The following is a 55,883-nucleotide window of genomic DNA, read 5'->3' as shown; positions in this document are numbered from 1 at the left end:
GTAAGACCTTCGCGGTCGGCAACGACCGTCGCGTGCTGAAAGCAGCCTGCTGAGGCTGTAACGCAGTCGCAGCGAAGAGCGATCATCCATTCGGGTGGTCGCTCTTCGGCGTTCCTGGGGGCGCGGCCACGGTTGCCTTGCGCCCGCTTCGGCGGGGGGTATGGTGATCTTCGTCGTGTCTCCGGGCCGTCCTTGGTTCGGGCATGGGGGCCTTGACGAACCGCACGCAGCGCGCAATTCTCAGGACGCGTCGTCACAAGGATCCGAATCCGAGGCATGGATCGGCGACGAAGAGGGCAGTATCAACGTGCATCGAGGGCAGGCATGCCGAGGGCGTTGAGAACAACGAGGGTCGCGAAAAACCCGCACTGGACATCAGTGTGCCAAGTGGCTACACTGACCCTTTGCGCTGCCTGTTAGCTGTCCCCTGCCCGTCACCAGGGGCATGCCCTCGCTTGAGCACCGATGACCGGACCGTCCCTGACCTGGCCATTCTTTGGTCGGTGAAGGAAACACCTGTCTCTGTGCGCCGGTGAGGGGCCGGTACGCGCGTAGTGAGTCCGAGCCCTCGGAAGGACCCCCTCTTGGCCGCCTCGCGCAACGCCTCGACCGCGAATATGAACAACGGCGCCAGCACCGCCCCGCTGCGCATCTCCTTTGCAAAGATCAAGGAGCCCCTCGAGGTTCCCAACCTGCTCGCGCTGCAGACCGAGAGCTTTGACTGGCTGCTCGGCAACACCGCCTGGCAGAGTCGGGTCGAGGAGGCTCTGGAGTCCGGTCAGGACGTCCCCACCAAGTCCGGCCTCGAGGAGATCTTCGAGGAGATCTCCCCGATCGAGGACTTCTCCGGGTCGATGTCGCTGACGTTCCGCGACCACCGCTTCGAGCCGCCGAAGAACTCGATCGACGAGTGCAAGGAGCGCGACTTCACCTACGCCGCCCCGCTCTTCGTGACGGCGGAGTTCACCAACAACGAGACCGGTGAGATCAAGTCCCAGACGGTCTTCATGGGCGACTTCCCGCTCATGACGAACAAGGGCACCTTCGTCATCAACGGCACCGAGCGTGTCGTGGTGTCGCAGCTGGTCCGTTCGCCCGGTGTCTACTTCGACTCCAGCATCGACAAGACGTCCGACAAGGACATCTTCTCCGCCAAGATCATCCCGTCCCGGGGTGCCTGGCTGGAGATGGAGATCGACAAGCGCGACATGGTCGGTGTGCGCATCGACCGTAAGCGCAAGCAGTCCGTGACCGTCCTCCTCAAGGCCCTCGGTTGGACGACCGAGCAGATCCTGGAGGAGTTCGGCGAGTACGAGTCCATGCGCGCCACCCTGGAGAAGGACCACACCCAGGGCCAGGACGACGCGCTGCTCGACATCTACCGCAAGCTGCGTCCGGGCGAGCCCCCGACCCGCGAGGCCGCGCAGACGCTTCTGGAGAACCTGTACTTCAACCCGAAGCGCTACGACCTCGCCAAGGTCGGCCGCTACAAGGTCAACAAGAAGCTGGGTGCGGACGCTCCGCTGGACGCGGGCATCCTGACCGTCGAGGACGTCATCTCGACGATCAAGTACCTGGTCAAGCTGCACGCGGGCGAGACCGAGACGGTCGCGGACAGCGGTCAGACGATCGTCGTCGAGACCGACGACATCGACCACTTCGGCAACCGTCGTCTGCGCAGCGTCGGCGAGCTCATCCAGAACCAGGTCCGCACGGGTCTGGCTCGTATGGAGCGCGTCGTCCGTGAGCGCATGACGACCCAGGACGTCGAGGCGATCACGCCCCAGACCCTGATCAACATCCGGCCGGTCGTCGCCTCCATCAAGGAGTTCTTCGGCACCAGCCAGCTGTCGCAGTTCATGGACCAGAACAACCCGCTGTCGGGTCTCACCCACAAGCGCCGTCTGTCGGCGCTTGGCCCGGGTGGTCTCTCCCGTGAGCGGGCCGGCTTCGAGGTCCGTGACGTGCACCCGTCTCACTACGGCCGTATGTGCCCCATCGAGACGCCCGAAGGCCCGAACATCGGTCTGATCGGTTCGCTCGCCTCCTACGGCCGCGTCAACGCGTTCGGTTTCGTGGAGACGCCGTACCGCAAGGTCGTCGACGGTCAGGTCACCGACGAGGTGGACTACCTGACGGCCGACGAGGAGGACCGCTTCGTCATCGCGCAGGCCAACGCCACTCTCACGGACGACCTGCGGTTCGCCGAGAACCGCGTCCTGGTCCGCCGTCGTGGCGGCGAGGTCGACTACGTCGCCGGTGACGACGTGGACTACATGGACGTCTCGCCGCGCCAGATGGTGTCGGTCGCGACCGCCATGATCCCCTTCCTCGAGCACGACGACGCCAACCGTGCCCTCATGGGCGCGAACATGATGCGTCAGGCCGTGCCGCTGATTAAGTCCGAGGCCCCGCTCGTCGGCACCGGCATGGAGTACCGCTCCGCGGTCGACGCCGGCGACGTGGTCAAGGCCGAGAAGGCGGGTGTGGTCCAGGAGGTCTCCGCGGACTACATCACCACCGCCAACGACGACGGCACGTACATCACGTACCGCCTGGCCAAGTTCGCCCGCTCCAACCAGGGCACCTCGGTCAACCAGAAGGTCATCGTCCTCGAGGGCGACCGGATCATCGAGGGCCAGGTCCTCGCCGACGGTCCGGCCACCCAGAACGGCGAGATGGCGCTCGGCAAGAACCTGCTCGTGGCGTTCATGCCGTGGGAGGGTCACAACTACGAGGACGCGATCATCCTGTCGCAGCGCCTCGTGCAGGACGACGTCCTCTCCTCGATCCACATCGAGGAGCACGAGGTCGACGCCCGTGACACCAAGCTCGGCCCCGAGGAGATCACCCGGGACATCCCGAACGTCTCCGAGGAGGTCCTCGCCGACCTCGACGAGCGCGGCATCATCCGCATCGGTGCCGAGGTCATCGCCGGTGACATCCTCGTCGGCAAGGTGACCCCGAAGGGTGAGACCGAGCTGACCCCGGAGGAGCGCCTGCTGCGCGCGATCTTCGGTGAGAAGGCCCGTGAGGTCCGTGACACCTCGCTGAAGGTGCCGCACGGCGAGACCGGCAAGGTCATCGGCGTGCGCGTCTTCGACCGCGAGGAGGGCGACGAGCTTCCCCCCGGTGTGAACCAGCTGGTGCGCGTGTACGTGGCGCAGAAGCGCAAGATCACCGACGGTGACAAGCTCGCCGGCCGTCACGGCAACAAGGGTGTCATCTCGAAGATCCTGCCCATCGAGGACATGCCGTTCCTCGAGGACGGAACTCCGGTCGACATCATCCTGAACCCGCTGGGTGTGCCGTCCCGAATGAACCCGGGACAGGTCCTGGAGATCCACCTCGGCTGGCTCGCCAGCCGCGGCTGGGACGTCTCCGGCCTCGCGGAGGAGTGGGCGCAGCGCCTCCAGGCGATCGGCGCCGACCAGGTCGACCCGGGCACGAACGTCGCGACCCCCGTCTTCGACGGTGCGCGCGAGGACGAGCTCGCGGGTCTGCTGCAGCACACCATCCCGAACCGCGACGGCGAGCGCATGGTGCTCCCGACCGGTAAGGCGCGGCTGTTCGACGGCCGTAGCGGTGAGCCGTTCCCGGACCCGATCTCGGTCGGCTACATGTACATCCTGAAGCTGCACCACCTGGTCGACGACAAGCTGCACGCCCGCTCGACCGGTCCGTACAGCATGATCACCCAGCAGCCGCTGGGTGGTAAGGCCCAGTTCGGTGGCCAGCGATTCGGCGAGATGGAGGTGTGGGCGCTGGAGGCTTACGGCGCCGCTTACGCCCTCCAGGAGCTGCTGACCATCAAGTCCGACGACGTCACCGGCCGCGTGAAGGTCTACGAGGCCATCGTCAAGGGCGAGAACATCCCCGAGCCCGGCATCCCCGAGTCCTTCAAGGTGCTCATCAAGGAGATGCAGTCGCTCTGCCTGAACGTGGAGGTGCTGTCCAGCGACGGTATGTCCATCGAGATGCGTGACACCGACGAGGACGTCTTCCGCGCAGCGGAGGAGCTCGGCATCGACCTGTCCCGGCGCGAGCCGAGCAGCGTCGAAGAGGTCTGACGGGAGTCCGGCGGGGCCCTTACCCACAGGGCCCCGCCGACCCCCAGGCCCCCGTTTCAGACCCCAAGACTTACAACCCTGAGAGGGATTGACGCATAGTGCTCGACGTCAACTTCTTCGATGAGCTCCGGATCGGTCTGGCCACCGCTGACGACATCCGTCAGTGGAGCCACGGCGAGGTCAAGAAGCCCGAGACCATCAACTACCGCACCCTCAAGCCCGAGAAGGACGGACTCTTCTGCGAGAAGATCTTCGGTCCGACCCGGGACTGGGAGTGCTACTGCGGCAAGTACAAGCGTGTCCGCTTCAAGGGCATCATCTGTGAGCGCTGCGGCGTCGAGGTGACTCGCGCCAAGGTGCGTCGTGAGCGGATGGGCCACATCGAGCTGGCCGCGCCTGTCACGCACATCTGGTACTTCAAGGGTGTCCCGAGCCGACTGGGCTACCTGCTCGACCTGGCTCCCAAGGACCTCGAGAAGGTCATCTACTTCGCGGCGTACATGATCACGTACGTCGACGAGGAGCGCCGTACCCGCGACCTGCCCTCCCTGGAGGCGCACGTCTCGGTCGAGCGTCAGCAGATCGAGAACCGCCGGGACGCCGACCTGGAGGCCCGCGCCAAGAAGCTCGAGACCGACCTGGCCGAGCTGGAGGCCGAGGGCGCCAAGGCCGACGTGCGCCGCAAGGTGCGCGAGGGCGCCGAGCGCGAGATGAAGCAGCTGCGCGACCGTGCGCAGCGCGAGATCGACCGCCTCGACGAGGTGTGGACCCGGTTCAAGAACCTCAAGGTCCAGGACCTCGAGGGCGACGAGCTCCTCTACCGCGAGCTGCGTGACCGCTTCGGCACGTACTTCGATGGCTCGATGGGTGCCGCGGCGCTGCAGAAGCGCCTGGAGTCCTTCGACCTCGACGAGGAGGCCGAGAAGCTCCGCGAGATCATCCGTACCGGCAAGGGCCAGAAGAAGACCCGTGCGCTGAAGCGGCTGAAGGTCGTGTCTGCCTTCCTGCAGACCTCCAACAGCCCCAAGGGCATGGTCCTCGACTGCGTCCCGGTCATCCCGCCGGACCTTCGCCCGATGGTGCAGCTGGACGGTGGCCGCTTCGCGACCTCCGACCTGAACGACCTGTACCGCCGTGTGATCAACCGGAACAACCGACTGAAGCGCCTTCTCGACCTCGGTGCGCCCGAGATCATCGTGAACAACGAGAAGCGCATGCTCCAGGAGGCCGTCGACGCCCTGTTCGACAACGGCCGCCGCGGTCGCCCGGTCACCGGTCCCGGTAACCGTCCGCTGAAGTCCCTCAGCGACATGCTGAAGGGTAAGCAGGGTCGATTCCGTCAGAACCTGCTCGGTAAGCGTGTGGACTACTCCGCGCGTTCCGTGATCGTCGTCGGTCCGCAGCTGAAGCTGCACCAGTGCGGTCTGCCCAAGGCGATGGCGCTGGAGCTCTTCAAGCCGTTCGTGATGAAGCGCCTGGTCGACCTGAACCACGCGCAGAACATCAAGAGCGCCAAGCGCATGGTGGAGCGCGGCCGTACGGTCGTGTACGACGTCCTCGAAGAGGTCATCGCCGAGCACCCGGTTCTGCTGAACCGTGCTCCCACCCTGCACCGACTCGGCATCCAGGCCTTCGAGCCGCAGCTGGTCGAGGGCAAGGCCATCCAGATCCACCCGCTCGTCTGCACCGCGTTCAACGCGGACTTCGACGGTGACCAGATGGCCGTGCACCTGCCGCTGTCCGCGGAGGCGCAGGCCGAGGCCCGCATCCTGATGCTGTCCTCGAACAACATCCTCAAGCCCGCCGACGGTCGTCCGGTGACGATGCCGACCCAGGACATGGTCCTCGGTCTGTTCTTCCTCACCACCGACTCCGAGATGCGCAACGTCAAGGGCGAGGACCGCTCCTTCGCGTCCGTGGCCGAGGCGATCATGGCCTTCGACGCGGGCGAGCTCTCGCTCCAGTCGAAGATCGACATCCGCTTCCCGGTCGGCACCATCCCGCCCCGCGGCTGGATGCCGCCGGCGCAGGAGGAGGGCGAGCCGGAGTGGCAGCAGGGTGACTCGTTCCGGCTGCGGACGACCCTGGGCCGCGCGCTCTTCAACGAGCTGCTGCCCGAGGACTACCCGTTCGTCGACTACGAGGTCGGCAAGAAGCAGCTCTCCGAGATCGTCAACGACCTCGCCGAGCGCTACCCCAAGGTCATCGTGGCGGCGACGCTCGACAACCTGAAGGCGGCCGGCTTCTACTGGGCGACCCGTTCCGGTGTCACCGTCGCCATCTCCGACGTCGTCGTTCCCGAGGCGAAGAAGGAGATCGTCAAGGGCTACGAGGCGCAGGACGAGAAGGTCCAGAAGCAGTACGAGCGCGGTCTGATCACCAAGGACGAGCGCACGCAGGAGCTCATCGCGATCTGGACCAAGGCGACCAACGAGGTCGCCGAGGCGATGAACGACAACTTCCCGAAGACCAACCCGATCTTCATGATGGTGAACTCGGGTGCACGAGGCAACATGATGCAGATGCGTCAGATCGCCGGTATGCGTGGTCTGGTGTCGAACGCGAAGAACGAGACGATCCCGCGTCCGATCAAGGCGTCGTTCCGTGAGGGTCTGTCCGTGCTGGAGTACTTCATCTCCACGCACGGTGCCCGTAAGGGTCTGGCGGACACCGCCCTGCGTACCGCCGACTCGGGTTACCTGACCCGTCGTCTGGTCGACGTCTCCCAGGACGTCATCATCCGCGAGGAGGACTGCGGCACCGAGCGCGGTCTGAAGCTGCGGATCGCCAACCGCGGTGCCGACGGTGTGCTGCGCAAGGCGGACGACGTCGAGACCAGCGTCTACGCCCGCATGCTCGCCGAGGACGTCGTCATCGACGGCAAGGTGATCGCGCCGGCCAACGTGGACCTGGGCGACGTGCTCATCGACCAGCTGGTGCACCACGGTGTCGAGGAGGTCAAGACCCGTTCGATCCTGACCTGCGAGTCCCAGGTCGGCACCTGCGCGATGTGCTACGGCCGTTCGCTGGCCACCGGCAAGCTGGTCGACATCGGTGAGGCGGTCGGCATCATCGCCGCCCAGTCCATCGGTGAGCCCGGTACCCAGCTGACGATGCGTACCTTCCACACCGGTGGTGTGGCCGGTGACGACATCACCCAGGGTCTGCCGCGTGTCGTCGAGCTCTTCGAGGCCCGTACCCCGAAGGGTGTCGCCCCGATCTCCGAGGCCACCGGCCGCGTGCGGATCGAGGAGACCGAGAAGACCAAGAAGATCGTCGTCACCCCGGACGACGGCAGCGACGAGACGGCGTACCCGATCTCGAAGCGTGCCCGACTCCTGGTCAGCGAGGGCGAGCACGTCGAGGTGGGCCAGAAGCTCACCGTGGGTGCCACCAACCCGCACGACGTGCTGCGCATCCTGGGCCAGCGTGCCGTCCAGGTCCACCTGGTCGGCGAGGTCCAGAAGGTCTACAACTCGCAGGGTGTGTCGATCCACGACAAGCACATCGAGATCATCATCCGGCAGATGCTGCGCCGTGTGACGATCATCGAGTCCGGCGACGCCGAGCTGCTGCCCGGTGAGCTGGTCGAGCGCTCCAAGTTCGAGACCGAGAACCGTCGTGTGGTCCAGGAGGGCGGTCACCCCGCCTCCGGTCGTCCGCAGCTGATGGGTATCACCAAGGCCTCGCTGGCGACGGAGTCCTGGCTGTCGGCCGCCTCCTTCCAGGAGACGACCCGAGTCCTGACGGACGCGGCGATCAACGCCAAGTCCGACAGCCTCATCGGCCTCAAGGAGAACGTCATCATCGGTAAGCTCATCCCGGCCGGTACGGGTCTGTCCCGCTACCGCAACATCCGGGTCGAGCCGACCGAGGAAGCGAAGGCCGCGATGTACTCGGCCGTCGGCTACGACGACATCGACTACTCGCCGTTCGGCACGGGCTCCGGCCAGGCCGTTCCGCTGGAGGACTACGACTACGGTCCGTACAACCAGTAAGGCCTGCGTCTGACGCACTGAAGGGCGGTCACCTCTCGGGGTGGCCGCCCTTCGGCGTTCCTCAACGGGCGTCAGTTCCCAGGCCGTGAAGGCCTCTTGGCCGCCGCGAGCACACAGCTTCCCTTACTCGCTGTCTCGAGTCGATCTCGCTCTGTCGCGGGCGACATGAGGTGGATAACAACTATGTGAAGAAGTTGCATGGGGAATGTAAGTGCGGGTTAAGGTGCGTCGAAAGTAATTGAATGAGACATCAATCCGTTTGTCGTACTTGTGTGCGCAACGGTGTACCGGTTTCCCGTGGTTGTGGAGGGGGGCCTGTGTCGTAGGACACCGGCCGAAGCACCACCGCGGACGGGCGAGGGGGCCTGTGACCGGGGGTGTCCAGTGACTGTTCAAGTCCTGGGGGGCTTGTCTTGAGATCTCTGTCCATCGTCATTCCCGCGCTCAACGAGGCCGAGAACCTGCCGACGGTCATGGAGACCGTCCCATACCGTGCACTGGCGGAGGCAGGCTGGGAGATCGAGGTCATCGTGGTCGACAACGCCTCGACCGACGGGACCGCGGAAGTGGCTCGTAGTCTGGGAGCGAGAGTCGTCTCGCAGCCCCTGCGCGGATACGGCAACGCCTACCAGGCCGGCTTCGACGCGGCCCAGGGTGATGTCATCGCCACGGGGGACGCCGACTGCACGTACCCGTTCGACGCGTTGCCCCACCTGCTCCACATCATGGACGCCCGGCGGGTGGAGTTCATGACCACCAACCGGCTCGGCGTGGAGAACCGCCACGCCATGAAGCCGTCCCACACCGTCGCCAACCACGCGCTCAGCGCCCTGAGCCGGGCCCTCTTCCGCAACGGCCTGCGCGACTCGCAGTCCGGCATGTGGATCTTCCAGCGCCACGTGTGGGCCGCCATCGACGTCCGTTCCCCCGGCATGGCCTTCTCGCAGGAGATCAAGAACGCGGCGACCCGGGCCGGCTTCCGCTGCCTCGAGGTGCCGATCGAGTACCGGGTGCGCGGGGGACAGGTCAAGCTGAACGCCCTGCCCGACGGAGTCGCCAATCTGCGCCAGCTGTTCGAGCACAAGATCCGGGATAATCGTTTCCGCACCACGCCCTCGCGCATGGTTCCGCTCGCCGAGATGGCCCGCGCCAACGTCGCCGCCGAGCGGGCCGCCGAGGCCGCCGAGCGGGCCGTGGCCGCCGTGGAACAGCTCAACGAGAAGGCCACGTCGGTTTTCGGACGTGAGCTGCCGAGCGAGGCCATGCCAGCGGCGGCGACCACCGTGAAGCCCATGGCCGACCTGCTGGACGACGAGATCACCGAGACCTTCGAGCTCGACGAAACGGAGTCGTCGGACCCGGAGGCGGCCAGGTCCTCCGAGCGGTTCGGCGGGACGACGCTGGCAGCGCTGCCCGGTCAGCGCAACGTCGATGAGGCTCCCCTGGAAATGGCGTGAGCGGGAGGCCGTACGGCACCGATCCGGACCCGCGGGCCGAGGGCCCGCGGTCCGGCCGTCAGGGCCCGGCGGCACGCCGCCGGGCCCGGCGGACCGGGACCGGCCGGAGCGGCGGGCCGCGGCGCGGAGCGACCGGCACGGTGCTCGCCCTCATCGCCGTGGTCGTGCTCGGGGCGGGCGCCTGGTCGGTTCCCGAGGTCCGGTCCGTCCTCCAGGACTCCTTCACCGAGCGGCAGCAGGCTTATGTCGAGCTGTACTTCGGCAAGGAGCCGTTCTTCGACGGCGACGAACTAGTCGTACCGGTGGAACTCGTCGAGCACGGTGACACGGGCGGCAGGCACACGGTGCGGGCCTGGGCCGAGGACGCCGAGGGTGAACGCCTGGCTTCCCGTACGGAATCCGTCACCACCAAGCCCGGTGCCCTGATCGACGTCGACATCCGGCTGCGCCTCAAGGGCGGCGCGAAGAAGAACGCGGACCTCGTCGAGGTGACGCTGCCGGGCCATCCGCAGCGGCTCCGGATGCATCTGCGCTGACCCCTTCGGCCTCGCCCGCCCCCGTCCACCCCCCCCACGAGCGTCATCTGCCACCTCGGGAAGCTTGAATGCCCACCATCGTCCAGATCACCCCGTACTACCCGCCGGCCCTCGGCGGGCTGGAGCGTGTCGTCTCCAACCTCGCGCGGGAACAGGCCAAGCGACACGACGTCGAGGTCCTGACCACGGCCCTGCGCACCGAGGGCATGCCGCGCGTCGCTCGCGAGGACGGGGTGGTGGTGCACCGGCACCGTGCCGTGGAGGTCGCGCACACCGCCCTCGCCCCCGGAATGGCGGCGCACCTCGCCAGGCTGCCCCGCGACGCCGTCCTCCATCTGCACTGCGCGCACGCCCTGTTGCCCGAGATGGTCGCCCTGGCCAGTCGGCTGCGTGGCACCCGCTTCCTGCTCCACTTCCACCTCGACGTGGACGCTTCGGGTCCCCTGGGCGCCCTGCTCCCGCACTACAAGGAGCATGTGTTCGGGCGGGTGCTGCGGAGCGCGGCCGGTGTCATCGCGCTCACCGAGGGGCAGAAGGCCTTCCTCACCGGCGCCTACCGGGTGCTCGCCGACCGTGTCCACGTCGTGCCCAACGGGGTCGCCGACACGTACTTCATGCCGGCCCGCGAGCCCGCGCCCGGGCCCCTGAACCTGCTGTACGTCGGCCGCCTCGACGTCCAGAAGAACGTGCCCCGGCTGCTGAACGCCCTCCGTCTGACCCGGCAGGAGATCCGGCTGCGGATCGTCGGCGACGGTGAGCTGCGCGGGCGGCTCCAGGAGCAGGCCGCAGGCCTGGACGTGGAGTTCAGTGGCGCCCTGCTCGGCGAGGACCTGGTGAAGGCGTACGCGGACGCCGACGCCTTCGTGCTGCCCTCGGACAAGGAGGGCATGCCGCTGGTCGTCCTGGAGGCCATGGCGGCCGGGCTGCCCGTCGTCGCCACCGATGTTCCCGGCACCCGGGAACTGGTGGACGGGACCGGCCTGCTGGCCGCCCCCGAACCGGCCGCCCTCGCCACCGCCCTCGACTCCGTCGCAGCCGACCTCGTGCTCAGGGCCGAACTGGCCCGCGCCAGCACCGAACGGGCCCGGAACTACTCGTGGCAGACGGTCGCCCGGCTCGTCGACGACGTCTACACCAAGGCCGGCCTGCTGTGACCATCGAGGACGAGACCCTGGCGCTGCGGGTCACCGCGCCGGACCCCGAGCCACCCGCCGAGCAGGAACCACGCGCCCGCACGAGCCGGTCCGCGGGTCCACGGCGACCCCTGATCGACCGCCGCTGGGCCATCCTGCTCAGCCTCGCCCCGGCCAGCGTCCTGGAGCTGCTGCCCCAGACACCGTCCCTCCTGCACACCCTCGCCGGACTGTGGCTGCTGTTCGGCGTGCCCGTGCTGCTGTGGCGGGGTGTGACCGCGCGCATCGTCACCACCGGGACCGCCGCGCTGCTGCTGGCCGTCGGGTTCACCGTGCTGACCGACATCGTCGTCGCCCTCACCGTGAACACCACGCTCCCGCTGCTCGGCGTCGACCGGCCGCTGACCCGGCTGATCCTGACCGTCGCCTCGGCCGGTGCCGCGGTGGTGCTCGGTGTGCTCGTACCGATGCCCCGGCGCCCGCGCAGACATGACCGGGGCGCATGGACCCGGACCCGGGGCCTCAGACCCGTCGCCGCGCTCGGCGGCCTCGCCCTCGTCCTCTCCGTGGCCGGGCCGATCCGCCTCAACAACGGCCTGGGCGGCACGGTCAGCGCCGTCGCCATGGTCGTCGTGGCGGCACTGATCTGTCTGCTCCTGCTGCGCCGGGCCCGTTACCCGGTCCCGGTCCTGGAGTTCGGCCTGTACTGCGTCTCGGCCGCGCTGCTGCTGCTCACCTCGCTGCGCGGGCAGTACATCACCGGGCACGACATCCAGAAGGAGTACCTGTACTTCCGGCTCGCGCTGGGCGGTGAGCACTGGGACATCGGCACCTACACCGACCCGTACAACGCCTGCCTCAGCATCACCCTGCTGCCGGTGCAGATCTTCCAGCTGACCGCGCTCTCCGACACATCTGTCTTCAAGGTCGTCCTGCCGCTGCTGTTCGCCTTCACGCCGGTACTGGTGCACCGCGCGGTGCGCAACGTGGCCCCGCGCGTGGTCGCGCTGATCTCCGCGGTGTACTTCATCGTCTTTCCGACGTTCCTCACCGACATGCCCTACCTCGGCCGTCAGGAGATCGCCTTCCTGATCCTGGGCTGCGCCATGGTGGTGCTCACCGACTCGGGCGGGCCGCTGCGGCTGCGCCGGATCGTGTTCGTGGTGCTGCTGGGCGGCATCGTGCTGTCCCACTACTCCACGACCTACGTCGTCGTCGGCACCCTCGCGGTCTCCTTCCTCCTGGACAAGGCGTGGCGGCTGGTGTCCCGGCGCGGCCGGGGCCGGGTGCGCCGCAAACGCCGTGAGGACCGGATGCTGTCGTTCCTGACCTGGTGGGTGGTGGCCGTGCCCGCCGCGCTCGCCCTGCTGTGGTCGGGCCCGCTCACGCACACCGGCGGCCAGGTCGAACGCACCCTGACGGCGGTCGCCTCGGCGGTGTTCGGGGGCGAGTCGGAGTCCGGTTCCTCGGACACGGCGTACAGCATCCTCGGCGGCGACAAGATCCCCGCGTCCGAGCGCCTCAAGGAGTACAGGGCCGACCTCCTGGAGCGGACCGCGACCGAGCGGGACGACGGGGACTACCTGCCGCTGAAGGAGATCGACGGCCTGGCCACGCCCGTCGTCGAGGTGCCGACGATGAAACTGACCGCAGCCGGGCGGTTCCTGGACGCCTTCGGGATCAGCGTGCCCGGCCTCAACGGCGCGCTCAGGCAGGGCGCCGCGCTGTTCTTCCAGGTGATGGTGATGGCCGGGTTCGCCGTGGCGCTGTGGGCGCGCCGCTCCGCGTTCCGTCCGGTGCGCGACCAGATCACCATCGCCGCCGGCGCCTGGTGCATGGTCGCCGTCTTCACGCTCGTACCGCAGCTGTCGGTGGACTACAGCCTGCTGCGCGCCTTCCAGCAGGGCCTGTTCTTCTTCGCGCCGTTCCTGGCCACGGCCACGCTGTGGGCGCTGCGCTGGGCGGGCCGCCGTACCGTGCCGCTGGCCTGCGTGCTGCTGTCCGGTCTGCTGCTCGACCTGTCCGGTGTGGTGCCCAAGGTTCTCGGCGGCTATCCGGCACAGGTCCAGTTGTCCAACTCCGGTCAGTACCACTCCATTTACTACCCCCACGCCGAGGAGCGGCGCGCCGCGCTCTGGCTCGACGCACGGATCGCCAAGGACGGCAGGGGGCTGATCCAGACCGACCGGTTCAGCTACAGCCGCCTTCAGGCGCTGCTCACGCACCCCACCCTCGCCGACATCCACCCGGCCGCTCTGCGCACGGACTCCTATGTCCTCCTGGGCACGGTCCCGACCCGCACCGGCCAGGTGACCGTCTTCTACGGCGGCGACCTGATCACGTACGAGTACCCGATGAAGGTCCTGGACTCCCGGGACGTCATCTACAGCAACGGGGGAGCGGTGATCTACCGATGAGCACGAGGCCGTTGAGGATCCTCCTGGTCAGCCACTACTACCCGCCGCACGTGGGCGGGATCGAGAACGTCGCGCGCCGCGAGGCCGTCGGTCTGGCCCGGGAGGGTGCCGACGTCACCGTCGTCACCAGCGCCGACCGGTCCTCCGTCACCCGTGAGGACGGGGTGCGGGTGGTGCGCGTCGCCGCCTGGAACGGCACCGAGCGCAAGGCCGGCGTGCCCTTCCCGGTCTTCTCGCCGGTCCTCGCGCCCGTCGTGCTGCGCTGGGCGCGGCAGGCGGACGCCGTGCACATCCACGACTGTCTCTACATCAGCTCCTGGGCGGCGGGCCTCGCGGCGAAGCTCACCCGCACCCCGTACGTCCTCACCCAGCACGTGGCCGTCGTCGAGCATCCCTCCGGTGTGGTCCGGGCGGTGCAGCGCGCGGTGTACGGCGTGGCCGGCCGGGGTCTGCTGCGCGGCGCCCGCGCGGTGTTCACGCTCAACGCCTCGGTCGCCCGGTTCGTGGCCGGTCACGGCGCCCGGCGCCGGCAGCACCTGGCCAACGGGGTGGACACCGAACTGTTCCGCCCGGCCGCCTCCGAGGCCGAGCGCGCGCTCGCCCGTGAGCGGTTCGGGCTGCCCGCCGAGCGCGCCCTGGTGCTGTTCGTGGGCCGACTCGTCCCCAAGAAGGGGTACGACCTGCTCCTCGCCGCCCACACCCCCGACGCCGGCTACGACCTGGTGTTCTCCGGGGGCGGCGACACCGCCGCCCTGGCCGGCCGACCCGGCGTCCACCACCTCGGCGCACTGCCGCCCGAGGCCGTCGCCGAGGCGTACCGGGCCTGCGACGTCTTCGCGCTGCCCTCGACCGCCGAGGGCTTCCCGCTCACCGTGCAGGAGGCCATGGCCTCGGGACTGCCCGTGGTCACCACCGACGACCCCGGCTACGCCCCCTACGACCTCGACCGCGACCAGGTGTCCCTGCTGCCCCGCGAGGTCCCCGCGCTCGCCGCCGAACTGTGCGCCCTGGCGGCCGACCCCGAGCGCCGGGCCCGCATGGGCGAGTACGCACGGACGTACGCCGAGAAGGCCTTCGCCTGGGACGACCACGTACGGACCCTGCTGGCGCACTACCGCGGTGAGCGCCCATGACCGATGCCGCGAGTACCGTCCCGGCCACGCGTGCGCGTGGCCGGCACCGCCGTCCGGGGGACCGGATCTACCGCAGCTCGTTCTTCCTGCTCGCCTCCACGGTGGTCACCGCCGGGCTCAGCTTCCTGTTCTGGGTGGTGGTCGCCCGCTTCTACAGCCCTGCCCAGGTCGGCCTCGCCACCTCCCTGATCTCCGCGACCTCGTTGCTGGCCACGTTCAGCCTGCTCGGCCTGAACAACACGCTGGTCCGCTTCCCGGCGGAGAGCGAGGCGCGAAACGCACAGATCAGCCAGGCGATGCTGCTGGTGACAGCGGTCGGGTGCGTGGCGGCCGGCATCTACCTCCTCGGACTACCGCTGTACGGCGACAAGCTGGTGTTCGTGCGCGGCGACTGGACCTCGGCGGTCGCCTTCGCCGTGTTCTGCGGGTGCGCGGCGGCCAGCATGCTGGTCAAGTCGGTCTTCAACGCCGCCCGCATCCCCGAGTACAACGTCCTGATCGACGGGCTGACCCAGGGCGCCGCCAAGGTGGCCGTCCCGGTCGCCCTGACCGGGCTCGGTGTCTTCGGCATCGTCGCGTCGGCCGGGGTGGGCTACGCGGTCACGGTGGTCGTCGCCGTGCTGGTGCTGCGCCGCCGTCTGGGCTTCCGGATCGATCTGCGCACCCGCGGCACCCGGCTGCGCGAGAAGTTCCGCTTCTCCGTCGCCAGCCATGTCTCCAACCTGATCAACCTGACGCCGGTGCTGGCGACCCCGCTGATCGTGCTGCACCACCTGGGGGCCGCCGCGGCCGGCTACTACTTCGTGGCCTTCCAGATCGCGGCCATGCTGAACTCCGTCTCCACCGCCGTGGGCGAGGCCGTCTTCGCGGAGGTCTCGCACCAGGAGGCGCGCTTCAGGGAGCTGATGCTGCGCTCGGCACGGATCATCGCCGCCGTACAGGTGCCCGCCGCCCTCGTCGTGGTCATCGGCGGAGGGCTGCTGCTGCGCATGTTCGGCGGCGCGTACGCCCAGGAGGCCCGCTCCCTGCTGACCGTGCTGGCGATCGGTGCGCTGCCGGTGGCCCTGAACACCTGGGCCTGCTTCGCCCTCAAGCTGGCCCAGCGCATGCGCCGGCTGATCGCCGCCAACACGATCATGGCCGGCCTGTCCATCGGCCTCGGTTTCGCCTTCGCCGACCGGGGCCTGGTCTGGATCGGCTACGCGTGGGTCACGGGCAACACCGTCGCCGGCGTATTCGCCACGGTGAGCCTGATCAGGCGGCCCCGCCTCGCACCGGTCACGGTGGCCGCCCCGTCGCCGTCGGCGGACGACACCCTGGCCCTGCGGCCGACGGACCCCGACACGCCGTATCAGAACGTCGTCGGCGGCCATGACGCGCCGTACCGGGTCGGGCCCGCCGATCCCTACGTCGGACTGGAGTACCCGTACGCGGCGACCAGCGGCGAGTCGTACGGGCACCACTTCCACGGCCACTACACCGAGCCGTACGGGGACGCCTACGGCGATCCCTCCGCCGTCCCTTTCCGTTCCGAGAGGTCCGCTCCTTGAAAATCGTGGTGATCAACGCGTACGTCCGTGAGAACGCGGGCGACGCCGCACTGCTCTCCGTCTGCTTGCGGCACGTGCAGGAGGCCTTCCCCGAAGCCGACGTCGTGATCGCGGGCATGGAGGACGCGGCCGTGCACGCCTCGTTCGAGGGCGTGCGCAACATCGGCTCCATCCGCCGCTACGTCGCCGACGGCACCGTCTCGCTGCCCCGCCGGCTGCTGCGCAAGGCGCTCCTGGGCCTCGCGGGCACGGCGGCCGTGACCCTGCCCCGCCCGATCGCCCGGGCGGTGGCCGCGGCACTGCCCGCCGAGGCCCGGCGCGAGGCACGGGCCGTCGCGACGGCCGACCTGGTGGTGTCCATGGGGGGTGGCTATGTACTGGCCCGGCCCGGCCTGGACGGCTACCAGAACGTCTTCTTCGTCCTGCTGCCCGCGCTGCTCGCGCAGAAGGCGGACGTCCCGGTGGTCTGGGCCCCGCAGTCCTTCGGACCGTTCCCGGCCGCCGCCCAGCGCAAGCTGGTCGGCAGGGTCATGCGCCGCTCGGCCGCGGTGCTGCCGCGTGAGGACGTCAGCGTGGGCGAGCTGCTCGCCTGCGACGTTCCGGCGCGGCAGATCGAGCGTGCGGTGGACGCCGGTTTCGCCTTCGACCCGGGGCGCCGCATCGACTGGCGCGTAAGGCTCGGGGTCCGCCCGGACGAGCGGCTGGTCGGCATCACGGCCCGCCGCTGGCTGGCCCCCGCCGCTCAGGAGCGCTACGAACGCGAACTCGCCCGCACCATCGACGCCGTCCAGGCCACGGGCGCTCGCGCGGTCCTCATCCCCCAGGTGAGCACCGACTACCTCGGCGACGACGACCGCATCTGCGAACGCCGGATCGCCGCCCACTGCACCAGCGGCCCGCTCATGGTCGACGAGGTCGTGGACTACCGCGACCTCAAGGGCCTGTACGACGAGTGCTCCCTGCTGATCGGCACCCGCTTCCACTCGGTGATCTTCTCGCTCACCAGCGAGGTGCCCTGCGTCGCCATCGAGTACGAGCACAAGACCCGGGGCATCATGGCCGACCTTGGTCTCGGCGAGTGGGTCGTGCCGATCGCCGACGTCACCCACGACCGGCTGTGGGCGCTGGTGGAGCCGCTGCTGAAGGACCCCGCCCCCTACCGCGCGATCCTCGACGCCAACCTTCCCGGCTATGTCGCCCGCGCCCAGTCCCTGCCGGCCCGGCTGCGGGAGGCGGTGTGAGCCGGCGCCGTAGCGTCGCCGTCGTCGCGCCGTACTACCCGCCGAAGATCGGCGGCGTGGAGCAGTACGCCGCGCGCGTCGCGGCAGCGGTCGCGGCCTCCGACGACCTGCGGCCCGTGGTGATCACCACGCGCCTGGACGGGGGCCTGCGCACCACGGTCACCACCGAGGACGGCATCCCCGTCGTCCGGCTCGGCGTCTGGCTGAAGCTGTCCAACACCCCGCTCAGTCCGCTCTGGCCGCTGCAACTGCGCCGCTGGCTGCGGCGGACCCGCGCCGAGGTCGTCAACGTGCACGCGCCCGTCCCCGGTCTCGGCGACCTCGCGGTCGCAGTCGCCGGGCGCCGTCCCACCGTGCTGACGTACCACGCGGGTTCGATGCACAAGGGAGAGGCGGACAGTGGCACCGCCGACCGGCTGATCGGCCTGTACGAGAGGGCCGTACTGCCCCGCGTCTTCGCCCGCGCCCGCCGGCTGGTCGCGGTGTCCCCGGTCTCGTTGGCCGATGGGCACCCGCACACCGTGCGGATCTCGCCCGGCGTGGACACCGACCGCTTCACTCCGGGTGAGCCGGCCTCCCGCCGCCCCCGCACGATCGTCTACGTCGGCCGCATGGACCGCTCCTCGGCATGGAAAGGCGTCGACGTACTGGTCCGCGCCTTCGCCCGGCTCGCCCGCGAGGTGCCCGACGCCCGTCTGCGCCTGGTCGGCGACGGCGACGCCCTGCCCGGCCTGCGTGCCCTCGCGGCCGAACTCGGCGTCGCCGACCGGCTTCAGACCCCGGGCGGGCTGAGTGGCGAGGCCCTGACGGACGCGGTGCGCACGGCCGCCGTCCTGGCGCTGCCCTCGCTCGGCGAGGCGGAGTCCTTCGGCATGGCGCTGGTCGAGGCCATGGCCTGTGCCACGCCGGTCGTCGGCTCGGACGTCGGCGGCATCCCCCACGTCGTCGACGAGGGCGAGACGGGTCTGCTCGTCCCGCCGGGCGACCCGGACGCCCTCGCCGCAGCCTGCGCCAAGCTGCTGGCCGACGGTGATCTGGCGGACCGGATGGGGGCGGCGGGCCGGCGCACGGCCGAGGAACGCTATGCCTGGCCGAAGCTGACGGCCCGCTACCTGGACCTCTTCCGGGCGCTCTAGCGGTGCCGCGCTACCCGTGGTCCTCGCGGTAGGCGGCGATCGCCTTCCGCAGGGCCTCGAAGGCGGGCTTGCGCGTGCCGTCGTAGTACGTCAGGCCGTAGTGCTGCGACTTCTTCGTCGCGGCGGCCTCGGGTGCGCCGTCCTGGTAGGCGTACCAGAACACCACGTCCACCGAGGGGATCGCCGCGGACGCCGGCACGGTGTCGGCGGCGATCTCCGCCTGCAGCCGCGGTGTGACGTGCTGGGTGTCCTGGGCCTCCGGGGAGTCCGCGGCCCGGCCCGTGGACCAGGTCGGGGCACCGGTCTCGGTGATCCAGACGGGCATCCCGGGCTCGCCGTACTTCTTCAGCGTGGCGACGAGGCTGTCGTGGGTGCGGTCGATGTCCTCGTACCGGGTGCCGGTGGCGGTCTCGGTGCTGGGCAGCAGGGGATAGGTGTACGGGTGGTACGAGACGGCGTCGACGTACTTCAGGGCTCCCAGCCGGGCCACCTCCGACAGGAACGTCTTGTGCGACACATACCCCCTGGACGGCTGGGTCTCCACCGCGGCCAGTCCGCCGAACAGCAGGAACGCCTCCGGGTCGGCGGAGCGCATGGCCGGGGCGGTCGCGGCCAGCATGGCGGCGTAGCGCTCGGCGTCGGGGCCGGTCTTCCAGAACGGCAGGATGTTCGGCTCGTTCCAGATCTCCCAGCTGTGCACGCCCTTCGGCGCGTAGCGCTCGGCGGCCTGCCGCGCGAACTCGGCGAACCGCGCGTTGTCGGCGGGCGGGCAGGCCTGGGAGCCGCTTCCGCAGTTCGGGTCGGCGGCCCAGCGCGGGGTGTAGGAGATGGTGGGCAGGACCTCCAGACCGTGGGCGTCGGCCGCGTCCACCACACGGTCGAAGCGCTCCCACAGGTACTGCGTCGAGGTGTCGGGCTGGATGTTGCGCCACGACAGGTCCACACGCAGCCAGCCGACGCCCAGTTCCTCCGCGTCGTCCAGCGCCTTGGTCAGCTCGGCGTCCGTCATCCACGTCAGCCGGTCGCCCATGGACAGCCCGAAGCGGAGCTCCCGATCGGACGCCCCCTTCCCCGGGGAGGCGGTGGCGCCGGACGCCGACGCGGGGGCTCCGACGCCCTCCTCCGGGATACGGGACTGGGTGCCGGCGCCGCTCAGGGCAACCACCGCGGCCACCGAGGCACCCAGGACACCGAGGGAGACGACCGCGCCGAGAAGCCGTCGCTGCACACCCGACCGCTGCCTGCGGCGGGATCGGGAACGACCGGACTCGGGCTGTATGGGCTGCTCGAACACCAGCGCAGCCTAATGTCGGGTTCCATGGAGATGGAGAAATTGTGTCGGACTCGTGATTGAACGGCCCTTACGTCGGGTAGTTCTCAATATTTCGTCCGGATGCGCACCCGCGAGGTGCCCCGCCGGTGCTGCCCAGGGATGTCTCCGGGTTTTCTCCGGGTGGACCCCGATGCCTGCAATGCCGGTTCGGCGCATCATGGAAGGACTCCGACCAGTACGGACTCCGACCAGTACGGGGGAGGTGCTCCATGACGGAACCGTCGTGGCAGCCCTGGCAGCCGTGGCAGGGGAGTGGCAACCCCGGACCATGGCAGGGCGAAGGTGCCCCGCAGCGGTGGTCCGGGCTCTCCGGCCCAGCGATGCTCGCCTCGCACGCCGACCGTGAGCGGGCCGTGGACGTGCTCAGGGCGGGCTACGGAGAAGGGCGGCTGGAGCAGGCCGAATTCGAGCAGCGGGTCACCCGCGCCTACACCGCTCGTACGGTGGGGGAGCTGGCCCTGCTCGTGTCCGACCTGCCGCAGGGGCCGATGCCGCACCCGGCGCCCGTCACGCCCGTACCGCGGACCTTTCTGCCGGTGAGCCGGCCGCAGACCAACGGCAAGGCCGTCGGCTCCGCCGTCTGCGGTGTGCTGTGCCTGATGAGCTTCGGGCTGACCGGCATCCCGGCCGTGGTGCTCGGGCATGCGGCGCGTTCCGAGATACGGCGGAGCGGGGAGGGCGGCGACGGGCTGGCGCTGACCGGGCTCGTGCTCGGGTGGATGTCGAACGTGGCCTGGGTGGCCCTGCTGACGCTGATGATCGTGGCCGCGGCCATGTCCGCATAACCCCCGCCGGCGGGTCTTCGTGGGACGGGCGGACCGGTCGCTGACGTGCCAGAATCGGAGAATCGAAGATCGAGAACGTCGTGCGGGCTTGACATCGATCGTATAGCGATGCGGGCGGGGCCCATTTGTTTTGACCGTAGCGTTTGAGGTAGGTACGCTCAGACCTTGTGCCTGGGGTGTGCCCTGGCTCTCGTGCGTGCCTTCAACCGCATAGCGAGCTGTGAGCGGCCACCGCAATCTGTGCTCTTTTCGCCTCGCGGCGGGAGTCCGCCGGATTCGACACACCCGACCGCGTGGGTCGGCGACGTTCCAGGTTAGCTTCACCATTCGGCACACAGAAACCGGAGAAGTAGTGCCTACGATCCAGCAGCTGGTCCGTAAGGGCCGGCAGGACAAGGTCGAGAAGAACAAGACGCCCGCACTCGAGGGTTCCCCTCAGCGCCGGGGCGTCTGCACGCGTGTGTTCACGACCACCCCGAAGAAGCCGAACTCGGCCCTGCGTAAGGTCGCGCGTGTGCGTCTGACCAGCGGGATCGAGGTCACCGCTTACATTCCGGGTGAGGGACACAACCTGCAGGAGCACTCCATCGTGCTCGTGCGCGGCGGCCGTGTGAAGGACCTGCCGGGTGTTCGCTACAAGATCATCCGCGGCTCGCTTGACACCCAGGGTGTCAAGAACCGCAAGCAGGCCCGCAGCCGCTACGGCGCCAAGAAGGAGAAGTAAGAATGCCTCGTAAGGGCCCCGCCCCGAAGCGCCCGGTCATCATCGACCCGGTCTACGGTTCTCCTCTGGTGACCTCCCTCATCAACAAGGTGCTGCTGAACGGCAAGCGCTCCACCGCCGAGCGCATCGTCTACGGCGCCATGGAGGGCCTGCGTGAGAAGTCGGGCAACGACCCGGTCATCACGCTGAAGCGCGCTCTCGAGAACATCAAGCCGACCCTCGAGGTCAAGTCCCGCCGTGTCGGTGGCGCCACCTACCAGGTGCCGGTCGAGGTCAAGCCCGGCCGCGCCAACACCCTGGCGCTGCGCTGGCTGGTCGGTTACTCCCGCGCCCGTCGCGAGAAGACCATGACCGAGCGTCTGCTCAACGAGCTCCTCGACGCCAGCAACGGCCTCGGTGCCGCTGTGAAGAAGCGCGAGGACACGCACAAGATGGCCGAGTCCAACAAGGCCTTCGCGCACTACCGCTGGTAGTCGCTACCCACATCGAGACCGAGAGAAGACTGAAGCCTTATGGCTACCACTTCACTTGACCTGGCCAAGGTCCGCAATATCGGGATCATGGCCCACATCGACGCGGGCAAGACGACCACCACCGAGCGGATCCTGTTCTACACCGGTGTGTCGTACAAGATCGGCGAAGTCCACGACGGCGCTGCCACCATGGACTGGATGGAGCAGGAGCAGGAGCGTGGCATCACGATCACGTCTGCTGCGACCACCTGTCACTGGCCGCTCGAGGACAACGACTACACCATCAACATCATCGACACCCCGGGGCACGTCGACTTCACCGTTGAGGTGGAGCGCTCCCTGCGTGTGCTCGACGGTGCCGTGACGGTGTTCGACGGTGTCGCCGGTGTCGAGCCGCAGTCCGAGACGGTGTGGCGTCAGGCCGACCGTTACGGCGTGCCGCGTATCTGCTTCGTCAACAAGCTGGACCGTACCGGCGCCGAGTTCCACCGCTGCGTGGACATGATCTCGGACCGCCTGGGCGCCCAGCCGCTCGTCATGCAGCTTCCGATCGGCGCCGAGGCCGACTTCAAGGGCGTCGTGGACCTGGTCCGCATGAAGGCGCTCGTGTGGTCCGCCGAGGCCGCCAAGGGCGAGATGTACGACGTCGTCGACATCCCGGCCACGCACACCGAGGCTGCCGAGGAGTACCGCGGCAAGCTGATCGAGGGCGTCGCCGAGAACGACGAAGAGATCATGGAGCTGTACCTGGAGGGCCAGGAGCCCACCGAGGAGCAGCTGTACGCCGCGATCCGTCGCATCACCATCGCGTCCGGCAAGTCCAGCGACACCACGGTCACCCCGGTGTTCTGTGGCACCGCGTTCAAGAACAAGGGCGTCCAGCCCCTGCTCGACGCGGTCGTGCGCTACCTCCCCACCCCGCTTGACGTCGAGGCCATCGAGGGCCACGCCGTCAACGACCCGGAGGAGGTCGTCAAGCGCAAGCCGTCCGACGACGAGCCGCTGTCCGCCCTTGCGTTCAAGATCATGAGCGACCCGCACCTCGGTAAGCTCACCTTCGTCCGGGTCTACTCGGGCCGCCTGGAGTCCGGCACCTCGGTGCTGAACTCCGTCAAGGGCAAGAAGGAGCGCATCGGCAAGATCTACCGCATGCACGCGAACAAGCGTGAGGAGATCGACGCGGTGGGCGCCGGCGACATCATCGCCGTCATGGGTCTGAAGCAGACCACGACCGGTGAGACGCTGTGCGACGACAAGCAGCCGGTGATCCTGGAGTCCATGGACTTCCCGGCGCCGGTCATCCAGGTCGCCATCGAGCCCAAGTCGAAGGGCGACCAGGAGAAGCTGGGCGTCGCGATTCAGCGCCTGGCCGAGGAGGACCCGTCCTTCCAGGTCCACTCGGACGAGGAGACCGGCCAGACCATCATCGGTGGTATGGGCGAGCTGCACCTCGAGGTGCTGGTCGACCGTATGCGCCGTGAGTTCAAGGTCGAGGCCAACGTCGGCAAGCCGCAGGTCGCCTACCGCGAGACGATCCGCAAGGCCGTCGAGCGCGTCGACTACACGCACAAGAAGCAGACTGGTGGTACCGGCCAGTTCGCCAAGGTGCAGATCGCGATCGAGCCGATCGAGGGCGGCGACGCCTCGTACGAGTTCGTGAACAAGGTGACCGGTGGTCGTATCCCGAAGGAGTACATCCCTTCGGTCGACGCCGGTGCGCAGGAGGCCATGCAGTTCGGCATCCTCGCCGGTTACGAGATGACCGGTGTGCGCGTCACCCTGATCGACGGTGGCTACCACGAGGTCGACTCCTCGGAGCTCGCCTTCAAGATCGCCGGCTCGCAGGCCTTCAAGGAGGCCGCGCGCAAGGCCAGCCCCGTGCTGCTCGAGCCGATGATGGCCGTCGAGGTCACCACGCCCGAGGACTACATGGGTGAGGTCATCGGCGACATCAACTCCCGCCGTGGCCAGATCCAGGCCATGGAGGAGCGGGCCGGTGCCCGCGTCGTGAAGGGCCTCGTGCCCCTCTCGGAGATGTTCGGTTACGTCGGCGACCTGCGCAGCAAGACGTCCGGCCGGGCCAGCTACTCCATGCAGTTCGACTCCTACGCCGAGGTTCCGCGGAACGTCGCCGAGGAGATCATCGCGAAGGCCAAGGGCGAGTAACGCTCCGCGTTCACACGCTTTAGGCTTGACTCCGGAGCCTTGAGGGGCAAACAGCCGCAATCGCGGATGTTTGCCCCGGGGCCCGGGCTTTCCAGCAAAGATCACCTGGCGCCGATGAAGCAAGGCGTTCAGAACCACTCCACAGGAGGACCCCGTGGCGAAGGCGAAGTTCGAGCGGACTAAGCCCCACGTCAACATCGGCACCATCGGTCACATCGACCACGGTAAGACGACCCTTACGGCCGCCATTACCAAGGTGCTGCACGACGCGTACCCGGACCTGAACGAGGCCTCGGCCTTCGACCAGATCGACAAGGCTCCCGAGGAGCGCCAGCGCGGTATCACCATCTCCATCGCGCACGTCGAGTACCAGACCGAGACGCGTCACTACGCCCACGTCGACTGCCCCGGTCACGCGGACTACATCAAGAACATGATCACCGGTGCTGCCCAGATGGACGGCGCCATCCTCGTGGTCGCCGCCACCGACGGCCCGATGCCGCAGACCAAGGAGCACGTGCTCCTGGCCCGCCAGGTCGGCGTTCCGTACATCGTCGTCGCCCTGAACAAGGCCGACATGGTGGACGACGAGGAGATCCTGGAGCTCGTCGAGCTCGAGGTGCGTGAGCTCCTCTCCGAGTACGAGTTCCCGGGCGACGACGTTCCGGTCGTCAAGGTCTCGGCGCTCAAGGCGCTCGAGGGCGACAAGGAGTGGGGCCAGTCGGTCCTGGACCTGATGGCCGCCGTCGACGAGGCGATCCCGCAGCCCGAGCGTGACGTCGACAAGCCGTTCCTGATGCCGATCGAGGACGTCTTCACGATCACCGGTCGTGGCACCGTCGTCACCGGTCGTATCGAGCGTGGTGTCCTCAAGGTCAACGAGACCGTCGACATCATCGGTATCAAGACCGAGAAGACCACCACCACGGTCACCGGCATCGAGATGTTCCGCAAGCTGCTCGACGAGGGCCAGGCCGGTGAGAACGTCGGTCTGCTGCTCCGTGGCATCAAGCGCGAGGACGTCGAGCGCGGCCAGGTCATCATCAAGCCCGGTTCGGTCACGCCGCACACCGAGTTCGAGGCCCAGGCCTACATCCTGTCCAAGGACGAGGGTGGCCGCCACACGCCGTTCTTCAACAACTACCGTCCGCAGTTCTACTTCCGTACGACGGACGTGACCGGCGTGGTGACCCTCCCCGAGGGCACCGAGATGGTCATGCCGGGTGACAACACCGAGATGAAGGTGGAGCTCATCCAGCCCGTCGCCATGGAAGAGGGCCTGAAGTTCGCCATCCGTGAGGGTGGCCGGACGGTCGGCGCCGGCCAGGTCACCAAGATCAACAAGTGAGCTTGTTGATCTGACCTGGTAGCTCCAGCGCGAGCTCCTGAAGGGGCCCGTACGACTTTGGTCGTACGGGCCCCTTTGTTGTGGGGGCTCAGCTGCCGTTGCCCTCGATGACACAGAAGTCGACGTGGCTGATCGTGGGGAGTTGCCCACCGGGGTTGATCGGCGAGACGAGCTCGCTGTCGCTGGCGATGCCGTCGGGGAAGCTCGTCGGCGTGGAATTGGCGTCGTAGATGTAGCGGTTGGCGTTCGGCCCGCCCTTGACGGTGACCTGGCGGACCGCGATGTTGCCTGTGGTGTCGAAGCTGACCTCGGTGCCGTCCTCGCTGATGTCGACGCTCACCGTGCCGGTCTCATCCCCCACGTTGACGTCGACCTCGGCGTCCTCGGGCGGCAGGTCTCCCTCCCCGTCGAGCCTGAACCCCACCGCGCCGGCGGGGCACGCCAGAGGCGGGTTGTTCAACACGAAATCGGGTTCCACCGCCGCGGCTGCTGCAGGGCTGGCGGAGACGCCGATGGCGACCATGGTGGCCAGGCCGAGGCCCACCGCCTTCGCTCCCAGTCCCGCTCGTCTCGTCCCGTTCTTCGCTCGAGTGGTTACTCGCATGCCGAGTGCTTCCTTCTCTTCTGGATTTGCCTGAGTTCGCCCTCGCGGAGTCTCATGCCGTCGTCGTCGGCGATCGAGGGGTGACTTCCATCCGCCGCCGGGCACGGCATCTCTTCCGTGATCAGCTCGGCGTCACGCGCTACTGGTCCGCATTCGTCGGCCATCCGGTTCCCAATGAGCACCGGAATAGGTGACAAGTCGTCAGATAATGCGAGGAAGCAGTGGAGATGAGTTGGGTCGATCGAGTGAAGGAGGAGCCCGCAGGTGCGGGTGAACTGCGCGACAACGACCTAGCCGTGATCTCAGAAAATAGGACATAGCATCATGAGAGTTGATATAAGCATCTCGTGAGGCGTGAGCCCCCTGCCCGCCGTTGCGGCCGCGCCCTTTGTCCACTTCGGGGTCACTGGGAGAGTCATGCAGCAGTTCACCAACGCGGCGTCGCGGCGTGCGGCCTCGCGTGCGCAGCCGCGGGCGGCCTCGCAGGGAGGTCTCAGGGCCGGGTGGTGGCACGTACGGGCCGCTGTCTGCACCGACTCCCTCGGGGTGGCGCTGACCGCGACGGCGGCGTTCGTCGCGATCGGTGAGGCCCACCCCGCGCGCAAGGCGTTGGTGATCACGGTTCTCTGGGTGCTCATGGGTCTAGCTGCCGGGCGGTACACGCCCTGGACATGGGATGAAGGCGCTGCTGTCGGGACGCTCGTGCGGGACTGGCTGGTGCTGCTCGGAGTCCTGGCCGCCCTGCATGCCCTGTCCGGACTCGGCAGTGCACCCGCGGCGGCCCTCGTCGCGCTGGGGCCGTCGCTGGTGGTCACCGCGGTCTGCCGCAAGGCGATCCACCGACGGCTGATGGCCGTGCGCCGGCGGGCCCGGGCCCTACTGCGCGTCGTCGTCATCGGCGAGGCGGCATCGGTGGACGCAATCGTGGGACAGCTCGCCGAGCGCACCGACCACGGGTACGTGGTGGTCGGGGCCTGCGTGGTGGGCGACGGTGAGGTGCTGTCCGGTGTACCGGTGCGCCACCGCCTGCCGGTCGGGACGTCCTCCGACGCCGCTGAGGATGCGCCGTCCGTGGGGGAGGTTGCCGAAGTCCTCCGTGCCGACCTGGTGTTCGTGGCTGCGGGGCGGCACATGTCGGGCGACCGGCTTCGGCGGTTGTCCTGGGCTCTGCACGACAGAGGCCTGCCCTTGATGGTTCTGCCCGGTGTCGTCGAGGTGGCCCGGCGCAGGGTGCGGCTCACCTCGGCGGCCGGCCTGACGCTGCTGCACATCTCCGCGCCGACGCGCCGAGGCCTGCCCGTGGTCCTGAAGGCGGCCACGGACCAGGCAGGCGCACTGCTCCTGCTCGTCGTGCTGGCTCCGTTGTTCCTGGTCTTGGGGCTTGCCGTGCGGATGAGCTCGCCGGGGCCCGTCATCTACCGTCAGACGCGGGTCGGCCGCGGCAACATCCCCTTCCCCATGTGGAAGTTCCGGACCATGGTCGTGGACGCGGACCGGATGAAGGACGACCTGGTGCCGGCGAACGAGCACGACGGCCATATGTTCAAGATGCGCAGGGATCCGCGCGTCACGCGTGTCGGGCGTTTTCTGCGCCGCTACTCACTGGACGAACTGCCGCAGTTGGCCAATGTCCTGCTCGGCCACATGTCGTTGGTGGGCCCCCGCCCGCCGCTGCCCGAGGAAGTCGCCCGCTACGACCAGGCGGAGATGCGCCGGCTGAGTGTCAAACCCGGCCTCACAGGGCTGTGGCAGGTGAGCGGCAGATCCGACCTTTCCTGGCACGAGACGGTCTCGCTCGATCTGCGCTACGTCGACAACTGGTCGTGGGCCTGGGATCTGACGGTCATGGGCCGCACGGTCCGTGCCGTGCTGGACGGACGCGGGGCCTACTGAGCCCGGGGTCGTCCGCAAGGGCGCAAACAGCCTTCCGCATGGCCGATCCTCAGGGCGACACGCCTCTATGTGCTGGTATACGGGAGAGATTCTTAGCAAGTTGCGCAAATAGGTAAATCTTCCGGTCGGGGAGGGCTAGTGCCATGGCAGAGACAGCAGCAGCGCCTGGTTCGGGCACCCGCACAGACTGGTCCAATCACAGGGATGCCATTGAGCGTTCCTTGCGAGGCTTCACGGGCGAGGGCTACGACAAGGGGCGCCCCTTGCTCGTGCAGGCGGCCTGGTTCGCCGTACTGCACCTCGTGTTCGTCAAGTGGTGGTTCCCGGCCCGCTGGCGGCCCGCGTTGCTGCGGGCCTTCGGCGCGCGGATCGGGCGGCGCGTGCTGATTCGGCACGGCGTTCGTGTTCACTGGCCCTGGCGGCTGAGCGTGGGGGACGACGCCTGGATCGGTGAGGGCGCCTGGCTGCTGAACCTGCAGCACATCACGATCGGCCGAGACGTGTGTGTCTCGCAGGAGGCACTGCTGTGCACCGGAAGTCACCAACGTCGTAGCCCGACCTTCGAGTTCGACAACGGGCCCATCCACCTGGAGTCCGGAGCCTGGATCGCGGCGCGGGCCGTCGTACTGCGCGGCGTGACCGTCGGTCGCGGTGCGGTGGTCGGTGCCTCGGCGGTCGCCCACCGAGACCTCGGTCCGGGTGAGGTCATCACCAGTGGGGGAGCGGCATGAGAGTGGTTCATGTCGTCACACTCGTCAGCGACGACGGAGCCTACGGCGGTCCGACGAGCGTGGCCGCCGGGCAGCTCGAGGAGTGCGCCGTGCGCGGCCACGAGGTCACGTTGGTGTCCCTCTGGCGCGGCAGGTCCCCCGCGCCGGCGCGCATCGGCTCGGTGCCGCTCCGCACCCGTGTGGCACGCTCCCTGCTTCCGGGGCGCTTCACCGGACTCATGCATCCGCTGCTGGTCAGGGACATGTGGAGCGCCATGGGTCGAGCCGATGTCGTCCACATCCACGCCGGGCGCGACCTCGTCTCCATCGCGGCGCTCGTCGTCGCCGCGTTGCGCCGCAAGAGATTCGTCGCGCAGACGCATGGCATGGTGCAGCCTCGGCGCGCGGCCGCTGTCAGACTCTTCGATCGCGTGTACGTGCCTCTCCTCCGCCGGGCTCGTGGCTGCCTGGTTCTCACCGAGCAGGAGCGTCGGGCCGTGGCCGAGGTCATCGGTGCCGGCGGTCCGCCGCTGGTGACCCTGCCCAACGGGGTGAGACCCGACCACCAAGGCGGGGCGGAGCATCAGCGGCGCGATCAGGAGGTGCTCTTCCTCGCCAGGCTGCACCCGCGCAAGCGCCCTGAGGCGTTCGTCGAGATGGCCGCCCTTGTCCACCGGAGGATGCCCGACGCCAGGTTCACCCTCTACGGGGCGGATGAGGGGGCGCTGCCGGCGGTGCGCCAACTGATCGCCGCCCATGGGCTGCAGGGCATCGTCTCCTACGGCGGGGCGTTGGCGCATGCGGAGGCGGTGCGGGCATACGGGAGGGCGGCGGTGTACGTGTTGCCCAGTGTCGACGAACCATTCGGGATGACGGTGATCGAGGCTCTAGCGGCGGGGACCCCCGTGGTGTGCACCGACACCTGCGGCATCGCGGACGAGCTGGCCCGTCGTGGGGCGGCGATGGTCACCGACGGCAGTCCCCGGGAAATGGCCGAGGCAGTGTGCGGTTTGCTGGCCGACGACAAGAAGCGCATTGCTCTCGTGGCGGCCGGGCATCGAGCCGTCGCAGAGGCCTTCTCCGTCCACGCGGTGACGGATCAGCTGGAGGCGATCTATCGGCGTACGTGCCTCGGCTCGCAGTCGTAGTGGTCGTGCAATTGGCCCATTTGACCCCGCCCGACGAAGCCGAGTGACCTGCGGCCGATCGGATGGATACCGTGCGGCTCTCGCAGGTCGAATCAGGTTCGGTGTGGCCGGGCACTATTTTCGGGCCATGAGTTCCATTCTCGACCAGCCCTCCATGGGCGATTTGCAACAGTGCGGCCATGGCGCCGGACACAATTATGCGAAGGGTTCTCCGCACATTCTTCACCACAGCATCCGGGACAGGCTGGTGCAGCGCATTCACCAGATGGTGGGGGACGTGATGAACCGGAACGGCCGGTGCCGAGTTCTTGAGGTCGGAGCGGGCCATGGCTGCTTCACCGACCATCTGCTTGCGGCCGGGGCCGAGGTCGAGGTCACGGAGATGAGTGCGCCCAGTGCCGAATTCCTGCGCCACCGTTTTCGGCACAACCGCAAGGTCGTAGTTGTGCATGACCCCGACGGGGATGCCACTCGCGCCGGCGATCCGGTCGACGCCGTCGTATGCATCTCGGTGCTGCATCACATTCCTGATTACCTGGGCACCACCGGCAAGCTGGCCGGCCGGGTCGCACCGGGTGGGGCGTTTCTGAGTTTTCAGGATCCACTGTGGTATCCCAGGCGTTCCGCGCTGTCCATGGCACTCGACCGCGGCTCCTATCTCTGCTGGCGTTTGGTGCAGGGCGAGTTCCGTCGAGGGCTGTCCACCCGGATCCGCCGGATCTCCGGTACCTACGACGAGGCGAACCCATCCGACATGGTGGAGTACCACGTGGTACGGAACGGCGTCGACGAGGAAGCCATCCGCAGCTGTCTGGCCGCCTCGTTCTCCGCGGTCGACGTCGAGCGGTACTGGTCGACGCAGTCCTGTGTTCTGCAGGCCATGGGGGAGCGGTTTTTCCCCGCGTCAAGCTTCGGGATCCTCGCACGCGGCCGTATCTGAGGACCTGACACGCGGATGCCCTTCCGTCCGATCACGCGCGAGGTCAGCTCATGGACTTCTCCAGCACGTTGCGGCAACTCTCGAAGGTGCAGAAACCGCCCCGGGGGGTTTCCGTATACGCGCGGTTCATCAACCGGCCGGCCGGTCGCGTGCTCGCTGCCGCAGCGCACCGCATCGGACTCTCACCCAACCATGTGACGGTCGTCAGCGCGCTGATCACCTTCGTCGCCGTTGTCGCGATGGCTGTTCGTCCCCCCTCGCACACCCTGGGGAGTTGGGTCACACTCGCCCTGCTTCTCGGCTTCGCGCTCGACTCCGCAGACGGTCAGCTGGCCCGGCTGAACCGGTCGACCAGCCTTTCCGGAGAGTGGCTGGACCATTTGGTGGATTGCGCGAAACTCCTGGCCATCCATATGGCAGTGCTGATTTCCTTCTACCGCTTCTTCGACCTCCCGGCTGCGACGCTGGTTCTCCCGATCATCTTCCAGCTCGCCGCGGTCCTTCTGTTCTTCGGAGGGATTCTCACGGAACAGCTGAGAAAGCGAAGAGGTGACGCCGGCGCCGGACCGCTGTCCCCGCCGTCCGCCGTTCGTGGTGTGGCGCTGCTGCCCGTGGATTACGGGCTGTTGTGCCTGAGTTTCCTGTTCCTGGGAAGTCAGAAGCTCTTCCTCGCGCTGTATGTCGCTCTCCTCGCGGCCCACGTAGTGCTGCTGCCGGCGTTCCTTGCCAAGTGGTTCCGAGAGCTCTGCTGACACGCACTCGGACGGAGCCATCGGGAATCTAATGGCAGGGAAACGCGCGCTAATCACAAGAAATGCGGCAAACAGTGATTAATCTTCCAGGCGGATTCCGGGTATGCAGAGGAGCTGCCATGAGCAAGCAGGTGGACGTCGTTGTCGCTGGAGGCGGAGGATTCATCGGTGGGCATCTCACGGCCGACCTCCTGGCCCAGGGACTGACCGTCCGGTGCGTGGACATCAGGCCGCAGCATGAGTGGCACCAGGTGCACGGCGCGGCTGAGAACACCGTGGCCGACCTGTCACTGCTCGACAACGCCCGCGCCGCAGTCCGGAACGCCGGCCAGGTGTACATGCTCGCCGCGGACATGGGCGGCATGGGATTCATCGAGAACCACAAAGCCGCCTGCATGATGTCCGTCCTGACCAGCACTCATATGCTCAAGGCCGCGCAGGAGGCCGGCGTCGAGCGCTACTTCTACTCCTCGTCCGCGTGCGTGTACGCCGCGGGCAAGCAGGTCGCCACGAACGTCACCGCGCTGAAGGAGGAGGACGCGTACCCGGCGCAGCCCGAGGACGGCTACGGCTGGGAGAAGCTGTTCTCCGAGCGCATGTGCCGCCACTTCGAGGAGGACTACGGGTTCACCTGCCGTGTCGCGCGCTACCACAACGTGTACGGCCCCGCGGGTACCTGGACCGGCGGGCGGGAGAAGGCCCCGGCGGCTGTCTGCCGCAAGATCGCCCAGGCGGTGCTCTCCGGCGACCATCGCATCGACATCTGGGGTGACGGCCGACAGACCCGTTCCTTCATGTACATCGACGACTGCCTCCACGGCACGCAGATGCTCATGAACGGGCCGAGCAGTGTCCCCGTCAACCTCGGCTCCTCCGAACTGGTCACCATCAACCGGCTGGTGGACATCGTCGAGGAGATCGCGGGCATCCGCTGTGAGCGCAAGTACCAGCTGGACGCCCCGCAGGGCGTGCGCGGCCGCAACTCCGACAACGCCCTGATCCGCGAACTGTACGGCTGGGAACCGTCGATCCCCCTGGCCGAAGGTCTGGAGAAGACCTACGCCTGGGTCTACGACCAGGTCAAGCTCGCCGGCTGGTGACCTCGCGAACGGGCCGGGAGGGCAGCCGATGAGGATCCTCGTCCACGATTACAGCGGGCACCCGTTCCAGGCCCAGCTCAGCCGGGAGCTGGCGCGCCGCGGCCATGCCGTCGTCCACTCCACCTGCCCGGCCTACGTCTCCGGGAAGGGCAACCTCACAAGGGACACGGTCGCCGGGCTCCGGTTCGTCACCATCGGCGACCACGTGGTGCTCGACAAGGGCGCCTACGTCCGTCGCCTCTTCCAGGAGACCCGGCTGGGTCTGGAGCTGGCCCGGCAGGTACGGCGCGAGCGCCCGGACGTCGCGCTGCTGGGAAACCTGCCGATCCCCACCCTGGTCGTCGCCGCCTCGGCGTTGCGGGCGCTGCGGATCCCCTGGGTGCTGTGGCACCAGGACATCACCGCCGTCGCGCTGAAGAGCTTCGCCGCGGCGGGTGTGTCACGGCTGATGGGCGCCGCCGCCAGAGTGTTCGAGCAGGGCGAGAAGTGGTCGGCGCGACGCGCCACGGCGATCGTGGTGATCGCCGACTCCTTCGTGCGGATCCACCGGGAGTGGGGCACCGCCGACAAGGTCACCGTCATTCCCAACTGGGCGCCCCTGGACGAGATCCGCCCCGAGGCCCGCGCCAACGCCTGGTCGGCGGAGCACGCGCTCAATGGCGTCAGGACCGTGCTGTACTCCGGCACGATCGGCCTCAAGCACAACCCCACCCTGCTGGTCCGGCTCGCCGAGACGCTGCGGGAGCAGGGTGAACGGGTCCGGCTGGTCGTCGTCAACGACGGCCCGGCCGTCCCGGTCATCAAAGAGGCCGCCGCCGCCCGAGGCGTCGACCTGACGCTGTTGCCCTTCCAGCCCTACGAACGGCTGCCCGAGGTGCTGGGCTCGGGCGATGTGCTGGTCGTGCTGCTGGCGGCGGACGCGGGGGAGTTCTCGGTCCCCTCCAAGACGCTGTCCTATCTGTGCGCCGGACGCCCGGTGCTGGGCCTGATGCCCGCGGACAACCTGGCGGCCAAGCTGCTCCGTCAGGCCGGCTCCGCGGTGTTCGCCCCCGAGGAGGCCTCGCTGGCCGACGCCGCCACCTGGATCCGTGAGGTCCTGAACGACCCGATGCGCGCGGAGGCCCTGGGCAAGGAAAGCCGGGCGCTGGCCGAGCGGGAGTTCGCCCTCGAAGGTTGCGCTTCACGATTCGAAGAAATCCTGCGGGCGGCGAGCGTGCGCAGGTGACTGAATATCGAGGCAGCGAAAAGTCTTCCCCGGCTTTGTTCTGCTGCTGGGCTCTCCTGTTCATCGGCTTCCTGCCGGCATTGATCCTGCAGTCCATCGACACGCGATTCGGGGCAGCACTCGCCGTGCAGTGCGTCGTCGTCGCGCACACCGGAGGAGGGCTCACCAGGGTGCTCGCCGGTGGGTCGGTGCGTCTCGTCGCCTGCGGATTCTGGCTGTTCGCGTACGTATGGCTCGGCCTGGCGCCAATGGCCATGCTGGCCACCGACTCCTACCCGCTGCCCTATCGCACGGGTGAGACGACCGCTCTCGCGGCCGCCACACTGACTGAACTCGGTCTGCTTGCCTACAGCGCGGGAGCCGCCCTGGCCGCAGGACGCCAGAGCGGCAGATCGGTCGTGCTCGAACCGCTGCTGTCCCGCAGGCTCGCCCCACTGCCCGTGCTCTTGCTGTGCGGCCTGTCGCTCGTGCTGGCGATCGTGTTGATCCCCGGGCATGAAGGAGGTCTGCGGGCCTTCTTCGCCAGCAGACAGGCGCTACGGCAGTCGGGCGCCGAGGCGGACCACGCGCACGCACTGCGCGTCTGGGCCCTCGCCGTCCCCGCCTTCTGGGCCATGGTGGCCCTCATTCACCTGCCCCGCCTGACGCCGGGAGACCGGCTGCTGCGCGCGATCCGCTGGATGCTGCTCCCGCTCCTCGTCGCGCTCAATGTCATCGTCAACAACCCGATCAGCAGGCCTCGCTTCTGGGCCGGCACCGTGCTTCTGGTTCTGCTGTTCTCGTGGTGCCGCTTCAACACCCTCCGAACCTTTCGAATCGTTGCCACAGGGCTTACGACGGCGGTGCTGTTCGCGTTCCCCTACAGCGACTACTTCCGCTACGACGAACGTGAAGTCGTCGAAGTGACGGCGCTTGCCGAGCAGTTCACCACCAACATGGATTACGACGCATTTCAGCAGATGCACACCGGTATCGACTATGTGCAGGAAAACGGCTTCTCTCCGTCGGCCGCGCTCGGTCCCGTGCTGTTCATGGTGCCTCGCTCCATGTGGCCCGAAAAGCCGCAGACCACGGGCATCGAGCTCGCTCAGTACGCGGGCTACGACTTCCACAACCTTTCCGCCCCGCTCTGGATCGAGAGCTACCTGTGGGGCGGCGCTCCGTGCGTCGTCGCGGTCTTCTGTCTGCTGGGCGCGGCCAGCAGACGGACGGATGACATCAGGGAAAGGCTGCGGGACCGGCAGGGCACGCTGGCGGTTCTGCTGATCCCCGCCTTCGCCTTCTATCAGCTGATCCTTCTGCGCGGCAGCCTCATGGCGATCATCGGTCCCCTCCTACTGCTCCTGATCGTTCCACTCGTCATCACCACCCGCAGGGCCGGCGTGTCCCGGCCCCCGTCACCGTTTCGATCGCCCGTGGCGACGGGCCACGTCCCCATCCCCGGACACAGGAGGCATCCATGACCAGCTCCGCCGGCTTCGACGATCGGTACGACGACCCCGACCAACTGCGTGATCAGGTGCGCCTGATGCTGCGGTACCGCGCGACCATCGTGCTGGGCGTGGTCCTCGGGCTGCTCGGTGGAGCGTTTCTGGTCCTGCTGAGCGCGGGGAATTACACCTCCACCAGTGAGGTGCTCGTTCGCTCGAGGACGGATCCCTTCAGCACCTTCGGGGTGGCCGCCGACAATCAGGTGAGCATGGGCACGGAGCAGCAGATCGCGCTCAGCGCGACGGTCGCGAACCGAGCGGCGAAGGCACTGCACCAGCCCCGCCGCGCCGATGCGCTGCTGAGGGATCTGCGCGTGACGAACGCCAAGGACACCCAAGTGCTCCGGTTCGAGTACACGGCGGGCACCGCGCAGCGCGCGGCTCGGGTGACCAACGCGTTCGCGCAGGCCTACCTAGCCGACCGCCAGAACCGGTCCAAGGACATGGTCAAGCGCATGACCGCAGGCATGGAGGGGCAGATCACCGCGCTCTCGAAGCGGGTCAACGCGATGAAGTCCGACGGATCCAAGGCCGGCATCGCGGCCATGCAACAGCAGATCGGCATCCTGCAGAAGCGGGTCTCGGACATCAAGTCCTACGACACCTCCGGTGGAGACATCGTCCGGCGGGCCGAGCCGCCGACGCGGCCCGACGGACCACGCTCCCCCTGGCTCATCGCGCTCGGCCTGATCGGCGGCCTGGTCCTGGGTGTCGTGCTTGCCTGGCTGCGATCCGCCCTGGAGCCGCGGGCACGCTCGGTCGGCGAGGTCCAGGGGGCGCTCGGCGCTCCGGTGCTGGGCGTCCTTCCGGCCCCCGACTCCGACCGCGATCTGCTGTACGTCGGCCGGACCGAGGACAGACGGGCGGAGGCGTACCGCACCCTCGCCTTCCGGCTGCGAGGCGGCGACAGTGGTACGGCCTTGGGCACTCTCATGATCGTGACTCCGAAGCAGGAACGAGGCGCCGAAGCCATCGCGGTGAATCTCGCTGCCGCCTTCGCGGAGTCCGGTGACGATGTGCTGCTCGTGGACACCGTCACGCACTCGCCCGCCCTGTCGGCACGGCTGCCGCTGGCGGCCGACGACCGCGAGCAGACCGATGTCCCCGCGGGGGGCGTGGTCGTCGAGGCGGGTAGGGGCGTGCGATTCACACTTCGCTCCGAGAGCCGCGGCACCACCGGCGACGACAGGCCCCCGGTCCTGACGGCCGCGCGTGCCCTGTCCTGCGTCGATCCCGGCCGGCCGACGCTCTTTCTGACGCCTCCGCTGCTGGAGCACACCGACGTTCTCTCGCTCGCCCAGCGTGTGGACGGTGTTCTGGTGGTGGGTGCTCTGGGCGACATCAGACGCGACGATCTCAAGCGGGTCCGCGAGCTGATCAGTTGCTCAGGGGGACACATCATGGGCGCGGCGCTGCACCACGGCACACGGCGCAGACTGCTGCGCGGCGTCGTGGACCGCGACCGGATGCGTCGTTCGAGAGGGCGGAACGCGGTCACGACACCGTCCGCCCCGGCCGGCGACGTGGTGGGACAGCCGTCCCCGCCGGCGCAGGACGACACGCTCAGCGCCTCCCGGTGAGCGCCCCCGAAACGACAGCCCCCGCCGTCGGCGGGTCGACCGCTCGGTCTGGGGTCGCCGCCACCGCGCGAGGCGGGGGGTGGGGCTTCATGGGCTCGGCGGTCAACGCGGTCTTCGGCTATGCCCTGGTCACCCTGGTCACCCGCGCGCTCGGGGCGTACGGGGCGGGAGCGGTGTTCACCGGCGTCGCGGCCTTCACCATCCTGTGCAACACCTGCAAACTCGGCGCCGATACCGGACTGGTGCGCTTCGTCGCCGGTGACCTGGCCACCACCGGTGGCCGCGAGGTGGGCGCACTTCTGCGCAGCGCGGTCCTGCCAGGAGCCGCGGCCAGCACCGTGGCCGCCGCACTGTTGTTCCTGTCGCCGTGGACGGCTACCTCGCTGCTGCCGAATCTCGCCCCGGACGATGCGGTGACCCTGGTCCGGCTGTTCGCCGTGTTTCTCCCCCTGGCCACGGTCACCCTGATCCTGCTGGGTGCCACACAGGGCTACGGCACCGTCATTCCCTTCGTCGGTGTCGAGCAGATCGGCAAACCGGTACTGCGAGTGCTGATCGCGGTACCGGTCGTGCTGCTGGCTCCTGGCGTGCTGAGCCTGGCCGCCGCCTGGCTCGTGCCGTCCATGGCCGGCTTCTTCGCTGCCTGGTTCGCCCTGCGCAGGTGTCGTCGGGCGAGTCCGGGGCACGCCTTCGGACGGGAAGCGGCCGCTGTCCGGCGGGGCTTCTGGACGTTCGCTGCGCCACGGGCGGTCTCCTCCGTCTTCGACATCGGGGCGGTCTGGGTGGGCGTCGTCCTGCTCTCCGGGCTGGCTACGACCGAGGAAGCCGGCATCTACACCGCCGTAGGGCGTGTCGTCATCGCGGCGACCCTGCTGCAGCTCGCCATCCGACTGGCCGTCGCCCCGGAGATCAGCCGTCTCCTCGCCGTGGCCGACATCCCGCAGGCCGCCCAGCTGCACCGTGTCTCGACGCGATGGATCGTGCTCTTCTCCTGGCCGCTGCTCGTTCTGCTCACGGCCTTCCCTGGCACTGTTCTCTCCTTGTTCGGGCCCGAGTTCGAACAAGGGGCGGATGCGCTGGTCGTGCTCTGTATCGCCTCGGCGGTCAACGTGGGGGTGGGAAACGCCCAGACGGTGCTGCTCATGGCAGGAAAGAGTTCGTGGCACCTGGCGGTCACCGGTGTGGCCTTCGCGGTGCAGCTGACAGTGGGCTTCATCGCCGTTCCCCGGCTGGGGGTCCTCGGAGCCGCCCTGTCCTGGGGGGCGGCCACCATCGTCGAGAACGTCGTCTCCGCTGCCCTGGTGCGGCGGAATCCGGGCTTCACGATCATCGACCGCGGATACCTCGCCGCGACGGTCACCGGCATGTGCCTCACCGTGCCGTTCGTCCTTCCGGCGAGGCTGCTGGTAGGTGACACAGCTGTCGGACTTGCCGTCGCAATAACCGTCGGATTTTGTGCATTTGGTGTAAGTTTGTGGCGATTTCGCACAGCTTTGGAAGTGCGTGAACTCGTCGGTGTGCTGCGCGAACGCGCCACGTGAGGCCGTCTCGGATCGAGACCGCTCCGCCTTCTCCCCGTCTCACCACCTGTATTCGCTGCAACCAGGGATGTTCCAATGCGCCTGAGAAAAAGTACGAAGAGGGGCGTCACCACGGCATCGGCCGTGGCCCTCCTCATGGCTGCCTCGCTCATCACCGCTTCGGCCTCGGTAGCTGACGGCGACGAGAAGACCTTGACCGCCGACACCCTGGCGACGTGGCAGACCGACGGCATCGTCTGGTCTCTCGAGTACGCGCGTGGTGTCGTGTATGTCGGCGGGACCTTCAACAAGGTCCGACCTCCGGGCGCGAAGCCCGGCCAACAGGAGGTCGCGCGCAAGAACTTCGCCGCGTTCGACGCCGCCACGGGCAGGCTTTTGCCGTGTGCCCCCTCCTTCACCGGCGGCGGTAACACCGTGCGAGCGCTGAAGGCGTCGCCCAACGGCAGGGTTCTGTACGTCGGTGGATCGTTCGGCAACGTCGGTAAGGCCGGGGCTGCCAGTGCGGTCGCGATCGACACGGCGGGCTGCTCGCTGCGCAAGGACTTCCGGCCGACCATGTCGTCGTTCGTTCGGGCCATCGACGTCACGAACGACGCGGTCTATCTGGGGGGCGACTTCACACTCGTCAACGGCCAGGACCGCGAGCGCATCGCGGCGTTCACCCCCAGCGGAAAGCTCCTGCCGTTCCAGGCGGAGATCGACGCTCCCGTACGGGCCATCCTCGCCGCGCCGAAATTCGGCAAGATCATCGTCGGCGGAGACTTCTTCCTGCTCAACGGCCAGCTGGAGAAGTCACTCGGCGCGCTGCACCCCGTCACAGGAAAGACGGTGAACTCGTACGCGGACTGGCTGCCGCCACGGTCGTCCGTGAAGGCGCTGGCGGGCGACGAGACCAACTTCTACGTCGCGGCCGAGGGCGCGGGAACCGGCATCTTCGACGGCCGCATCGCCGGCCGTCTCGGCGACGGAAAGATGGTGTGGAAGGACACCTGCATGGGCGCCACCCAGGCCGTCGCCGTGCACAAGGGTGTGCTCTACAGCGGGTCCCACGCCCACGACTGCCGTGACACCCCTGGTGGTTTCACCGAGTACCACAACCGCCAGCACTTCTTGGCCCAGTCGGTCCGCAACCGCCACATCCTGCACTGGTTCCCCGACACCGACGGAGGGACCGGAGAGGGCAACGGCCCCCGCGTGCTGAAGATGGCCGGCGAAGTCCTGTGGGCGGGCGGCGAGTTCACCACGGTCAACGGACGCCCGCAGCAGAGCCTGACCCGGTTCTCGCCCGGTCCCGACCGCGGTGCCCCGGAAGAGGTGCCCCAGCTGAAGGCCTCCGCCTCGGCCTCCGGTCGCGTCACGCTCACCTGGCGGGCCACATGGGACCGGGACGACGCGGAGCTCAAGTATCTGATCTACCGGGACGGCAGGCTCGTGGCCTCGCCGACGCGGCGGTCGGCGGAGTGGAACCGCCCCACGATGAAGTTCACGGACTCCGTCGCCCCCGGCTCCCGCCATCGCTACCGGATCGCCGTCACCGACGGCAAGAACACCTCACTCAAGTCGAAAGCGCTCGTAGTCTCCGCGGTCGCCGATGAGCGTCCGAAGGAAAAGCATTGATGGGAGAACGTCTCGGATACGCGCCGGGGGTCTTCGACCTCTTCCACGTGGGCCATCTGAACATCCTGCGCCGGGCGCGCGGGCACTGCGACCGGCTCATCGCCGGGGTCTGCTCCGACGAACTCGTGGTGCGCCTGAAAGGCAGGCCACCCGTCGTACCGCTCGCGGAGCGGCTGCAGATCGTACGCAGTGTGCGGCATGTGGACGAGGCCTTCGTCGCGACCGTGGACGACAAGATCGAGATCTGGAAGGAAGTCGGCTTCGACGTCATCTTCAAAGGTGACGACTGGCTCGGTACGGACGTCTGGACGACCTACGAGGCCGAGTTCGCGAGAGTGGGCGTGGAGGTCGTGTACTTCCCGTACACCGTGCACACCTCCAGCACGCTGCTGCGGGAGGCTCTGCGTCTCCTCGCCGAGCGGGAACCGTCCGAGCCGGCGGCCCCGCGACAACTCGCCGGGCCGCGCCAGGGCGGAGCCGAGGGCTGACTCAGGGCCGCGGGGGTCTCACCCCCGCGGCCCTCCCAAGTGGCATGCCGATCACGCCTCACGGAGATTGCTCTGAGGAATCACGAAAGGTGTCGGCATGGCACATTCAGGCCGCCCGCGGCGCCGCACCTCGCGCCCTTCCACCCGCCGCGGCATCGTCTCGCTCGCCGCCGCGTCCGCCCTCCTCGCCACCTGCCCGGCCCCACCCGTGTCGGCCACCCCGCCCGCCGCCGACGGCGGTGCCCCGGCCGCCGCCAGGACGCTGTCCAAGGGATGGCACACGCCGTGGGGCATCGCCTTCCTGCCGGACGGGCGGTCCGCGCTGGTCACCGAGCGGCTGTCCTATCAGGTGCACCGCCTCGACCGGGACGGCCGCAAGAAGCGGGTTGGCGAGGTGCCGTACACGGTGCCCGAGCCGTACGACGAGGGTGCCGGTGGGCTGCTGGGGGTCGCTCTGTCGCCGACCTGGGACGGCAGGAAGGACAGGCAGGTGTTCTTCATGCACACCACCAAGTCCGAGACGCGCGTGGTCAGGATGGACTACGACGGTACGTCGCTGCGCAACTACAAGCCGATCCTCACGGGCATCCGCCGCGGCGGCGATCACAACGGCGGCAGGATCGCCTTCGGGCCCGACAAGTATCTGTACGTGACCACCGGCGAGGCCCTCCGGCCGCGGCTCGCGCAGGACAGGAACTCGCTCAACGGGAAGATCCTGCGGATCACGAAGGAGGGGAGGCCCGCCCCGGGCAACCCGTTCGGCAACCGCGTCTACAGCTACGGCCACCGCAATCCGCAGGGCCTCGCCTGGGACCGCGAGGGCCGGCTGTGGTCGGTGGAGATCGGCCATCAGAGCCACGACGAGCTCAACCTGATCAAGCCCGGCGGCAACTACGGCTGGCCCACCTGCGAGGGCGCCTGCTCGCGGCCGGGCCTGACCGACCCGAAGGTGACGTTCAGGCCGGAGCAAGGCGTGCCCGCGCAGATCGCCGTCGTGCGCAACGTCCTGTACGTGTCGTCGCTGCGGGGCAAGCGGCTCTGGCGCGTCCCCATCGACGGCGACAGCGAGCGCGTCGGCACGAAGACCGCCTTCTATCCGGGTGCGTACGGCCGCCTCCGGGCCATCGCCAAAGTGCCCGGTGCGAACGAACTGTGGGTCGGAACAAGCGACTTGGGGTACGGCAACGACCAGATCCTCCGCGTCCCCATCAAGTGACCCACCGTCAGGAAACCCCAAGGAACCAAGGAACCAAGGAAACCGAGGAAACCGAGGAACCAAGGAACCGAGGAACCACGGAAACCACGGAAACCACGGAAACCACGGAAAGGACGGTACGAGTGATGCACGAGACCAAGGAACCGCTTCAGCCGGTCGAGCAGGCCCCCGCCGCGCAGCCGGACGACGCCACCTGGCAGACGCCCGCCTTCGACGTCGTCGACACCGCGCTGGAAGTCACCGCCTACTCCCTCAGCACCCGCTAGCGGCCGCCATGCTGCTGCTGGTGCTCGGCACGGCCGCCGGCGGCGGCATCCCCCAGTGGAACTGCGCGTGTCCCGGCTGCTCCGGGGCACGCGCCCAGCCGCGGCGGCGCCGTCGGCACGCCTCGATCGCCGTGCGGACGGGGGAGGGCCGCTGGTACGTCGTCAACGCGACCCCCGACATCGGCGACCAGATCGAAGGCCGGCCCGAGCTCCACCCCGGGCCCGGCCCCCGGCAGACCCCGCTCGCCGGAGTGATCCTCACCGACGCCGAACTCGACCACACCCTCGGCATCGCCCGGCTGCGCGAGGCCGACGGCTTCCAGGTGCTCGCGACGACCCCGGTCCGCCAGGCCCTGCTGGAGCGGCTGCGGCTCGGCGAGGTGCTGGCCCCGTACACCGACGTGACCTGGCGGGAGCTGCCCGCGCGGGGTGCCGAGCCGCTGGACGCGGACGCCCCCGGCCTGCGGATCAGCGGCATCCCGGTGTCCGGCAAACGCCCGCGGTACGCCGCCGACGCCCCGGACGACGACTCCTGGGTCGTCGCGCTGCGCCTGTACGACCCCGCCTCCGGCACCTCCGCCCTCTACGCCCCCGCGCTCGCGGCCTGGCCCGACCGCCTTCAGCAGGCCGCCGAGGAGGCCGACTGCGTCATCGTCGACGGCACCTTCTGGGACGACGAGGAGCCCCGCCGTACCGGTATCTCCTCCCGCACCGCCACCGGCATGGGCCATCTGCCCGTCGACGGACCCGGCGGCACCGCCGAACGGCTGGCCGCCCTCTCCGTCCGGTGCCTGTACACGCACCTCAACAACACCAACCCCCTCGTCGACCCGGACGCACCCGAGCACAAGCGGCTCGCCCGGCTGGGCATCGAGGTGGCCCACGACGGGATGGTGATCGAGCCATGACCACGGCAGATACGGCCAGTACGGCCAGTACGGCCGATACGGCACCCCCAACCCTCGCCTCGCCCGCCGAGCCCTGGAGCCCCGCCGAGTTCGAGGCGCGGCTGCGTGCGGTGGGGGAGGAGTACTACCACCACCGCCACCCGTTCAACATCCGGATGCACAGCGGCAGCCTCAGCCCCGAGGAACTGCGGCGGTGGATCGTCAACCGCTTCCACTACCAGCGCCACATCCCCGTCAAGGACGCCCTGATCACGGCCAAGCTGCCCACCTCCGACCTGCGCCGCATGTGGCTGCGCCGCATCCAGGACCACGACGGGGCGCAGCGCGGCGAGGGCGGCATCGAGCGCTGGCTGCGGCTCGGCGAGGCGGCGGGCGTGGACCGCGAGACGATGCTGCGCGCCGACTCCGCGCTGCCGGGGGTACGGCTGGCGGTCGACGGATACGTCAACTTCTGCCGGCTGGGCTCGACCCTCGAAGCCGTCGCCGCCTCGCTCACCGAACTGTCCGCACCGGACCTGATGCGCACCCGCATCGACGCCTTCGAGCGCCACTACCCGTGGATCGAGTCCGACGGCCTCGCCTACTTCCGCACCCGTGTCGCCCAGGGCCGCCGCGACAGCCGGGAGGCCCTCGACCTGGTGATGGACTGGGCCCGCACCCGCGACGACCAGGAGCGTGCCGTGGCCGCGCTGCGCTTCAAGTGCGACGTTCTTTGGTCCCTGCTGGACGCCGTGGAACGGGCGGGACGGCGGGAGCAGGGATGAGTACGCCGGCCGGCACCGACTGGCGGCCCGCCCTGGCGCCGGCCCTCATGCGCCGCCACGACCCCGTCCGGGACGCGGACCTGCTGCTCCTGCCGGAACGGGTCGGGGTTCTGAGCGGCTCGGCCAACGCGGTCGTCGGGCTGTGCGACGGCACGCGTGCGGTGGCCGAGATCGTCGAGGAACTGGCCCGGCGCTTCCCCGGCGCCCCGGTCGCCACCGACGTCCCCCCGTTCCTCGACCGGCTCCGCGAGGAGGGCTGGCTGCGATGACCCCCTCCGCCGGGCCGCCGCCCGCCCGTCCCTGGGCCCTGCTGGCCGAGCTCACGCACGCCTGCCCGCTGCACTGCGGGTACTGCTCAAACCCGCTGGAACTGACGCGCCGCTCGCGTGAGCTGAGCACCGGGCAGTGGGCGGACGTGATGCGCCAGGCGGGCGAGCTCGGCGTCGTCCACACCCATCTGTCGGGCGGCGAGCCGCTGCTGCGCCGGGACCTCGCGGAGATCGTCACCGCGGCCGAGGCCGCCGGGATCTACACCCAGCTGGTCACCAGCGGCGTCGGCCTGAGCGAGGCTCGCCTGGCCGGGCTCGTGCGTGCCGGGCTGAAGAGCGTCCAGCTCTCCGTCCAGCACGCCGACCCCCGCGCCTCCGACAGGATCGCCGGACGCCGGTCCTTCGCCGAGAAGGAGCGGGCCGCCGAGCTGGTCCGCGCCGCCGGCCTGCCGCTCGGCCTCAACGTCGTCCTGCACCGCGACAACCTCGACGCCCTCGACGCGCTCGTCGAGCTGGGGGTGGCCTGGGGCGTGGACCGCGTCGAACTGGCGAACGCGCAGTTCTACGGGTGGGGCCTGCTCAACCGGGCCGTGCTGCTGCCGACCCGCGAGCAGCTGGCCGGGGCGCGGGAGACCGTGGAGCGGTGGCGCGAGCGGCTGCCGGGCGGGCCCGAGCTGGTCTGGGTCGTCCCCGACTACTTCGACGGCGTCGCCAAGCCCTGCATGGGCGGCTGGGGAGCGGTGTCGCTCACGGTCGCCCCGGACGGCACCGTCCTGCCCTGCCCGGCCGCCGCCGCGCTGCCGGACCTGGACCCGCCGAACGTACGGGACCATCCACTGGAGTGGATCTGGGACCACTCCCGGGCGTTCACCCGCTACCGCGGCACCGACTGGATGCCGGATCCCTGCCGCGGCTGCGACCGCCGCGACCAGGACTTCGGCGGTTGCCGCTGCCAGGCGTACGCGCTGACCGGGGACGCCGCCCGGACGGACCCGGCGTGCAGCCTGTCTCCCGACCATGAGGTGATCCGGGCGCTGAGCGAGGCCGACCCGGACGGCACCGCCCGGATCAGGCGGCGAGCACCCGGACGGGTGTGATCCGCGCGGCGGTCCCGGGACGGCCGCCGGGGTGCGCTCAGCGGGTGCGGTTTGACCTGCGTCACCCTCGGGGTATTCTCTCCGGCTCGATTGGCCAGCCCCCTGCCCCATATGGCAGACTGTCCGAGTTGCTCGGTCGAGTGTTGATGCTGCGCGCCTCCCGCCGGGAGGACTGGAAGCGAGTCCCACAGTACTCGTCGCCCTAACTGCCGTAAGGCAGCGCTGGGGCGGACGTACGGGAATCTTCCGGGAAGTGTGAGCGCGACACCGGCCAGGCACCCGGTGGGCCTCCTAGCTCCCGGCTTGCGGTTCCGGAAGGGCCGTGTTCCTCGCGCAGGGATGTTCGAACAAGGGGCATCTGTGTCAGCGGGAGCGCGACACGCCCGACCGCGTGGGTCGGAGGGGGTCAAGGGAACACCGGGTTCCAGAGCGTTAGAGAGACAGGACTACTGAGTAGCCATGGCGGGACAGAAGATCCGCATCCGGCTCAAGGCCTACGACCACGAGGTCATCGACTCCTCGGCGAAGAAGATCGTCGAGACGGTGACCCGCACTGGTGCGTCGGTCGCGGGCCCGGTGCCGCTGCCCACTGAGAAGAACGTGTACTGCGTCATCAAGTCGCCGCACAAGTACAAGGACTCGCGCGAGCACTTCGAGATGCGCACGCACAAGCGCCTGATCGACATTCTCGACCCCACCCCCAAGACCGTTGACTCTCTGATGCGACTCGACCTTCCGGCCGGTGTCGACATCGAGATCAAGCTCTGAGGGTCGGTGATCTGAGAATGGCTAAGCAGATCAAGGGCATCCTGGGCGAGAAGCTCGGCATGACGCAGGTGTGGGACGAGAACAACCGTGTTGTTCCGGTCACCGTCGTCAAGGCCGGCCCGAACGTCGTGACCCAGGTCCGTACGAACGACGCCGACGGCTACGAGTCCGTCCAGCTCGCCTTCGGCGAGATCGACCCGCGCAAGGTGAACAAGCCCCTCAAGGGTCACTTCGCGAAGGCCGACGTCACCCCCCGTCGCCACCTCGTCGAGATCCGTACCTCGGACGCTTCCGAGTACACCCTCGGCCAGGAAGTCACCGCCGAGGTCTTCGAGGCGGGCGTCAAGGTCGACGTCACCGGCAAGAGCAAGGGCAAGGGCTTCGCCGGTGTCATGAAGCGCCACAACTTCGGTGGCCTCGGTGCCGGGCACGGTACCCAGCGCAAGCACCGCTCTCCCGGTTCCATCGGTGGCTGCGCCACCCCGGGCCGTGTGTTCAAGGGCCTCCGCATGGCGGGTCGCATGGGCAACGAGCGGGTCACCACCCAGAACCTGACCGTCCACGCCGTTGACGCGGAGAAGGGTCTGCTGCTCATCAAGGGCGCGGTTCCCGGTCCGAACGGCGGCCTCGTCCTGGTCCGCACCGCGGCCAAGGGGGCCTGAGGTAACCGATGAGCACTGTTGACATCCTTTCGCCGGCGGGCGACAAGGCCGGTTCCGTCGAGCTCCCCGCGGAGATCTTCGACGTAGAGAAGATCAGCGTTCCGCTGCTTCACCAGGTCGTCGTCGCGCAGCTGGCCGCTGCCCGCCAGGGCACGCACAAGACCAAGACCCGTGGCGAGGTCCGTGGTGGTGGCAAGAAGCCTTACCGCCAGAAGGGCACCGGTCGCGCCCGTCAGGGTTCGACCCGCGCGCCGCAGTTCGCCGGTGGTGGCGTCGTGCACGGTCCCGTGCCGCGTGACTACTCGCAGCGGACCCCGAAGAAGATGAAGGCCGCGGCCCTGCGCCACGCCCTCACCGACCGGGCCCGCAACAACCGCATCCACGTCGTCTCCGGCGTGATCGAGGGCGAGACCCCCAGCACCAAGGCCGCGAAGAGCCTGTTCGGCAAGATCAGCGAGCGCAAGAACCTGCTCCTGGTCGTCGAGCGCGCCGACGAGGCCGCCTGGCTGTCCGCCCGCAACCTGCCCCAGGTCCACATCCTGGAGCCGGGCCAGCTGAACACGTACGACGTTCTCGTCTCGGACGACGTGGTCTTCACCCAGGCCGCGTTCGAGTCCTTCGTGTCGGGCCCGAAGGCCACTGACACCGAAGGGAGCGAGGTCTGATGGCTATCCGTCACCCCGCCATTGCCTCGAAGGCCGCGAAGAAGGCCAAGGCCGCTCGCGTCGCCAAGGCGCGTCGCCACGCCGCCGAGGGCAAGAACACCGTCGAGACCCCGGTCAGCAAGTCCTTCACGGACCCCCGTGACGTGCTGCTGAAGCCGGTCGTCTCCGAGAAGAGCTACGCGCTTCTCGACGAGGGCAAGTACACGTTCATCGTTGCCCCGAGCGCCAACAAGACCCAGATCAAGCAGGCCGTCCAGGCGGTCTTCGACGTCAAGGTCACTGGGGTCAACACGATCAACCGCCAGGGCAAGCGCAAGCGCACCCGCACCGGCTTCGGCCAGCGCGCGGGCACCAAGCGCGCGATCGTGACCCTCGCCGAGGGCGACCGTATCGACATCTTCGGCGGTCCGACCGCCTAAGGGCGGTCCGGATCGTCCGATATCGGACGAGGACTGAGAAATGGGAATCCGCAAGTACAAGCCGACTACGCCGGGCCGTCGTGGCTCCAGCGTCGCCGACTTCGTCGAGGTCACGCGGTCCACGCCGGAGAAGTCGCTGGTCCGCCCGCTGCACAGCAAGGGCGGCCGTAACAACGCCGGTCGTGTGACCGTTCGCCACCAGGGTGGCGGACACAAGCGCGCCTACCGAGTGATCGACTTCCGTCGTCACGACAAGGACGGCGTGCCGGCGAAGGTCGCGCACATCGAGTACGACCCCAACCGCACCGCGCGCATCGCGCTGCTGCACTACGCCGACGGCGAGAAGCGCTACATCCTCGCCCCGCGCAACCTGCAGCAGGGTGACCGCGTCGAGAACGGTCCCGGGGCCGACATCAAGCCGGGCAACAACCTGGCGCTCCGCAACATCCCGGTCGGTACCACGATCCACGCGATCGAGCTCCGTCCCGGTGGCGGTGCCAAGTTCGCCCGCTCCGCCGGTGCCTCCGTGCAGCTGCTCGCGAAGGAGGGCCAGATGGCTCACCTCCGCATGCCCTCCGGTGAGATCCGCCTGGTCGACGTGCGCTGCCGCGCCACCGTCGGCGAGGTCGGCAACGCCGAGCAGAGCAACATCAACTGGGGCAAGGCCGGCCGCAAGCGCTGGCTGGGCGTCCGCCCGACCGTTCGCGGTGTGGCGATGAACCCGGTTGACCACCCGCACGGTGGTGGTGAGGGCAAGACCTCCGGTGGTCGCCACCCGGTCAGCCCCTGGGGTCAGAAGGAGGGTCGTACTCGTTCGCCGAAGAAGGCTTCGAACAAGTACATCGTCCGCCGCCGCAAGACGAACAAGAAGCGCTAGGAGCGGGTTTAGATGCCGCGCAGTCTCAAGAAGGGGCCCTTCGTCGACGACCACCTGATCAAGAAGGTGGAAGCCCAGAACGAAGCAGGCACCAAGAACGTCATCAAGACCTGGTCCCGTCGCTCCATGATCGTGCCGGCCATGCTCGGCCACACGCTCGCGGTGCACAACGGCAAGACCCACATCCCGGTGTTCGTCACCGAGTCGATGGTCGGCCACAAGCTCGGCGAGTTCTCGCCGACGCGCACCTTCCGGGGCCACGTCAAGGACGACCGGAAGTCGAAGCGCCGCTAGTAGCGGATCGCATTCAGACACGTAAGAAACTGAAGGGACAACCATGGAAGCCAGGGCCCAGGCGCGGTACATCCGCGTCACGCCCATGAAGGCCCGCCGCGTGGTGGACCTCATCCGTGGCATGGACGCCACGGAGGCCCAGGCTGTTCTGCGATTCGCTCCGCAGGCAGCCTCCGTGCCGGTCGGCAAGGTGCTCGACAGCGCCATTGCCAACGCCGCGCACAACTACGACCACCCGGACGCCTCCTCGCTGTTCATCAGCGAGGCGTACGTCGACGAGGGCCCGACCCTGAAGCGGTTCCGTCCGCGTGCCCAGGGCCGTGCCTACCGGATCCGCAAGCGGACCAGCCACATCACCGTGGTCGTCGCCAGCAAGGAAGGAACCCGGTAATGGGCCAGAAGGTTAACCCGCATGGGTTCCGGCTCGGTGTCACCACGGACTTCAAGTCCCGGTGGTACGCCGACAAGCTGTACAAGGACTACGTCAAGGAAGACGTCGCCATCCGTCGGATGATGACGTCCGGCATGGAGCGCGCCGGTATCTCGAAGGTTGAGATCGAGCGCACCCGTGACCGCGTGCGGGTGGACATCCACACCGCTCGTCCGGGCATCGTCATCGGCCGCCGTGGCGCCGAGGCCGACCGCATCCGCGGTGACCTCGAGAAGCTCACGGGCAAGCAGGTCCAGCTGAACATCCTCGAGGTCAAGAACCCCGAGACCGACGCTCAGCTGGTTGCCCAGGCCGTTGCCGAGCAGCTCTCCTCCCGCGTCTCCTTCCGCCGCGCCATGCGTAAGAGCATGCAGTCGGCGATGAAGGCCGGCGCCAAGGGCATCAAGATCCAGTGCGGCGGCCGCCTCGGTGGCGCCGAGATGTCCCGCTCGGAGTTCTACCGCGAGGGCCGTGTGCCCCTGCACACGCTCCGTGCGAACGTGGACTACGGCTTCTTCGAGGCCAAGACGACCTTCGGCCGCATCGGTGTGAAGGTCTGGATCTACAAGGGCGACGTCAAGAACATCGCCGAGGTCCGCGCCGAGAACGCTGCCGCCCGTGCGGGTAACCGCCCGGCGCGTGGCGGTGCCGACCGCCCGGCCCGTGGTGGCCGCGGTGGCGAGCGGCGCGGTCGCAAGCCGCAGCAGGCTGCCGGTTCCGAGGCCCCCAAGGCCGAGGCTCCCGCGTCCGCTCCGGCTGAGAGCACCGGAACGGAGGCCTGACCGAAATGCTGATCCCCCGTAGGGTCAAGCACCGCAAGCAGCACCACCCGAAGCGCTCCGGCGCTGCCAAGGGTGGCACGACGGTTGCGTTCGGCGAGTACGGCATCCAGGCGCTCACCCCGGCGTATGTGACGAACCGTCAGATCGAGGCCGCTCGTATCGCCATGACGCGTCACATCAAGCGTGGTGGCAAGGTCTGGATCAACATCTACCCGGACCGTCCCCTCACCAAGAAGCCTGCCGAGACCCGCATGGGTTCCGGTAAGGGTTCTCCGGAGTGGTGGATCGCCAACGTCAAGCCCGGACGCGTGATGTTCGAGCTGTCGTACCCCAACGAGAAGATCGCCCGTGAGGCGCTGACTCGTGCGGCCCACAAGCTGCCGATGAAGTGCCGGATCGTCAAGCGCGAGGCAGGTGAAGCGTGATGTCGGCCGGTACCAAGGCGTCCGAGCTGCGCGAGCTGGGCAACGAGGAGCTGCTGAACAAGCTCCGCGAGGCCAAGGAAGAGCTGTTCAACCTCCGCTTCCAGGCGGCCACGGGTCAGCTCGAAAACCACGGTCGGCTGAAGGCCGTCCGTAAGGACATCGCGCGGATCTACACCCTGATGCGCGAGCGTGAGCTGGGCATCGAAACGGTGGAGAACGCATGAGCGAGAGCAACGTGACTGAGAACGCAGAGGCCCGCGGCTTCCGCAAGACCCGTGAGGGTCTCGTCGTCAGCGACAAGATGGACAAGACCGTCGTCGTCGCCGTCGAGGACCGCGTGAAGCACGCGCTGTACGGCAAGGTCATCCGCCGTACGAACAAGCTCAAGGCGCACGACGAGCAGAACGCCGCGGGTGTCGGTGACCGTGTCCTCCTCATGGAGACCCGGCCGCTGTCCGCGACGAAGCGCTGGCGCGTCGTCGAGATCCTCGAGAAGGCCAAGTAATTTCCTGCGGGGGTCATCCCGCAGGTCAGTTCCGCCAGGCTCGGCAGGGGCTCTCCTCGTAACGAGGCGGCCCCTGCCGGGAACCGGCAGACAAACAGGAGATAGACGTGATCCAGCAGGAGTCGCGACTGCGCGTCGCCGACAACACTGGTGCGAAGGAAATCCTTTGCATCCGTGTGCTCGGTGGCTCCGGTCGCCGCTACGCGGGCATCGGTGACGTCATCGTCGCCACCGTCAAGGACGCGATCCCCGGTGGCAACGTGAAGAAGGGTGACGTCGTCAAGGCGGTCATCGTTCGCACCGTCAAGGAGCGCCGCCGTCCGGACGGCTCGTACATCCGCTTCGACGAGAACGCCGCCGTCATTCTGAAGAACGACGGCGACCCTCGCGGCACCCGCATCTTCGGCCCGGTCGGCCGTGAGCTGCGCGAGAAGAAGTTCATGAAGATCATCTCGCTCGCGCCGGAGGTGCTGTAAGCATGAAGATCAAGAAGGGCGACCTGGTCCAGGTCATCACCGGTAAGGACAAGGGCAAGCAGGGCAAGGTCATTGCCGCTTACCCGCGCGACGAGCGTGTCCTGGTCGAGGGTGTCAACCGGGTCAAGAAGCACACCAAGGCCGGTCCGACCGCTCGCGGTTCGCAGGCCGGCGGCATCGTCACGACCGAGGCGCCGATCCACGTCTCCAACGTCCAGCTGGTCGTTGAGAAGGACGGCAACAAGGTCGTCACGCGTGTCGGTTACCGCTTCGACGACGAAGGCAACAAGATCCGCGTTGCCAAGCGGACGGGTGAGGACATCTGATGGCTACCACCACGACTCCGCGTCTGAAGCAGAAGTACCGCGAGGAGATCGCGGGCAAGCTGCGTGACGAGTTCAAGTACGAGAACGTCATGCAGATCCCCGGCCTCGTCAAGATCGTGGTCAACATGGGTGTGGGCGACGCCGCCCGCGACTCCAAGCTGATCGAGGGCGCCATCCGCGACCTCACCACGATCACCGGTCAGAAGCCGGCCGTCACCAAGGCCCGCAAGTCCATCGCGCAGTTCAAGCTGCGTGAGGGTCAGCCGATCGGTGCCCACGTCACGCTCCGTGGCGACCGCATGTGGGAGTTCCTGGACCGCACCCTGTCGCTCGCGCTCCCGCGCATCCGCGACTTCCGTGGTCTGTCCCCCAAGCAGTTCGACGGCCGTGGCAACTACACCTTCGGTCTCACGGAGCAGGTCATGTTCCACGAGATCGACCAGGACAAGATCGACCGTACCCGGGGTATGGACATCACCGTGGTCACCACGGCGACCAACGACGCTGAGGGCCGCGCGCTCCTTCGTCACCTCGGCTTCCCGTTCAAGGAGGCGTGAGCGAGATGGCGAAGAAGGCTCTGATTGCCAAGGCTGCTCGCAAGCCCAAGTTCGGTGTGCGTGGCTACACGCGCTGCCAGCGCTGCGGCCGTCCGCACTCCGTGTACCGCAAGTTCGGCCTCTGCCGCGTGTGCCTTCGTGAGATGGCTCACCGTGGCGAGCTGCCGGGCGTGACCAAGAGCTCCTGGTAATCCCGGTAATTCGGGATTCCCAAGGCTCTCGGTAAGCATCTGGGTGGACAGGGGCCCACCCCCGCATGGCTTAGGCTTGTGGGGTTGGGCGTCTGTCACGCCCGTACGACTTACTACGCCGTAGGTCCACCGCGCCGCACCCGTCCCGTCTCGGATCGGGGAGAGGGATGGCGCACCAGGAAACCCCGGCGAGAGAGGCCGAAGGCCAATTCATGACCATGACTGATCCGATCGCAGACATGCTTACGCGTCTGCGGAACGCGAACTCGGCGTACCACGACACCGTGGCGATGCCGCACTCGAAGATCAAGTCGCACATCGCGGAGATCCTCCAGCAGGAGGGCTTCATCACGGGCTGGAAGGTCGAGGACGCCGAGGTCGGCAAGAACCTCGTCCTCGAGCTGAAGTTCGGCCCGAACCGTGAGCGCTCCATCGCGGGCATCAAGCGGATCTCCAAGCCCGGTCTCCGGGTGTACGCGAAGTCCACCAACCTGCCGAAGGTGCTCGGCGGCCTCGGCGTGGCGATCATCTCCACGTCGCACGGGCTTCTCACCGACAAGCAGGCCGGCAAGAAGGGCGTAGGCGGAGAAGTCCTCGCCTACGTCTGGTAGCAGAAGGGAACGGAGGAAACAGCTATGTCGCGCATCGGCAAGCTCCCCATCGCGGTTCCCGCCGGCGTGGACGTCACCATCGACGGCCAGACGGTCTCGGTCAAGGGCCCCAAGGGCACGCTGACCCACACCGTTGTGTCGCCGATCGAGATCGCCAAGGGTGAGGACGGCGTGCTCAACGTCACCCGCCCCAACGACGAGCGTCAGAACAAGGCCCTGCACGGCCTGTCCCGCACGCTGGTGGCGAACATGATCACCGGCGTGACCCAGGGTTACGTGAAGAAGCTCGAGATCAGCGGTGTCGGTTACCGCGTGACCGCCAAGGGCTCGAACCTCGAGTTCGCTCTTGGTTACAGCCACCCGATTCTGGTCGAGGCCCCCGAGGGCATCACCTTCAAGGTCGAGGCGCCCACGCGTTTCTCGGTCGAGGGCATCGACAAGCAGAAGGTCGGCGAGGTCGCGGCCAACATCCGCAAGCTGCGCAAGCCCGACCCGTACAAGGCCAAGGGCGTCAAGTACGAGGGCGAAGTCATCCGCCGCAAGGTCGGAAAGGCGGGTAAGTAAGCCATGGCATACGGGCAGAAGATCCTTAAGGGCGACGCCTACAAGCGCGCCGCGATCAAGCGCCGTCACATCCGGATCCGCAAGCGGATCAACGGTACGGCGGAGCGTCCCCGTCTGGTCGTTACCCGCTCCAACCGCCACATCGTGGCCCAGGTGATCGACGACCTCAAGGGTCACACCCTTGCGTCGGCGTCCACCCTGGACACCTCGATCCGCGGTGGCGAGGGCGACAAGTCCGCGCAGGCCAAGCAGGTCGGCGCCCTGGTCGCCGAGCGCGCCAAGGCCGCCGGTGTCGAGGCCGTCGTATTCGACCGTGGTGGCAACCAGTACGCCGGGCGCATCGCCGCCCTGGCGGACGCCGCCCGCGAAGCCGGGCTCAAGTTCTGAGCCGCTTCCGTAGCTAGCGGAAAAAGAGAGAGGTAATTCCAATGGCTGGACCCCAGCGCCGCGGTGGCGGTGCCGGTGGCGGCGAGCGGCGGGACCGGAAGGGCCGTGACGGCGGCGCAGCTGCCGCCGAGAAGACCGCTTACGTTGAGCGCGTTGTCGCGATCAACCGTGTCGCCAAGGTTGTGAAGGGTGGTCGTCGCTTCAGCTTCACCGCGCTGGTCGTGGTGGGCGACGGTGACGGCACCGTGGGTGTCGGTTACGGCAAGGCCAAGGAGGTGCCGGCCGCCATCGCCAAGGGTGTTGAGGAGGCCAAGAAGCACTTCTTCAAGGTCCCCCGTATCCAGGGCACCATCCCGCACCCGATCCAGGGTGAGAAGGCTGCCGGCGTCGTGCTGCTCAAGCCCGCGTCGCCCGGTACCGGTGTTATCGCCGGTGGTCCGGTGCGTGCCGTGCTCGAGTGCGCCGGTATCCACGACATCCTGTCGAAGTCGCTCGGCTCCGACAACGCGATCAACATCGTGCACGCGACCGTGGAGGCCCTGAAGGGCCTGCAGCGTCCCGAGGAGGTCGCGGCCCGCCGTGGTCTGCCGCTCGAGGACGTCGCCCCCGCGGCTCTTCTCCGTGCGCGTGCCGGGGCGGGTGCGTAATCATGGCGCAGCTCAAGATTACGCAGGTCAAGTCCTACATCGGCAGCAAGCAGAACCACCGTGACACCCTGCGCTCCCTTGGTCTCAAGGGCATCAACACGCAGGTCGTCAAGGAGGACCGCCCCGAGTTCCGCGGCATGGTGCACACCGTCCGCCACCTCGTGACGGTCGAGGAGGTCGACTGATCATGGCGGAGCAGAACCCGCTCAAGATCCACAACCTCCGTCCCGCCCCGGGCGCCAAGACCGCCAAGACCCGTGTGGGTCGTGGTGAGGCGTCGAAGGGTAAGACGGCCGGTCGTGGTACCAAGGGTACGAAGGCTCGTTACCAGGTTCCGGAGCGCTTCGAGGGTGGCCAGATGCCCCTCCACATGCGTCTTCCGAAGCTGAAGGGCTTCAAGAACCCGTTCAAGACCGAGTACCAGGTCGTGAACCTCGACAAGCTGGCCGCGCTGTACCCCGAGGGTGGCGAGGTCACCGTCGAGGGCCTCGTGGCCAAGGGTGCCGTTCGCAAGAACAGCCTCGTCAAGGTCCTCGGCCAGGGCGAGATCTCCGTGGCGCTGCAGGTGACGGTCGACGCCGTCTCCGGCTCCGCCAAGGAGAAGATCACCGCCGCCGGCGGTACCGTCACCGAGCTCGTCTGAACGAATCAGGCGTCTCGATGACTTGAGCGATCCCGACCGGGGATGCCCCACAAATGGGGTATCCCCGGTTGGTCGTTCCAAGGGGGGCGGTCTCGCCGGTAAGGTGGCCTGCACTGCCCACTTTTACTGAGTGCTTCTTGTGAGGCACTCTGAGCGGCAGTTGACCGTTAGCTAAGTCGTTCCTATTAGTCGAACCTCAAGACCGTCACCCTTGACGCAGTTGCGCGGGGGTCGCAGGAGGCACCGTGCTCACCGCGTTCGCCCGGGCGTTCAAGACGCCCGACCTGCGCAAGAAGCTGCTCTTCACGCTCGCCATCATCGTGGTGTACCGGATCGGTACCCACATTCCGATCCCAGGCGTCGACTACAGGGCCGTCCAGACCTGTATCGATCAGGCCAGCACCAACACGGGCCTCTTCGGTCTGGTCAACATGTTCAGTGGTGGCGCCCTGCTGCAGATCACGATCTTCGCGCTCGGCATCATGCCGTACATCACGGCGAGCATCATCCTTCAGCTGCTGACGGTCGTGATCCCGCGCCTGGAAG

58 protein-coding genes (2 of these 58 running past the window's edge) are annotated in these 55,883 nt (G+C 68.2%); 56 read left to right on the top strand and 2 right to left on the bottom strand.

Translation table 11 applies throughout. From position 1 onward, the window contains the following. The 11 genes from rplL to ACIRD7_RS28055 form a co-directional block, all read left to right on the top strand. Positions 1 to 4, top strand: the 3' portion of a protein-coding gene (rplL, locus tag ACIRD7_RS28105) for a 50S ribosomal protein L7/L12 (protein ID WP_361348730.1). 380 nt of this gene lie to the left of the window's left edge; only the last 4 of its 384 coding nucleotides appear in the window; the start codon falls outside the window, past its left edge; its stop codon occupies positions 2 to 4. A 580-nt stretch (positions 5 to 584) separates the two neighbouring features. After that, positions 585 to 4,070, top strand: a complete 3,486-nt coding sequence (gene rpoB / locus ACIRD7_RS28100) for a DNA-directed RNA polymerase subunit beta (RefSeq protein WP_403457924.1) — start codon at positions 585 to 587, stop codon at positions 4,068 to 4,070. 98 nt (positions 4,071 to 4,168) lie between these two features. Next, a complete protein-coding gene (locus ACIRD7_RS28095; protein ID WP_403457922.1) occupies positions 4,169 to 8,068 on the top strand; it encodes a DNA-directed RNA polymerase subunit beta' in 3,900 nt (1,299 codons plus the stop codon). Between the two features lie 413 nt (positions 8,069 to 8,481). Next, the gene (locus ACIRD7_RS28090; RefSeq protein ID WP_403457920.1) at positions 8,482 to 9,525 is read left to right on the top strand and encodes a glycosyltransferase family 2 protein; all 1,044 of its coding nucleotides are present in this window, start codon (positions 8,482 to 8,484) and stop codon (positions 9,523 to 9,525) included. After that, entirely contained in the window at positions 9,522 to 10,061 is a 540-nt protein-coding gene (locus tag ACIRD7_RS28085; protein ID WP_403457917.1) for a hypothetical protein, read from the top strand. The genes ACIRD7_RS28090 and ACIRD7_RS28085 overlap by 4 nt, the downstream gene beginning before the upstream one ends. Before the next feature lie 68 nt (positions 10,062 to 10,129). After that, complete coding sequence (locus ACIRD7_RS28080) at positions 10,130 to 11,215, top strand: glycosyltransferase family 4 protein (RefSeq protein ID WP_403457915.1); 1,086 nt, start codon at positions 10,130 to 10,132, stop codon at positions 11,213 to 11,215. Next, positions 11,212 to 13,611, top strand: a complete 2,400-nt coding sequence (locus tag ACIRD7_RS28075; RefSeq protein ID WP_403457912.1) for a DUF2206 domain-containing protein — start codon at positions 11,212 to 11,214, stop codon at positions 13,609 to 13,611. Before ACIRD7_RS28080 ends, ACIRD7_RS28075 begins: the two co-directional genes overlap by 4 nt. Further along, positions 13,608 to 14,744 carry a glycosyltransferase family 4 protein gene (locus ACIRD7_RS28070; RefSeq protein WP_403457910.1) on the top strand — a complete coding sequence of 379 codons (1,137 nt, stop codon included), beginning with the start codon at positions 13,608 to 13,610 and terminating at the stop codon, positions 14,742 to 14,744. Before ACIRD7_RS28075 ends, ACIRD7_RS28070 begins: the two co-directional genes overlap by 4 nt. Then, positions 14,741 to 16,294: a lipopolysaccharide biosynthesis protein gene (locus tag ACIRD7_RS28065; protein WP_403457908.1), complete on the top strand. Its 1,554-nt coding sequence runs from the start codon at positions 14,741 to 14,743 to the stop codon at positions 16,292 to 16,294. The genes ACIRD7_RS28070 and ACIRD7_RS28065 overlap by 4 nt, the downstream gene beginning before the upstream one ends. 5 nt (positions 16,295 to 16,299) lie before the next feature. After that, positions 16,300 to 17,535, top strand: coding sequence for a polysaccharide pyruvyl transferase family protein (locus tag ACIRD7_RS28060; RefSeq protein ID WP_403458217.1), 1,236 nt, complete (start codon positions 16,300 to 16,302; stop codon positions 17,533 to 17,535). Further along, positions 17,532 to 18,671: a glycosyltransferase family 4 protein gene (locus ACIRD7_RS28055; RefSeq protein WP_403457905.1), complete on the top strand. Its 1,140-nt coding sequence runs from the start codon at positions 17,532 to 17,534 to the stop codon at positions 18,669 to 18,671. Before ACIRD7_RS28060 ends, ACIRD7_RS28055 begins: the two co-directional genes overlap by 4 nt. Positions 18,672 to 18,681: 10 nt before the next feature. On the opposite strand, the gene ACIRD7_RS28050 is transcribed toward ACIRD7_RS28055, so the two are convergent. Next, on the bottom strand, positions 18,682 to 19,899 hold the full coding sequence (locus tag ACIRD7_RS28050; protein ID WP_403457903.1) for a cellulase family glycosylhydrolase: 1,218 nt from the start codon (positions 19,897 to 19,899) through the stop codon (positions 18,682 to 18,684). 314 nt (positions 19,900 to 20,213) lie between these two features. Between ACIRD7_RS28050 and ACIRD7_RS28045 the strand changes: the two genes are divergently transcribed. The 5 genes from ACIRD7_RS28045 (at position 20,214) to tuf (ending at position 25,500) form a co-directional block, all read left to right on the top strand. After that, complete coding sequence (locus ACIRD7_RS28045; RefSeq protein WP_403457900.1) at positions 20,214 to 20,789, top strand: DUF1707 and DUF4190 domain-containing protein; 576 nt, start codon at positions 20,214 to 20,216, stop codon at positions 20,787 to 20,789. 352 nt (positions 20,790 to 21,141) lie between these two features. Then, entirely contained in the window at positions 21,142 to 21,513 is a 372-nt protein-coding gene (gene rpsL / locus ACIRD7_RS28040; RefSeq protein WP_003948652.1) for a 30S ribosomal protein S12, read from the top strand. 2 nt (positions 21,514 to 21,515) lie between these two features. Continuing rightward, on the top strand, positions 21,516 to 21,986 hold the full coding sequence (gene rpsG, locus ACIRD7_RS28035) for a 30S ribosomal protein S7 (RefSeq protein WP_053759523.1): 471 nt from the start codon (positions 21,516 to 21,518) through the stop codon (positions 21,984 to 21,986). A 39-nt stretch (positions 21,987 to 22,025) separates the two neighbouring features. After that, the gene (fusA, locus tag ACIRD7_RS28030) at positions 22,026 to 24,152 is read left to right on the top strand and encodes an elongation factor G (RefSeq protein WP_403457898.1); all 2,127 of its coding nucleotides are present in this window, start codon (positions 22,026 to 22,028) and stop codon (positions 24,150 to 24,152) included. A 154-nt stretch (positions 24,153 to 24,306) separates the two neighbouring features. Next, positions 24,307 to 25,500: an elongation factor Tu gene (tuf, locus tag ACIRD7_RS28025; protein ID WP_030860906.1), complete on the top strand. Its 1,194-nt coding sequence runs from the start codon at positions 24,307 to 24,309 to the stop codon at positions 25,498 to 25,500. A gap of 88 nt (positions 25,501 to 25,588) precedes the next feature. Here the strand turns inward: tuf and ACIRD7_RS28020 are convergent, their stop codons facing one another. After that, the gene (locus ACIRD7_RS28020; protein ID WP_403457896.1) at positions 25,589 to 26,104 is read right to left on the bottom strand and encodes a hypothetical protein; all 516 of its coding nucleotides are present in this window, start codon (positions 26,102 to 26,104) and stop codon (positions 25,589 to 25,591) included. 417 nt (positions 26,105 to 26,521) lie between these two features. Here ACIRD7_RS28020 and ACIRD7_RS28015 point away from each other — a divergent pair, with 417 nt between their 5' ends. The 40 genes from ACIRD7_RS28015 to secY all read left to right on the top strand — a co-directional run. Further along, positions 26,522 to 27,997, top strand: coding sequence for an exopolysaccharide biosynthesis polyprenyl glycosylphosphotransferase (locus ACIRD7_RS28015; RefSeq protein WP_403457893.1), 1,476 nt, complete (start codon positions 26,522 to 26,524; stop codon positions 27,995 to 27,997). A gap of 143 nt (positions 27,998 to 28,140) precedes the next feature. After that, complete coding sequence (locus tag ACIRD7_RS28010; RefSeq protein WP_403457891.1) at positions 28,141 to 28,728, top strand: putative colanic acid biosynthesis acetyltransferase; 588 nt, start codon at positions 28,141 to 28,143, stop codon at positions 28,726 to 28,728. Then, positions 28,725 to 29,855 carry a glycosyltransferase gene (locus tag ACIRD7_RS28005; protein ID WP_403457890.1) on the top strand — a complete coding sequence of 377 codons (1,131 nt, stop codon included), beginning with the start codon at positions 28,725 to 28,727 and terminating at the stop codon, positions 29,853 to 29,855. The genes ACIRD7_RS28010 and ACIRD7_RS28005 overlap by 4 nt, the downstream gene beginning before the upstream one ends. 127 nt (positions 29,856 to 29,982) lie before the next feature. Then, a complete protein-coding gene (locus tag ACIRD7_RS28000; RefSeq protein WP_403457887.1) occupies positions 29,983 to 30,795 on the top strand; it encodes a class I SAM-dependent methyltransferase in 813 nt (270 codons plus the stop codon). Positions 30,796 to 30,845: 50 nt separating this feature from the next. Further along, on the top strand, positions 30,846 to 31,547 hold the full coding sequence (locus ACIRD7_RS27995; protein ID WP_403457885.1) for a CDP-alcohol phosphatidyltransferase family protein: 702 nt from the start codon (positions 30,846 to 30,848) through the stop codon (positions 31,545 to 31,547). A 119-nt stretch (positions 31,548 to 31,666) separates the two neighbouring features. Then, positions 31,667 to 32,647: an NAD-dependent epimerase/dehydratase family protein gene (locus tag ACIRD7_RS27990; RefSeq protein ID WP_403457882.1), complete on the top strand. Its 981-nt coding sequence runs from the start codon at positions 31,667 to 31,669 to the stop codon at positions 32,645 to 32,647. Between the two features lie 28 nt (positions 32,648 to 32,675). Next, positions 32,676 to 33,872 carry a glycosyltransferase family 4 protein gene (locus tag ACIRD7_RS27985; RefSeq protein WP_403457879.1) on the top strand — a complete coding sequence of 399 codons (1,197 nt, stop codon included), beginning with the start codon at positions 32,676 to 32,678 and terminating at the stop codon, positions 33,870 to 33,872. Further along, positions 33,869 to 35,335 (top strand): hypothetical protein, encoded by a 1,467-nt coding sequence (locus tag ACIRD7_RS27980; protein ID WP_403457877.1) that lies wholly within the window; start codon positions 33,869 to 33,871, stop codon positions 35,333 to 35,335. The genes ACIRD7_RS27985 and ACIRD7_RS27980 overlap by 4 nt, the downstream gene beginning before the upstream one ends. Beyond that, positions 35,332 to 36,942 carry a hypothetical protein gene (locus ACIRD7_RS27975; protein ID WP_403457874.1) on the top strand — a complete coding sequence of 537 codons (1,611 nt, stop codon included), beginning with the start codon at positions 35,332 to 35,334 and terminating at the stop codon, positions 36,940 to 36,942. Before ACIRD7_RS27980 ends, ACIRD7_RS27975 begins: the two co-directional genes overlap by 4 nt. Continuing rightward, positions 36,939 to 38,483: an oligosaccharide flippase family protein gene (locus ACIRD7_RS27970; RefSeq protein ID WP_403457873.1), complete on the top strand. Its 1,545-nt coding sequence runs from the start codon at positions 36,939 to 36,941 to the stop codon at positions 38,481 to 38,483. Before ACIRD7_RS27975 ends, ACIRD7_RS27970 begins: the two co-directional genes overlap by 4 nt. 192 nt (positions 38,484 to 38,675) lie before the next feature. Then, positions 38,676 to 40,100, top strand: coding sequence for a fibronectin type III domain-containing protein (locus ACIRD7_RS27965; RefSeq protein ID WP_403457869.1), 1,425 nt, complete (start codon positions 38,676 to 38,678; stop codon positions 40,098 to 40,100). Further along, positions 40,097 to 40,588 carry an adenylyltransferase/cytidyltransferase family protein gene (locus ACIRD7_RS27960; protein WP_403457867.1) on the top strand — a complete coding sequence of 164 codons (492 nt, stop codon included), beginning with the start codon at positions 40,097 to 40,099 and terminating at the stop codon, positions 40,586 to 40,588. The genes ACIRD7_RS27965 and ACIRD7_RS27960 overlap by 4 nt, the downstream gene beginning before the upstream one ends. A gap of 97 nt (positions 40,589 to 40,685) precedes the next feature. Continuing rightward, a complete protein-coding gene (locus ACIRD7_RS27955) occupies positions 40,686 to 41,804 on the top strand; it encodes a PQQ-dependent sugar dehydrogenase (protein WP_403457865.1) in 1,119 nt (372 codons plus the stop codon). Between the two features lie 125 nt (positions 41,805 to 41,929). Beyond that, positions 41,930 to 42,070, top strand: coding sequence for a pyrroloquinoline quinone precursor peptide PqqA (gene pqqA, locus ACIRD7_RS27950; RefSeq protein WP_403457863.1), 141 nt, complete (start codon positions 41,930 to 41,932; stop codon positions 42,068 to 42,070). 8 nt (positions 42,071 to 42,078) lie between these two features. Continuing rightward, positions 42,079 to 42,978 (top strand): pyrroloquinoline quinone biosynthesis protein PqqB, encoded by a 900-nt coding sequence (gene pqqB, locus ACIRD7_RS27945; RefSeq protein WP_403457861.1) that lies wholly within the window; start codon positions 42,079 to 42,081, stop codon positions 42,976 to 42,978. Continuing rightward, positions 42,975 to 43,742, top strand: a complete 768-nt coding sequence (gene pqqC / locus ACIRD7_RS27940) for a pyrroloquinoline-quinone synthase PqqC (RefSeq protein WP_403457858.1) — start codon at positions 42,975 to 42,977, stop codon at positions 43,740 to 43,742. Before pqqB ends, pqqC begins: the two co-directional genes overlap by 4 nt. After that, the gene (gene pqqD / locus ACIRD7_RS27935) at positions 43,739 to 44,011 is read left to right on the top strand and encodes a pyrroloquinoline quinone biosynthesis peptide chaperone PqqD (protein ID WP_403457856.1); all 273 of its coding nucleotides are present in this window, start codon (positions 43,739 to 43,741) and stop codon (positions 44,009 to 44,011) included. The genes pqqC and pqqD overlap by 4 nt, the downstream gene beginning before the upstream one ends. After that, the gene (pqqE, locus tag ACIRD7_RS27930; protein ID WP_403457855.1) at positions 44,008 to 45,108 is read left to right on the top strand and encodes a pyrroloquinoline quinone biosynthesis protein PqqE; all 1,101 of its coding nucleotides are present in this window, start codon (positions 44,008 to 44,010) and stop codon (positions 45,106 to 45,108) included. The genes pqqD and pqqE overlap by 4 nt, the downstream gene beginning before the upstream one ends. A 459-nt stretch (positions 45,109 to 45,567) precedes the next feature. Next, the gene (gene rpsJ / locus ACIRD7_RS27925) at positions 45,568 to 45,876 is read left to right on the top strand and encodes a 30S ribosomal protein S10 (RefSeq protein WP_003948644.1); all 309 of its coding nucleotides are present in this window, start codon (positions 45,568 to 45,570) and stop codon (positions 45,874 to 45,876) included. 17 nt (positions 45,877 to 45,893) lie between these two features. After that, positions 45,894 to 46,538, top strand: a complete 645-nt coding sequence (rplC, locus tag ACIRD7_RS27920; protein WP_403457853.1) for a 50S ribosomal protein L3 — start codon at positions 45,894 to 45,896, stop codon at positions 46,536 to 46,538. Between the two features lie 8 nt (positions 46,539 to 46,546). Further along, positions 46,547 to 47,203 (top strand): 50S ribosomal protein L4, encoded by a 657-nt coding sequence (rplD, locus tag ACIRD7_RS27915; RefSeq protein WP_403457851.1) that lies wholly within the window; start codon positions 46,547 to 46,549, stop codon positions 47,201 to 47,203. Continuing rightward, positions 47,203 to 47,622: a 50S ribosomal protein L23 gene (rplW, locus tag ACIRD7_RS27910; RefSeq protein WP_403457849.1), complete on the top strand. Its 420-nt coding sequence runs from the start codon at positions 47,203 to 47,205 to the stop codon at positions 47,620 to 47,622. Before rplD ends, rplW begins: the two co-directional genes overlap by 1 nt. A 40-nt stretch (positions 47,623 to 47,662) precedes the next feature. Next, positions 47,663 to 48,499 carry a 50S ribosomal protein L2 gene (gene rplB, locus ACIRD7_RS27905; RefSeq protein WP_059192905.1) on the top strand — a complete coding sequence of 279 codons (837 nt, stop codon included), beginning with the start codon at positions 47,663 to 47,665 and terminating at the stop codon, positions 48,497 to 48,499. A gap of 12 nt (positions 48,500 to 48,511) precedes the next feature. Next, entirely contained in the window at positions 48,512 to 48,793 is a 282-nt protein-coding gene (gene rpsS / locus ACIRD7_RS27900) for a 30S ribosomal protein S19 (RefSeq protein WP_019753092.1), read from the top strand. A gap of 43 nt (positions 48,794 to 48,836) precedes the next feature. Then, positions 48,837 to 49,184 (top strand): 50S ribosomal protein L22, encoded by a 348-nt coding sequence (rplV, locus tag ACIRD7_RS27895; protein WP_019753093.1) that lies wholly within the window; start codon positions 48,837 to 48,839, stop codon positions 49,182 to 49,184. Continuing rightward, positions 49,184 to 50,005 (top strand): 30S ribosomal protein S3, encoded by an 822-nt coding sequence (gene rpsC / locus ACIRD7_RS27890; protein WP_031477835.1) that lies wholly within the window; start codon positions 49,184 to 49,186, stop codon positions 50,003 to 50,005. Before rplV ends, rpsC begins: the two co-directional genes overlap by 1 nt. 5 nt (positions 50,006 to 50,010) lie before the next feature. Beyond that, entirely contained in the window at positions 50,011 to 50,430 is a 420-nt protein-coding gene (gene rplP, locus ACIRD7_RS27885; RefSeq protein ID WP_030967307.1) for a 50S ribosomal protein L16, read from the top strand. After that, positions 50,430 to 50,654, top strand: a complete 225-nt coding sequence (gene rpmC / locus ACIRD7_RS27880; protein ID WP_059079052.1) for a 50S ribosomal protein L29 — start codon at positions 50,430 to 50,432, stop codon at positions 50,652 to 50,654. The genes rplP and rpmC overlap by 1 nt, the downstream gene beginning before the upstream one ends. Next, positions 50,651 to 50,935 (top strand): 30S ribosomal protein S17, encoded by a 285-nt coding sequence (rpsQ, locus tag ACIRD7_RS27875; RefSeq protein ID WP_385843353.1) that lies wholly within the window; start codon positions 50,651 to 50,653, stop codon positions 50,933 to 50,935. Before rpmC ends, rpsQ begins: the two co-directional genes overlap by 4 nt. Positions 50,936 to 51,042: 107 nt before the next feature. Continuing rightward, positions 51,043 to 51,411, top strand: coding sequence for a 50S ribosomal protein L14 (gene rplN, locus ACIRD7_RS27870; RefSeq protein ID WP_003998823.1), 369 nt, complete (start codon positions 51,043 to 51,045; stop codon positions 51,409 to 51,411). Positions 51,412 to 51,413: 2 nt separating this feature from the next. After that, positions 51,414 to 51,737 carry a 50S ribosomal protein L24 gene (gene rplX, locus ACIRD7_RS27865; RefSeq protein ID WP_053674523.1) on the top strand — a complete coding sequence of 108 codons (324 nt, stop codon included), beginning with the start codon at positions 51,414 to 51,416 and terminating at the stop codon, positions 51,735 to 51,737. Continuing rightward, positions 51,737 to 52,294, top strand: a complete 558-nt coding sequence (gene rplE, locus ACIRD7_RS27860) for a 50S ribosomal protein L5 (protein ID WP_023547375.1) — start codon at positions 51,737 to 51,739, stop codon at positions 52,292 to 52,294. Before rplX ends, rplE begins: the two co-directional genes overlap by 1 nt. Before the next feature lie 5 nt (positions 52,295 to 52,299). Beyond that, positions 52,300 to 52,485 (top strand): type Z 30S ribosomal protein S14, encoded by a 186-nt coding sequence (locus ACIRD7_RS27855; RefSeq protein ID WP_003948630.1) that lies wholly within the window; start codon positions 52,300 to 52,302, stop codon positions 52,483 to 52,485. A gap of 212 nt (positions 52,486 to 52,697) precedes the next feature. Next, complete coding sequence (rpsH, locus tag ACIRD7_RS27850; RefSeq protein ID WP_015658459.1) at positions 52,698 to 53,096, top strand: 30S ribosomal protein S8; 399 nt, start codon at positions 52,698 to 52,700, stop codon at positions 53,094 to 53,096. Positions 53,097 to 53,120: 24 nt separating this feature from the next. Continuing rightward, positions 53,121 to 53,660 carry a 50S ribosomal protein L6 gene (gene rplF / locus ACIRD7_RS27845; RefSeq protein WP_403457847.1) on the top strand — a complete coding sequence of 180 codons (540 nt, stop codon included), beginning with the start codon at positions 53,121 to 53,123 and terminating at the stop codon, positions 53,658 to 53,660. A gap of 3 nt (positions 53,661 to 53,663) precedes the next feature. Next, positions 53,664 to 54,047, top strand: a complete 384-nt coding sequence (gene rplR / locus ACIRD7_RS27840; protein WP_071364959.1) for a 50S ribosomal protein L18 — start codon at positions 53,664 to 53,666, stop codon at positions 54,045 to 54,047. Between the two features lie 41 nt (positions 54,048 to 54,088). After that, positions 54,089 to 54,694 (top strand): 30S ribosomal protein S5, encoded by a 606-nt coding sequence (gene rpsE, locus ACIRD7_RS27835; RefSeq protein ID WP_015658456.1) that lies wholly within the window; start codon positions 54,089 to 54,091, stop codon positions 54,692 to 54,694. Between the two features lie 2 nt (positions 54,695 to 54,696). Then, positions 54,697 to 54,879, top strand: coding sequence for a 50S ribosomal protein L30 (gene rpmD, locus ACIRD7_RS27830; RefSeq protein WP_003974250.1), 183 nt, complete (start codon positions 54,697 to 54,699; stop codon positions 54,877 to 54,879). A 2-nt stretch (positions 54,880 to 54,881) separates the two neighbouring features. After that, a complete protein-coding gene (gene rplO, locus ACIRD7_RS27825) occupies positions 54,882 to 55,337 on the top strand; it encodes a 50S ribosomal protein L15 (RefSeq protein ID WP_014674382.1) in 456 nt (151 codons plus the stop codon). A 245-nt stretch (positions 55,338 to 55,582) separates the two neighbouring features. Then, positions 55,583 to 55,883 carry the 5' end (the start) of a preprotein translocase subunit SecY gene (gene secY / locus ACIRD7_RS27820; protein ID WP_403457846.1) on the top strand. Its footprint extends 1,016 nt past the window's final position, so only the first 301 of its 1,317 coding nucleotides appear in the window; the start codon lies at positions 55,583 to 55,585; its stop codon lies off the right edge, out of view.

This window comes from Streptomyces sp. NPDC093568 (assembly GCF_044764945.1).
In the GTDB taxonomy this organism is placed as follows: domain Bacteria; phylum Actinomycetota; class Actinomycetes; order Streptomycetales; family Streptomycetaceae; genus Streptomyces.
The sequence above is the reverse complement of the archived record's forward strand: the minus strand, read 5'-3'. Positions and strand labels throughout refer to the sequence as shown.

Bases quoted from the DNA above. Each gene is read 5' to 3' on its own strand.
- ACIRD7_RS28015 (WP_403457893.1), top strand. From the start codon at position 26,522: ATGCAGCAGTTCACCAACGCGGCGTCGCGGCGTGCGGCCTCGCGTGCG.
- rpsJ (WP_003948644.1), top strand. From the start codon at position 45,568: ATGGCGGGACAGAAGATCCGCATCCGGCTCAAGGCCTACGACCACGAG.
- ACIRD7_RS28045 (WP_403457900.1), top strand. From the start codon at position 20,214: ATGACGGAACCGTCGTGGCAGCCCTGGCAGCCGTGGCAGGGGAGTGGC.
- rplW (WP_403457849.1), top strand. From the start codon at position 47,203: ATGGCTATCCGTCACCCCGCCATTGCCTCGAAGGCCGCGAAGAAGGCC.
- rplV (WP_019753093.1), top strand. From the start codon at position 48,837: ATGGAAGCCAGGGCCCAGGCGCGGTACATCCGCGTCACGCCCATGAAG.
- ACIRD7_RS28080 (WP_403457915.1), top strand. From the start codon at position 10,130: ATGCCCACCATCGTCCAGATCACCCCGTACTACCCGCCGGCCCTCGGC.
- rpsS (WP_019753092.1), top strand. From the start codon at position 48,512: ATGCCGCGCAGTCTCAAGAAGGGGCCCTTCGTCGACGACCACCTGATC.
- ACIRD7_RS27975 (WP_403457874.1), top strand. From the start codon at position 35,332: ATGACCAGCTCCGCCGGCTTCGACGATCGGTACGACGACCCCGACCAA.
- ACIRD7_RS28010 (WP_403457891.1), top strand. From the start codon at position 28,141: ATGGCAGAGACAGCAGCAGCGCCTGGTTCGGGCACCCGCACAGACTGG.
- ACIRD7_RS27985 (WP_403457879.1), top strand. From the start codon at position 32,676: ATGAGGATCCTCGTCCACGATTACAGCGGGCACCCGTTCCAGGCCCAG.
- rpsQ (WP_385843353.1), top strand. From the start codon at position 50,651: ATGAGCGAGAGCAACGTGACTGAGAACGCAGAGGCCCGCGGCTTCCGC.
- rplD (WP_403457851.1), top strand. From the start codon at position 46,547: ATGAGCACTGTTGACATCCTTTCGCCGGCGGGCGACAAGGCCGGTTCC.
- pqqB (WP_403457861.1), top strand. From the start codon at position 42,079: ATGCTGCTGCTGGTGCTCGGCACGGCCGCCGGCGGCGGCATCCCCCAG.
- ACIRD7_RS28020 (WP_403457896.1), bottom strand. From the start codon at position 26,104: ATGCGAGTAACCACTCGAGCGAAGAACGGGACGAGACGAGCGGGACTG.
- rpsE (WP_015658456.1), top strand. From the start codon at position 54,089: ATGGCTGGACCCCAGCGCCGCGGTGGCGGTGCCGGTGGCGGCGAGCGG.
- ACIRD7_RS27855 (WP_003948630.1), top strand. From the start codon at position 52,300: ATGGCGAAGAAGGCTCTGATTGCCAAGGCTGCTCGCAAGCCCAAGTTC.
- rpmD (WP_003974250.1), top strand. From the start codon at position 54,697: ATGGCGCAGCTCAAGATTACGCAGGTCAAGTCCTACATCGGCAGCAAG.
- ACIRD7_RS27995 (WP_403457885.1), top strand. From the start codon at position 30,846: ATGGACTTCTCCAGCACGTTGCGGCAACTCTCGAAGGTGCAGAAACCG.
- rplX (WP_053674523.1), top strand. From the start codon at position 51,414: ATGAAGATCAAGAAGGGCGACCTGGTCCAGGTCATCACCGGTAAGGAC.
- pqqE (WP_403457855.1), top strand. From the start codon at position 44,008: ATGACCCCCTCCGCCGGGCCGCCGCCCGCCCGTCCCTGGGCCCTGCTG.
- rplO (WP_014674382.1), top strand. From the start codon at position 54,882: ATGGCGGAGCAGAACCCGCTCAAGATCCACAACCTCCGTCCCGCCCCG.
- ACIRD7_RS28000 (WP_403457887.1), top strand. From the start codon at position 29,983: ATGAGTTCCATTCTCGACCAGCCCTCCATGGGCGATTTGCAACAGTGC.
- rplB (WP_059192905.1), top strand. From the start codon at position 47,663: ATGGGAATCCGCAAGTACAAGCCGACTACGCCGGGCCGTCGTGGCTCC.
- rpsH (WP_015658459.1), top strand. From the start codon at position 52,698: ATGACCATGACTGATCCGATCGCAGACATGCTTACGCGTCTGCGGAAC.
- ACIRD7_RS27955 (WP_403457865.1), top strand. From the start codon at position 40,686: ATGGCACATTCAGGCCGCCCGCGGCGCCGCACCTCGCGCCCTTCCACC.
- rpsG (WP_053759523.1), top strand. From the start codon at position 21,516: ATGCCTCGTAAGGGCCCCGCCCCGAAGCGCCCGGTCATCATCGACCCG.
- rpsC (WP_031477835.1), top strand. From the start codon at position 49,184: ATGGGCCAGAAGGTTAACCCGCATGGGTTCCGGCTCGGTGTCACCACG.
- ACIRD7_RS28005 (WP_403457890.1), top strand. From the start codon at position 28,725: ATGAGAGTGGTTCATGTCGTCACACTCGTCAGCGACGACGGAGCCTAC.
- rpmC (WP_059079052.1), top strand. From the start codon at position 50,430: ATGTCGGCCGGTACCAAGGCGTCCGAGCTGCGCGAGCTGGGCAACGAG.
- ACIRD7_RS27990 (WP_403457882.1), top strand. From the start codon at position 31,667: ATGAGCAAGCAGGTGGACGTCGTTGTCGCTGGAGGCGGAGGATTCATC.
- pqqD (WP_403457856.1), top strand. From the start codon at position 43,739: ATGAGTACGCCGGCCGGCACCGACTGGCGGCCCGCCCTGGCGCCGGCC.
- rplF (WP_403457847.1), top strand. From the start codon at position 53,121: ATGTCGCGCATCGGCAAGCTCCCCATCGCGGTTCCCGCCGGCGTGGAC.
- rplR (WP_071364959.1), top strand. From the start codon at position 53,664: ATGGCATACGGGCAGAAGATCCTTAAGGGCGACGCCTACAAGCGCGCC.
- pqqC (WP_403457858.1), top strand. From the start codon at position 42,975: ATGACCACGGCAGATACGGCCAGTACGGCCAGTACGGCCGATACGGCA.
- rplE (WP_023547375.1), top strand. From the start codon at position 51,737: ATGGCTACCACCACGACTCCGCGTCTGAAGCAGAAGTACCGCGAGGAG.
- rplC (WP_403457853.1), top strand. From the start codon at position 45,894: ATGGCTAAGCAGATCAAGGGCATCCTGGGCGAGAAGCTCGGCATGACG.
- rplP (WP_030967307.1), top strand. From the start codon at position 50,011: ATGCTGATCCCCCGTAGGGTCAAGCACCGCAAGCAGCACCACCCGAAG.
- ACIRD7_RS28070 (WP_403457910.1), top strand. From the start codon at position 13,608: ATGAGCACGAGGCCGTTGAGGATCCTCCTGGTCAGCCACTACTACCCG.
- pqqA (WP_403457863.1), top strand. From the start codon at position 41,930: ATGCACGAGACCAAGGAACCGCTTCAGCCGGTCGAGCAGGCCCCCGCC.
- fusA (WP_403457898.1), top strand. From the start codon at position 22,026: ATGGCTACCACTTCACTTGACCTGGCCAAGGTCCGCAATATCGGGATC.
- ACIRD7_RS28065 (WP_403457908.1), top strand. From the start codon at position 14,741: ATGACCGATGCCGCGAGTACCGTCCCGGCCACGCGTGCGCGTGGCCGG.